Genomic DNA, 55,211 nt, shown 5'->3' with positions numbered 1-55,211 from the left:
ACACCGCCATCAGCACTCTCGGTGCTGATGGCCGCCCGGCTCACTTCATCACTGCCCAGCCGGTCGGCGCGGTCGTCATCCAGCAGTTCGGGACCCGTCCGGAGCGGTTCCTACTCACCGATGTCCAGCTCGCCGACGGCTCCTTCGTCGCCGAGCCGCTCGACCGCTACCTGTAAACCAGGGTGGGCCGCGCCTGCCCCATCGCGGTCCGGCTACAGGATGGTCAGGTGCTGTCGCACGGCGCTGGCGAGCTCGGCGTAGAAGTCGATGCGGTCCTGGGCCTGGAGGACCTGGGCGCACACGGTCAGCATGCCGGTGCGGGCCTCGGGCCGGTCCAGGACGCAGGCCAGCCGGGTCCGGATGTGCGCTGCCGTCTCGGGGGTGAGCAGTGTGTACACGTAGAGGGTGGCTGCGTCGTAGCCGTACGGGGCGCGGCCCCATCCCTCCCAGTCCAGGATGTGCGGGGTGCGGGTGATGTTCGCCCAGTGGAGGTCTCCGTGGGCGGTGGTCCAGGTGACGTCGTCGACCTGGTGGCCGGTGAATTCGGGGATGACGCGGCGCAGGTACTCCTCGCGTACGGCCTCGCGGTCCGCCGGCGGGGGCACGTCGGCGAGGGCGTCCAGGGCGGCCGTCATCTCCTTCCACCACGTCTCGGGCAGGCTGGGGTCCTCAGTGAGGACGGGGCGCGGGGAGACGATCGGGTTCGGGGTGAAGGCGTATGGCTCGGCCCGGTAGGCGTACGCCTGGTCGGTCCAGTCCCGGACGTGGAGCAGTTCGGGGCGTGGCACCGAGGCGGGGAGGGTGCGGGAGGTGGACGGGCCGTTCCACAGGATGCCGCCTTCGGTGCCGGCCTCGGCGCAGACCACGCGGAGCCAGTGCGGGCCGGCGGCCGACAGGGTGCGGCCCTGGTACCCCCACACCCGGCGGCCGGTGGCGCGCAGGCCGAACTGGTCGGCGGCGTGCTGCTGGGCGGCCAGCATCCGGTCGACGGTGGCGGGGGCGGGGGCCTCGAACATGGCGGTCCTACCTGTGGGAGACGGCTGCCGCGTCCTTGGATACCAGCTCGGTGGCGAGCGCCGCGACCTGTTCCATGGTGAGGCCGGAGCGCTCGGCCAGGTCCCCGAAGGTGAGGCGGGCGCCGGAGACCAGGGCCTCCAAGGCGGGGCGGACGGAGGTGTGGAGCTCCCAACGGCAGGCCCGCGTGCTGCGCGAGCTCAGCCAGCGGGCCTTACCCGATCCGGAGGAGCACACTGCCGGCCAGCCAGCCCCCATCGACACCAGGGTTCAGCACCGGCGCCGCGAGTTCGCCGCCACGGAAACCGCGGCCCTGCGCCGGGGCCGCGATCACGCTGCCGCAGGCCGCCCCGCTGAGGCCCACAGCATGACCGGAACAGTTGGAGACAAGGGAGCGGCCTGACTCGCCCCGCCCCCCGCTACCCTTCTGATCCTCATCTATGGGGGGAGTCGCTGCGTGCGCGCCTTGGAAGACATAAGGAACCAGGTGAGGTCTCTGACCTCCCGCCGCTACGTGGACGAGGCGATTGCCGCGTACGGCGCGTCCGCTTACCGCTCCGCGTTGATGTCGACCTGGATCGCCGTGGCCGCAGACATCATCGGCAAGATCCGCTTGCTTGCGGACGAAGGAGAGGGCGTCGCCGTCAGCCTGCGTGATTCGCTGAACAACGCAATAGCATCCAACGACGTCCCCGCCCTGCAGAAGTTCGAGACGAGCCTGATCAAGACGGCGCACGAGGACCTTGAGCTGATCGGCCGACGTGAGGCCGATGAGCTCACCCGCCTCTACAAGGACCGCAACCTCTGTGCCCACCCCGCCTTCGTCGCCGGAGGTGAAGACCTCTTCGACCCGTCGCCCGAACTGGTGCGGGCGCACCTGACAGCCGCAGTGGACGCGCTGCTCTCCCACCCTGCCGTTACCGGTCGCAAGGCGATCGAAAGGTTCGGACGGGAAGTCGCCTCCGACTCCTTCCCCCGCGACGACCAAAGGCTCAACGACCACCTGCGGGCCGGGTACATGGACCACAGCACCAAAGCGCTGCGCGCCAACTTGATCAAGGTGATCTGCAAGGAAACCCTCAAGCCCGATCTTGATCTCCGCCACCGGTGGAGGTGCACACGAGCCGCCCGCGAGCTCCAGAAGATCGCGCCCAGCGAGTTCGAGGAGCAGCTGCGCAGTGTCCTGGACAGTCAGCAGAACGGGCTGACCGATGCCGGCCTCCTCACCCTGGTCACGGGCCTGTGCTACGTCCCGGGTACCTGGGACCTGCTCCACAAAGGCACCCAGGCACGCGTGGAGGAGCTGCTCCAGACGGTGACGCCGTTGGACCTGGCGGAGACACACATGCTCTTCCACGGCCCTCTGCCGCACCCTCCAGTCGATCACATGCTCCTGGACCGGCTGGAGGACGTCACCCGGCCCGGTGCCCTGCGCCACGTCAAAATCGGCCTTGCCGCTTGTCTGGGTGATGCGCCGGATCGCCGGTTGGTCGCTCCACTGATCAGCTTGGTTGCGAAGGACAAGGGTGGCTGGTCATACGAAGCCGCCGCGTCCGTACTGAGGTTCATTGTCCAGATCGCAGCCCTGCTCACCGACGAGGATCTGGAGCAGTTGCTGGCTGCCTGCGGCGAGAACGACCAGATCAGACACGGCGCACTGGCACACAAGCAGCTCGGCGCGCTTCGGTGGGCCGCCCCACGAACCCCACGCGCTGACGCGGCCTGGGCGAAGTGGTTCGGCGAGGAGGAACCCGGCGGCGCATCAGCTGATCCAGCGCAATAGTCGACCGTGGGCGCGCGCAGTCGGTCGATGGTGGCGGCCAGGTGCTGGTCCTCGCCGCGGACGGCGTGGCGGAAGGCGAGGGCGAGCCCCACGAACCGGAGGAGGAAGGGGAGCCCCGCGGCCTCGATCACGGCGTTCAGGCTTTGGGCGCGGTCGGTGACGCCGCTGGTTCCGGCGTCCTTGATCAGGGCGACGACCTGGGCGAGGAGGGTGTTGGAGCGCTGGTCGAGGCCATCGAGGAGCTGGTGGGCGAGTGCAAGCTCCTCGTCGACTCGGTCGGGGTCGGCGAAGGAGACCGCGAGGGCGAGGCGGACCTGCATCATGGCGCGCTCGCCGACGGCGCCGTGCTGCTCGGCTTCGGCACGGCCGGCTTCGAAGGCGGCGACGGCGGCCGCGGTGTCGGCTTGGGACCACAGGATGTCGTCGAGGACGCGGTGGTGGCGGCCCTTCCAGCCCAGGGTGGGGACGGCGGCCAAGGCGGTGGGGAAGTCGCCGGCGAGCCGTGCCAGGTTGGCCAGGCCGCGGCGGGCCCTCGGCGCGAGGCGCCCGTCGGCGTCAGCGACCTGCCGCATCCCGGCTCGGGCGGCGGCGCCCTGGTCGAGGTCCGTGTATGCCTTGGCCCGGTAGTACAGGGCCAGCTCGATGACCTCGGTGGGCAGCAGGCCGGAGTCGAGCACCTCGGTCAGCCGCTCCACGGTGCGCTGGCGGTGTTCGTGCTGGCGGCGGGTGATCGCGGTGAGGAGCTCTGCCAGGGCGTCTGCGGGTGTGTCCGGGGCGTCGGCGGTGTCGGCGGGGAGGGTGAGCGGCTCCCAGACGGAATCGTCGGTGTAGGCGTAGACGGCGTCTGTGAGCCAGCCGAGGTCGGCGAGGTTGTGGTCGCGGGCCAGCCGCAGGCCCTGGCGCAGGCAGGCGACCAGGAGCAGGCGGCTGGGGCCGAGCGTGGTGGCCGCCGTCCACTGCTCGCCGAGGGAGGCCAGGGCGCGGGTGGCGGCCTGCTGCCAGTCGGCGTCCGTCCAGCGGTCCTCGCTGTGGGTGTCCTCGCGCACAGCGGTGCGGATCGCCCGGTGCAGGTGGTACGGCCACAGCGCGTACGGGTTCTCGGCGATCAGGGGGCGTTCGGTGAGGCGTCGGGCGGGGGCCTGCTGGGTGAGGCCGGCGGCCCGGGTGGCGAGCTCCAGGTCCCAGGCGTCGAGGAGGGAGACGCTGCGCAGGAGGTGGCGTTCCTCTGCCGTGAGGTCTGAGAGGGTGCGGGCGAGCAGGGCGGGGAAGGAGCAGTCGAAGTCCGCCGCGACGGGTGTGCGGCCGGTGCGGCGGATCTCCAGGAAGTGGGAGACGGCGAGGTCGAGGTGGAGGGGCAGGCCGTGGGAGCGGTGGGTGATCGCTGCCCTGATGTCGGCGTCGATGAGGGGCCGCCCCGCGATGGTGAGCCGTTGGGCGAGATGGGTTTCGCAGTCCTCGGGGGACAGGTCCCCGATCAGGTGCGGTCGGTGCGTCGGTCCGGGGCGCGGGGACGCTTCGGGTGGTGGAGAGGCCGGGCCAGGCGGTGGGGCCGGTCCAGTCGAGCTGGCCGTAGAGGGCCGGGTCGGCCCACTGCAGGCGGCTGCGGCCGGCGAGGACGAAGAAGACGTTCGGCATGAGCCAGACCAGCCGCTGCAGGAGGCGTTCCAGGTCGCGGTGGCGGTCCGCGGTGTCCTCGTCACCGTCTTCTTCGCGGGCAGCCGGCTCAGGTCCCAGGCCAGCAGGTGCGGGTAGTACGACAGGGCTTCCAGGTCCGGGGTGGCTTCCAGCAGGGCTGCGGTCCGTGCGGCGCCGGCGAGGGCCTGGGCGCGTTCCTGGCGTTCGCGCAAGGCGGTGACCAGGGCGGAGGTGAGCTGGCCTGCGGCCGAGCCGACCAGGCCGGGCAGTTGGAGGGCGGCCGCGAGCTCGCCGACGCCGGCCTGGAGCTGGCTGGGCAGCAGGTTGGTGACCTTGCCCGCGATCCCGGTGCGCCGGATGTATTCGTCGAGGGGCTCGCCGGGGTGGACGGTCTCCCAGTAGTTTCGCAGTGCCACGTCGAAGGACGGCAGGGTTCGGCCGAGTCCGCCGGCGAGCGCGAGGCGGATCGTCAGCAGGACGCGCTCGTAGTCCGAGCCGGCCTGCGGAACGGGACAGGTCGATCCGGATCGGCAGGAGCCGCTGCGTCCAGGCCGGTTCACCCCACTGCGCGGGGCGGTCCTCGGTCGCGGTCAGGGCGGCCTCGATCTTGCGGAGCAAGGTGGACCTCCCGGCCCCGCCCACCCCGTGGAACATCACCAGGTTCGTACGGGGCGACTCGAGGTCTTCGACGTCGAAACCGGGCCGGGCCACGTGCTGCAGGTGCTCGCCGAGCGCGGCCGCGACCACCGCCCACTGGTGCTGGCGGTCGGTGAACGCCTCCACCGCGTCGTACTCCGACGGGTTGTTGGAGCTGACCGGAGGGCCCGATGAGCGCCGTGTCGGCGCCGGCCGCTGTGATGATCCCTGCCCCGCGTCCGTCGATGTCTTCTTCGGTGGCCGACGGCGCTCCGGTGCGTCGGCAGCGTGTGCGGGTCCCGATGCGGCTGGTGTCGTCGCCGTTCTACTCGGACGTCGCGCTGTCGGTGTACGTGAAGGTGGCGGCGCTGGCGGCTCGGCCGGGGGGGGGGAGGGGGGAGGCGCGGTCGGTGAGGATCGCCTCGTACCTGGGGCTGTCGGTGGCGTCGGTGGAGCGGGATGAAGGAGCTGACCCGTCCGGGGCCGGACGGGTTCGTGGAGCTGCGGTCGGTCCGTCGTACCCTGCCCGGCGGCAAAGGTCAGTCCGCGCTGCGGACGGTGCGGCAGATGACGCGGACGGAGAAGTTCGTGTGGGTGCCGGTGGCGGCTTCGGAGGACCTCACGCCCCGGCAGCTGCGCGCGTACGCGGTCATCGTGTTCGCGGGGAAGATGGGCATCGCGCTGACCGAGGGGGAGCTGGCGGGATACCTGCTCCATCGCTCGGGCAGGAAGGCCGGCCAGCCCATCACGGCGGCGGCCGGTGAGGTCGTCGACGGTGTGGAGGCGGCGCGATGGGTGACGGTGCAGCGGCGGGCGGGCGCGCTGGGCCGTCACCGCTACATCGCCCACGAGGCCATCGTGAGCGGCGGCGAGCCGGTCGCGGACTCGGTGCTGAAGGAGGTTCAGGAGGGCGCGGAGCAGCCTGTGGAAGGTGTGCCTGACGGGACGGCATGTCTGTTGGTTGGTGAGGGATCGGGTGTGTGGGTTGGTGAGGGATCCCTCGCGAATGAGGAACAACCTAGGACTGACTCACCTGATGACGAAGGCGCACTCATCTCACCCGCCGTAGGCGAGGTCCCGGTAGTCAAGGGTGCCTGGGTTGTGGAAAGCCGCGCTACCGCGGAGGCACGTTTCGAAGGCGTGGGTGGTGTCGCGCTGCGCGCGGGTGAAATCAGCCAGCCCTCCTCGAAGCCGGACGGCGAAAAGCGCAGCAGCAAGGGCGGGGGGGGGGGGGGGCGTCCCAGTCGTCGTACACCGGACCGCAGCTGTCCATGAGCCCGGAAACCTATGCCGTCCTGGAGCCGGTCCGCGTGCTGCTGGAGCAAGTCACCAGCAGCTTCATCTCCTGCCACGCCCAGTCGCCGGCCCTGATGGGCACTCCCGCGCCTCGGGGCGGGGCCGTCCGGTGGCATCCGGGGCCGTTCGGCGGCAGTCCAGGTCCTCCGTAGCCGTCCGGCCCCGTTCTCCGCGTTCATGGAGCGTCCTGCCGGGGAAGGCGTGCCGGGGACCCGTACACCCGAGAAGGGACGGACACCATGGCACGACCGAGGATCGTGGTCGTCGGCGCGGGATTCGCCGGCGTCTCCTGCGTACGCCGACTGGAGCGGACGCTGTCACCCGGGGAGGCGGAGATCCTGCTGGTCACCCCGTCCTCCTACCAGCTCTACCTGCCCCTGCTGCCGCAGGTGGCCTCCGGCGTCCTCACCCCCCAGTCCGTGGCGGTCTCGCTGCGCCGCAGCCGCCGCCACCGGACCCGGATCGTGCCCGGCGGGGCCGTGGGCGTCGACACCCAGGCCAAGGTCTGCGTCATCCGGAAGATCACCGGGGAGCTGGTGGACCAGCCGTACGACCACCTGGTGCTCGCACCCGGGAGCGTGACCCGCACCTTCGACATCCCCGGCCTGGCGGAACACGGCCGCGGCATGAAGTCGCTCGCGGAGGCGGCCCACCTGCGCGACCACGTGATCGCCCAGCTCGACCTGGCCGATGCCGCCGCACCCGGCTCGGCGGAGCGGGCCTCACGGCTCGGCTTCGTGGTGGTGGGCGGCGGCTACGCAGGTACCGAGACGGCCGCCTCCCTCCAACGCCTCACCACGAACGCCGTCGCCCGCTACCCCCGCCTGGACCGCCGGGAGATCACCTGGCACCTCGTGGACGTGGCCCCGAAACTGATGCCCGAACTCGGCGACCGGCTGGGCCGGGCAGCCCTCGACGTGCTGCGCCGCCGCGGCATCGAGGTCTCCCTCGGCGCCTCCGTCGCCAAGGCGGGCCCCGAGGACGTCACCCTCACCGACGGGCGCGTACTGCCCTGCCGCACCCTCATCTGGACCGCCGGCGTCGCCGCGAGCCCACTCATCGCCACCCTGGGCGCCGAGACCGCCAAAAGCGGCCGGCTCGTCGTCACGCCCGACCTGCGGGTCCCGGGGGCGGACGGCGCGTTCGCACTCGGTGACGCGGCCGCCGTGCCCGACCTCGCTGGCGGCGGGGACGATGCGGTGTGCCCGCCCACCGCGCAGCACGCCGCGCGCCAGGGCAGGGTCGCCGCCGACAACGTCGTCGCCACGCTGCGGGGCACGCCGCTGCGTCAGTACATCCACAAGGACCTCGGACTTGTCGTGGACCTCGGCGGCCGCGACGGCGTCTCCCGGCCGCTCGGCATCGACCTGCGAGGGATGCCCGCCCAGGCCGTGGCCCGCGGCTACCACTGGGCGGCACTGCGCACCGGCGCCGCGAAAACCCGCGTGATGACGAACTGGCTGCTGAACGCGGTGGCCGGCGACGACTTCGTCCGCACCGGATTCCAGACGAACAAGCCGCCGACACTGCGCGACTTCGAGCACACCGACCAATACCTCACCCCGGAGGAGGTACGGGCCCGCACAGCGGCCCACGGAGGCTGACAGCAACTCCGAGAACGGCGCTGCCCCTCTCCTCCATGCCCGAGTCTGCGGCCGCGCCTTCGACCGGCCGCGGTTACAGGTGGGCCAGGTGCTCGCGCACGGGGTCGGCGAGCTCGGCGTAGAAGTCGATGCGGTCCTGGGCTTGGAGGATCTGGGCGCAGACGGTCAGCAGCCGGTTCGGGCCTCGGGCCGGTCCAGGACGGCGGCGAGTTCGGTCCGGATGCGGGCGGCCGTCTCGGGGGTCAGCGGCGCGTACAGGTACAGGGTGGCCGCGTCGTAGCCGTACGGGGCGCGGCCCCACCCCTCCCAGTCCAGGATGTGCGGGCCGCGGGTGATGTTGCCGTAGTGGAGGTCGCCGTGGGCGGTGGTCCAGGTGACGTCCTCGACCTGGTGGCCGGTGAACTCGGGGATGACGCGGCGCAGGTACTCCTCCCGGACGGCCTCGCGGTCCGCCGGCGGTGGCACATCGGCGAGGGCGTCCAGGGCGCCGTCATGTCCTTCCACCACGTCTCGGGCAGGCCCGGGTCCTCGTCGACGACGGGGCGCGGGGAGACCATCGGGTCCGGGGCAAGGGCATACAGCTCGGCTCGGTAGGCGTACGCCTCGGTGGTTTAGTCGCGGACGTGGAGCAGTTCGGGGCGTGGCACCGAGGCGGGGAGGGTGCGGGAGGCGTAGCGGCCGTCCCACAGGGTGCCGCCTTCGGTGCCGGCCTCGGCGCAGACCACGCAGAGCCCTCCAGTCTGGGCTGGTCGGCGGCGTGCTGTTGGGCGGCCAGCATCCGGTCAGCAGTGGCGGGGGCGGGTGTCGAACATGGCGGTCCTACCTGGGTGGGAGAGGGCGGCCGCGTCCTTGGATACCAGCTCGGTGGCAAGGGCCGCGACTGTTCCACGGTGAGACCCGAGCTCTCGGCCAGGGCCGCGAAGGTGAAGCGGGCACCTGAGATCAGGGGCTCGAGTACGGGGCGGACGCAGGGGGTGGTGGAGCAACAGCTTCACCAGCTTCTCGTCGAAATCCGCACACTGATGGTCGTGAGCGAGGATTCCCCGTCGTTCAGAAGCCTTGGGTCCCCGCCGCAAATGAGGCAGCAGGGACCCAAGGCGGGAAGCACTCATCCGGCCTGAAGGGAATGCATCATCACCTGAAGCGCGCCTCGCCATTCTCGATATAGAGAATCAGAGGGCTGATTATTGCTTCATCTTCCGCAAGTAGTGGATGCAACTCCACGCCTCTATCGCGGATTTCTTTTACCGGCCCCATCTGGTCGGCAGGGAATCGATTCTTGGCCGTCTCGTTCTGTGCCTCGAAGAGGCTTTCGAGTTCCGAATTCCAGCCAGGCAGCGGAACGAACTTGCAGATGATCCAAGGCTGATCGAAGCCGTGCGGGTGGAGATCGCCTACCGGCTCGCCACCGATGTACACCCTCCATGAAGCCGAGGGCGAGGCGTTCCCTTCTTCTCTTACCACTCTAGCTCCTACCGATATCCTTCATGACTTGTTCCAGGGTTGTGCCGGGCGGCCAGTAGTGAACTATCGCTTCGGCCTCCAGGCGCAAGTACACGAGCAGTTCATTATGCCTGGTGGCATTATCTGACAATTCATCCCCGAAAACTGCTCGCATGTGTTCCGGGACAGTCAGATTCTTGGCCGCGTCGAAAATCCTGGAATTCGTCTTGCTGAGGTCGAGGGAAACGTAACCGTATTCGCCACTTCCCTTCCATCCTGTCACGCTGCCGCTGCCGTAGGTGTCGAACATCGTCTTGGGGCTGGTCGTGACCGATATCCATGGAGAGTTTGCGTGGCCCATGACGTGCTCCCACGGCTCGACAGACTCGTCGGCTCCTGGCCGTACAAGACTGGCTCCAGGCCCTTCCCCCTTTCGCAAGAACCGGAAGGCATTGGGCGATCCGAGGGCGAAGGCTTGGGCCCGGGGGGCTGCGAGGCTACGGATCCAGCTGAATGCGGGTCCGATGAGGCTGCTGCTGCCTCCGCCGGCTGCGCCTAGAAGTAGATCCCAGGGGTCCGTCGGGCGGCAATTCGCTTCGTTGACTGCGTAGGAGAAGCCCGCACCCACGGCAGCGTTGACTGCTGTTGATGTAGCGAGTGCCCGTCCGCCAGTCAGGCCGAGGGATCGGGCTGCGAAGCTGCCTGTGCCGGCATGAGGAGGCCGGCGATGCCGCCGACCAGAGCGCCCATTCCGGCCGCCTTGCCGAATCCGCTGGCGGTGAAACCTCCGTTGCGATGGTGCCAGGTGTAGATGCCACCTTCCACCACAGCGCCGAAGGCAGCCCCGATTCCGGCGCTGACGCAAAGGGGGCAGGCACCGGATGGGTCAGACTGGTTGACGGGGTCGTTGTTGGCGTAGGCATAGGTGGAAGAGTTCGTCGGTGAGGCTGTGTCCGGACGGGGGTCCGGGCTGGTGAAGCGGCCGGCCTTCGGGTCGTACCCGCGGGCTGGAAGATCGATCTTTCCCCGGGATACTTGGTCTTTGAAACTTCCTGTGAAGCCGAAGACGCTGGTCTGCTGTGTGCCGCCGCCGGCTGTTCCGGTGAAGGTGCCCCAGGTTCCGTAGGCGTACTTGTAGTTCTCGACCCCCGACAGGTCCCGGACCGAGGTAATCGAGTTCTGCCGGTCGTGCAGGTAGTAGAAGCTTGCCACTCCGGGTCAGCTTGCAGCCGGCCGCCACCAGCGGTGCGGTCACGGCTTCGTTCAGGATGACTTCCTTGCGGGTGTCACAGCCGTCCGAGCTGCTGAGCCCGCGATTCCGGTGCTTGTACAGGTCCCGCTTGTACCCGGCCCGCTGCTCGTCGGCGGCCGGGATCCGGTCGATCGCCTCGAAGAGCGGGACCGGGGCGCGAAGCCGGGTGGCGCTCGGTGCGGCCGCCGCTGAGTGGGCATCTGCGCGGGACGGTTCGGCGTGGGCGTTGGGCACGCCTGCGGTAAGGAGTTTGATCACGACCGGGGTTGTAGCGGGTCTGAAGTGCGGTTGCCCAGCCCGATGTCGGCTCCTTCACCCAGCTGGGTGGGGGACTCACTGCGGAAACGATCGTCCGACGGGCGAGGTCGAGGTCGTGGTCGAGCAGGGGCGTGCGCGGGCGTGTGGGGGCGCACAAGGAAGCGGATGCGCTTGCTCCAGAAGTTCTGCCGGGACGGCCTGAACGTTCGTGGGGCGGTTTCGATTGGCTGGGGATAGGAGCTGCCCCGTGGCGGCTCCCCGGCTGCCGACTGGGGAGGCACGCCTGGATCTACCGGCTGAAGTACGCCTGGAAGGACTTCCTGCTCCGTGGACATCACCGAACCGCTCGCTCTGGCACTGATAGGGGCAACTGCCGTGCGGGTGTTCGCCCCTGACGTGGCGCGAGGGCTCCGTCGCCTGCTGGGCGCCGGAGTGCGGGTAGGCGCTGCCGAACTCACCGCAGGCCGCAGCCCGGGGTCCGGTCACCTGGACCGGACGCGTGACATGCCGACTGCCGGCCTGAACAGCGCCGGCGAGCAGCCGTGGGGGATCTCATGACCGACGCTGAGGACGATCCGTTCGGAGAGCAGGCGGTCGACGTCGAGCTCGCCGGCGTCTCCGGTGGAGTTCGTTGCATTCCACTCACAACACGGCCCGGCCTTCGTGCGCTACGCGCAGTGGGGAGCTCGGCGACGCCAGGGTCGCCGCGACAGTCGTCGAGGACGTGTTCACGTTCCTGCTGCAGGTTTGGCCCGAAGCGCTGTAGGAAGCCAGCCTCTCCGGGTTCGCCTGGTCCCACCTGCGCGAGCACGTCGCACGCTACAAGGCGGCCGAGGTCATTCCCGTCGCGCTGGTGAAGACCGCCCAGTACGCCGCACTGCGGCGTACCTCCCGGCGGCGTCTGAAGGCTCAACCGGTTTCCACGCTCGGCCTATACAAGGCGATCGCCGAGCTGCCCGAGCGGCACTACGACGTCGTACTCCTGACCTTCGTCCTGGACCTGGAGCGGAGAAAGGTCGCGCAGCTGATGGGTATCTCCACAACCACGGTGCGCTCCCACATCTACACCGCACGCCGCATGCTTGCCGAAAAGATCGACTTGGACTGGACTCCCGGAGAGGAGAAGGGCCTGAGAACGACACAACCGGCGACCCTGCCGGATCGCCGAGTGAAGTGGACAACGAGGCTCTCCTGGCCGCCGAAGTCTTCACCGGCGACTACGCCTTCTACGACGAGACCGCCGCACGCCGCCGCATTGCCCAGCGCGTGGTCGGGCACCGCAAGGGCGTGGCGGTTCCGCGCCCCACGGGCGGTGCCCTGCTCTCGGTCCCGCACAGCGCCGCAGCCACCGGCTGGGGGGTGCCGGCCAGCCGGGCCGACCGTCAGCTGGTGCTGGACGCGGCGTGCCACGTGCGGGCGCCCGTGCTCTCGACCGGCTCGCCCGGGCTCTGGTCGACAGCTCGGAGTTCACCCGGATCGCTTTGGACGCGGACGCCTGGCCCTACAGCCGGCCGTCCGCCCTTCTGTTCGCGAGCCTGCTGCACCTGTCCGGCCGGATGGAGGGCGCCCAGTTCTGGTTTCAGTACGCCGCGGGCGCCGGCTCGGCCACCGCTGCCCGCGCCCTCTACCTCCTGCACCTGTCCCGGTCCGAGGTCACCATCGCTCACCACTGGCAGAAGCAGACCACCAGCACCACCAACGACGACGAGGCCGGCCTGCCCGCCCTGCCTACCGTTCCCGAGGACCTGGAATCCTCCCTGGGTGCCTCCGTCATCTGGGCCTCGCCCCCCCATCTCCACCACCGACCTGGCCCCCCACCCGCCCACCGACCTCAAAGCCCTGCGCCAGTTCCCCCTGCCGCTGCACCGGGCGATGACCGCCCTCGTTCCCCGCGAGGACCTCGCCCACGGCGAGGTCTACCGGACCACCAGCCAGCTCGCCTCGGCCCTGGCACGATGCGCCGGCCTCGCCCCGGCCGGCCTCACCGCCGACGCCAAGCAAGGAGCCCGGGTCGCCCGCCGGGCCCACCGCCGGCCGACCTGCTCCAGCCTGGCCGCCGCCCACCGGGCCCTGCGCGTACTCGAGGTCGTCCACCGCCACACCGGCGGCGTACGCCTCACCCAAATCGCGCGCGAGACCGGCCTGGGACAGCTCCACCTCAACCAAGCCCTCCAACAAGTCGTCCGCGCCCACCTCGCCACCCCCATCACCCCCGACGTATACACCGCCGGCTCCGCCCTGCAGCTCGCGGCCGCCGACCGCGACCGCATGGGCGAGCTCCGCGACACCCTCGGCTACCTACGCGACGCGGTCGGAGCAGCCGTCTACGTCGCCAGCTATACCGAGGGCGACGTATCCATCACCCAATACGCCGACGGCCCCCGCACCCCGGTGGTCCACGAGTGGGTCGATGCGGCGAAGCCGCCCATGCCTCCGCCGTCGGCAAGGCCCTCCTGGCCCAGCTCGGACCGGACGAACGCCGCGACCACCTCACCCGGTACCGCATGGAACCGTTCACCCCCCACACCATCACAAGCCCCGAGGTCCTCTTCGACGGACTCGACGACCGCCGCCCCAGCCAGCCCCTGCTCGACCTGCAGGAGTACACCCTCGGCACCGTCTGCGCCGCCGTCCCCATCGGCACCGGCACCGATCCCCAGTGCGTGGCCCTGTCCCTACCTACCGCCGACCCCGACCGACTCAGGCAAGCAGCACACGTCCTGCGCAACGAAGCCGTCGGGGCCGCAGTACGTCAGGGGTCAGGTACTGGTGTGCAGGTGCTCCTGGCGCGCCCGGACCAGGGCGCGCCATCCGGTGCGTGCCTGCTCTTCGCCGTCGATCCATCGGGCGGTCGAGGCCTCGGTGAGCGTCAGGTCGGCCATGTAGTGGGCGATGTCGTAGTAGTAGGTGTAGTCACCGCCCCGGACATGGTTGCGCAGCCGGTCGATCGCGGCACGGCCCTCGTCCGGCGGGTCGCCGGGCTTCTACGGCGCGCTCGTCCGCGAGCTCCAGCAGCAGATCGAGGCGTTCGAACGCGCCGAGGAAGAGCTGGGCTGGCTGCGCTCGTACGCCGCGCGTCCTGGCACTCCGATCGTCTACGACACGAACATGCTGGTGCACTGGCGGCCGCCGGACGAGGTGAAGTGGACCGAGGTGCTGAGGGCTGAGGGAGTGCGCACCAAGGAAGTCCGCCTGGTGGTGCCGCTGGTCGTCATAGATGAGCTGGACCGGCACAAGTCTGGTGCCGGCGAGCGGGCCGCGAAGGCCCTCCGGTATCTGGGGTCCCAGCAGTACTCGCCGAGAAAACAACGGAGTAGCCCCTGACCTGGACCGTTGCTGTTGAGACGTCGGCTCGTTGGGCTGAACGAGTGAGTCCGGTGTTGGGAGGGGCGGATGGCAACGCGGGTGTTCTCCGACGAGGAGTTGGAGGGCCTACGGTCGTTCCCGGCGATCGGCAAGGATGAGCTGATCCGCTATTTCACTCTGGCCCCGGCCGATGTGGCGTTCTTGCGGAAGTTCCTGCGTCCGCAGACGGTGCTGGGCGCTGCGGTGCAGTTGTGCACGCTGCCGTGCCCGGAGCTGCTTTCCTCCCGGGCGCTGGGGTGTGCTGGAACCAGGATGCTGCGGGTCGCTTCCTGTTCCGAATCGAACTGCCCTGCCGCAATATGAAGTGGCGGACCGTCAGCCGGGGGCGGTAGTGGCGAGGGGGAGCGGGCATGTCGCAGGGGTGGAAGATCACGGTCATAGTGCTGGCGGTGGCCGGGGTCGTCTCGACGCCATTGGTCTGGCTGCTGGACGGCCCCGATGCGGGACAGCTGGCCGGAGCCTGCGTTCAGGCCGCCGCCGGTATTGCGGCTCTGGTCTGGGCGTTGTTTCAGCACCCGGGAAACCGTGCGGACGATACGGCCGTGCGCACCGGGCCGGCCCGCGCGGACGATGGTGGAACAGCGCTGACGGGGGTCAGGCGCCCGCAGGGCCGGGGCAGTGGCTCGGCACAGGCGGAAAGGACCGGCGGCGCCACCGCCACCGGCGACGGCAGCAACGCCGTCAGCGGCATCGACTACACCTGACGGCGCCCAGCCCGGTCAGAACACAAAAAGCGGGGGAATCGGTCGCGTGACCGCAGGAGACAAGAGCCAGCAAGGCCCCATCGACGCCGCCGACGCTGACGTCGCGGTGACCGATACCGGGAACGCTGCGGCCGCGTCGGGGGCCACAGCGGTGAGCGGCTACCGCGGACCGGTACCGGGAACCGACGGCACCCCCGCTGCTCCAGTACGGATATCCGGGACCGGGGATGCGGCCGCGTCCGAGGGCGGGCTCGCCAACACCGGCTACATCCACCAGGTGAGCGTCGAGAAGCTGACCGTGGTGCAACCCAGCGCGGCCCGGGAGCCGGCCCCGTGGCCGCACCAGGTCGGGGTTATCCCTTCCCGTGCACGGTCTTTCCAGGATCGCGCCGAGGCGGAGCGGCTGCGGGCGACGGTCGACGGCGGCGGCACCGCTGTACTGGGCCAGGTCCTGACCGGTATGGGCGGGGTGGGCAAGACCCAGCTCGCTGCCGACTACGCCCGCACCGCATGGGAGGACGGCAGCCAGGCTGGCGGCCTGGACGTCCTGGTCTGGCTCACTGCCAGCAGCAGGGAGGCCATCGTGAGCGGATACGCGCAGGCCGGAGTCGAGTTGTGCCGGGCCGATCCCAGTGATCCGGAGAAGGCCGCCGAATCCTTCCTGGCCTGGCTCACCCCCAAGACGGGAGCCATACCGTGCCGGTGGCTGATCGTCCTGGACGACGTCGCCGACCCGGCGGACCTGCACCGCCTGTGGCCGCCCGCCGGCCCCCGCGGCCGCACCCTGGTCACCACCCGCCGCCGTGACGCCGCCCTCGCCGCAGACGGCCGCCACACGGTCGAGGTCGGCCTGTTCACCACGGACGAAGCCCTCACCTACCTCACCACATCCCTGGCCACGCACGGCCGGGTCGAACCAGCAGACCAACTCACCGCTCTGGCCGGCGATCTCGGACACCTGCCCCTGGCCCTCGCCCAGGCCGTCGCCTACCTCATCGACTCCGGCGACGACATCGCCACCTACCGCACACTGCTGGCTGACCGCGCCACCACGCTCGCCGACACCGCCCCCGACCGCCTGCCCGACGACCAGGCCCGCCCCCTGGCCGCCGCCTGGTCCCTGTCCATCGACCGCGCCGACACCTTGCGGCCGGCCGGCCTGGCCCGCCCCATGCTCCAACTCGCCGCGATGCTCGACGCCAACGGCATCCCCCACGACGTGCTGACCAGTGCCCCCGCCCTCACCCACCTGGCCGCACACCGCACCCAGGCCGACCCTGGACGCGCGCGGCGGCTGAAGTGGTGGCCGGGCAAACGGCAGCGCTCCTCAGTACAGGCCACCCGCGAGGACGCGACGGGAGCCCTGCGGGCCCTGTACCGGCTCAGCCTCATCGACCACACACCCACCACCCCGAACCAGGCCGTCCGCGTCCACCAGCTCATCCAGCGCGCCACCCGCGACACCCTCACCCCCCACCACTACGACCACACCGCCCGCACCGCCGCCGACGCCCTCAGAGCCGCCTGGCCAGCAATCGAACGCGACACCGCCCTCGCCCAGACCCTGCGCGCCAACACCACCGCTCTGGCCACTTGCGCCGAAGACGCCCTGTACCGGCCCGACGCACATGCAGTGCTGTTCCGCACCGGCTACAGCTACGGCCAGGCCGGCCAGGTGACCGCCGCCCGAGACCACTTCCGGCACCTCGCCGACATCGCCCGACACGGCCGCGGCACCGACCACCCCGACACCCTCGCCGCCCGGTACAACCTCGCTTTGTGGCGGGGGGAGGCGGGGGATGCGGCTGGCGCCGCGGCAGCTTTCGCCGAGCTGCTCGCCGACCAGGTGCGGGTGCTGGGCGAAGACCACCCCGACACCCTCCCCACCCGGAACAAACTCGCTGCGTGGCGGGGGGAGGCGGGGGATGCGGCTGGCGCCGCGGCAGCTTTCGCCGAGCTGCTCGCCGACCAGGTGCGGGTGCTGGGCGAAGACCACCCCGACACCCTCGTCACCCGGAACAATCTCGCTGCGTGGCGGGGGGAGGCGGGGGATGCGGCTGGCGCCGCGGCAGCTTTCGCCGAGCTGCTCGCCGACCGCGTGCGGGTGCTGGGCGAAGACCACCCCGACACCCTCGTCACCCGGAACAATCTCGCTGCGTGGCGGGGGGAGGCGGGGGATGCGGCTGGCGCCGCGGCAGCTTTCGCCGAGCTGCTCGCCGACCGCGTGCGGGTGCTGGGCGAAGACCACCCCGACACCCTCGTCACCCGGAACAATCTCGCTGCGTGGCGGGGGGAGGCGGGGGATGCGGCTGGCGCCGCGGCAGCTTTCGCCGAGCTGCTCGCCGACCAGGTGCGGGTGCTGGGCGAAGACCACCCCGACACCCTCCTCACCCGAAGTAACCTCGCCCAGTGGCGGGGCAATGCGGGAGATGTGGTCGGCGCCGCCACCTCCGCAGCCGCGCTGCTCGCAGACCGCGTGCGGGTGCTGGGCGAAGACCACCCCCGCACCCTCGCCACCCGGAACAACCTCGCTTTGTGGCGGGGGGAGGCGGGGGATGCGGTCGGCGCTGCGGCCGACCTCGCCGAGCTGCTCGCCGACCAGGTGCGGGTGCTGGGCGAAGACCACCCCCTCACCCTCGTCACCCTGAGCAACCTCGCCTGTTGGAGAGGCAAGGCAGAAGGGGACTCCCCAAGTGCCGGGTAGCGATCGTTCGTGAGGCACCTCCGCCACCACCACGTTTTCGCAGGTCGCCTCTGTAACGCTTCCCGTGTACGTGCCGATGCCATGCACTCAGGGGTTGGTGAGACTCGCCACGTCATCGCAGGTCAGACCCAACTCCGTTGCTTTCTCGGCGAGAACTACCGCAACCCCCACTGGCGGCCGCCGGACGAGGTGAAGTGGACCGAGGTGCTGAGGGCTGAGGGAGTGCGCACCAAGGAAGTCCGCCTGGTGGTGCCGCTGGTCGTCGCTGCGGAACTGGACCAGCTCAAGCCGGAGGCGGGCACCCGGGTGCTCAGCGACGACTTCGGTATGCACCTGCGGGCTCAGGGGCTGTCTCTGCAGGCCATGCGGCTTCCTGCCGACTATCGCAAGGGTGGTTCAGCTGCTGGCGGCTGAGCGTGGCACCGGAGGCGAAGTGGAGGAGAATGATCCCTTTACCGTCAAGATCATTCCGGAAAGGGTGGTCCCCGTGTCGGACCCGAACACTCCCAGCTTTGAGCCCTTGGATGGCGACGAGGACCAGCTCGCGCGCGACGCCGTGCGGGAGGTCATCGCCTTCCACAACGCCCGGATCGTCGACGAGCGCAGGGCGCCCGTGCCGGACGACGAGCGTATTGAGCAGCTGAAGACGGCCCGGCAGGCCGCGATCGATGAACAGACGCGTCTGGAGACCGCCGGCCTCGGCGAGGCCGCCCGTATCGCAGCCGACTACTCGGCCCGGCTCAAGGGACTTACCGGCCAGTCGTAGAGCCCGGCGGGCAGGGGCAGAGGCCACGCCTCGGGCCGGGGGCGGCCGATCCGGGGCGGCTGCATCCGGGCCGGCATCAGCGGCCGGGCCAGCCCCGCGATCTCGTCCAGCTCCCGCCGGTGCCGCGGCAGTGCCTCGCGCAGCGCCCGGTGCAGCGCCAGGAACGCGGCTGCCTCCGCCTCGGTGTAGGGGCGGGCCCGCTCCCCGGCGAGCGCCCGGGCCAGCTGGGTGCTGCCGTGCTCGGAGCGCAGCAGGGCCTGGCCGTCGCGGCGGACCATGGTAACGGCCGAGACCGCTGGATGCCCGGCCGCGAGGTCGGCGATGTCGGTGAGTGCCTGGAAGCTGTGGACGATCGCGTATTTCTCCAGGGGCAAGTTCACGTAATTCCCCAGGGCCTGGCGTTGAGCCGGGGCTGCTATCCCCGACCAGCTTCCCCGAGCATGCTCTCCTGAGCCGGAGACTGGGCCTCGACGATGAGTACTGTCATGCCAGTGTCGGTCCAGGTCTCGTGCTCCTCGCCTGCGGCCCAACAGGCAGCTTGTCCCCTCATCAGGGCCTCAGGTTCGCCGTCTGCGCCGCAGGCCCACCCCTGGCCTTCTGTAACGATGAGGACCTGTGGCACTGGCGCGACATGCCGCCCGAGGCGTCCGCCTGGGGCCAGGTGCATGATGTTCACGGCGGCAGAACCGCTTCCGCCGTGAACACGGACACGTCGGACACCTTGACTGCCGTAGGCCGTCGTCTGTGAGCCGACAATCGTGTCGATGTCGAGGATCTTCATGCAGGCATTCTGAGGGAGCCTGTCGCACCTCGGAACGGCGGCCTACGTGAGACGAGTGTGAGCCCTGCTGATCAGGGACTTAGCCTATTTTTCGGTGGGGTTCCTTGGCCGCTTGTTCGGGCGGTAGCTGGGTCCGTTCATGATCACCTGGTGGCTGGTGTTGATGAGCCGGTCCAGGAGGGACTCGGCGACGACAGGGTTGGGGAAGAGCGGATACCAGTCGCTGGGTGCCCGGTTGCTGGTAATGGTCAGCGACCGGCCCTGCCGTTCGCTGACCAGCTCGTAGAGGCCATCGGCCTGGGCCGCGCCGAGCTGGCGCATGGCGAAGTCGTCGAGGATGAGCACGTCGGGCCGTACCAGTTCACGGATCCGCTTGTCCCAGGGGCGGTCCGCGTGTCCGCCGGCGAGGTCCGCGACCTGTTCCACGGTGAGGCCGGAGCGCTCGGCCAGGTCCCCGAAGGTGAGGCGGGTGCCGGAGACTAGGGCCTACATTGCGGGGCGGGCGGAGGTGTGGAGCTCCCATTCGTGTCCGGCGGCGCGCAGCACGACGGCCTCGTCGGTTCCCTCCAGCGCGGCCCGGGCGGTGGTGAGGGCCAGGACCAGGCCGGGGTCGGCGGGGACGTCGCCGATGTACGGGAGGGATGGGGCCGGGCGGCCGGGGTCGCGGCCGTCCAGGGAGACGGCGAACTCCGAGACGATGTGGGGGTGGAGGGCCTCAGACACCTCCTTGCCCCCAGCAGGCCGCCGAGAGCCCTCCTGAAGCACTACTCCCTGACAGGTCGTTCTACCAACGGTAGAATCCGCTGCATGAGCAGCAGCAAGCCCACGAGTATCAAAGCGACCGAGGCGACCCGCGACCGGCTGCGCCTCCTCGCGCAAGAGCGCGGCACGACCATCACCGAGCTCCTCGAGGAGCTCGCCCAGAGTCGGCTGACCCGGTCGGAGCAGGAGCAGCGGGCCCGCCTGGCCGCGGCGGAACTCGGGCTGGAGTACACCGAGGACCTCCAGCAGGCCGGGCAGTCCGCCTGGGACAAGATCCGCGCCCATCAGGGCGGCACCGCCGCGTGAGCCTGACGGCCGTCTTCGACCACACCGCCCTGGTCGCCCTTTACCAGGCCGACCCCTTCTTCACCGGCCTCTACATCGAATCCTCCCGGGGCACCGGCCGTGTCCTGATCCCGGCACTGTCTGTCCTCGCCGCCGAACGCGCGACCCCCGGGGCCGGCTCTCGCGCCGCCCGGCTGCGATTTGCCGAAGCTGTGCCCTTCACGACCGCCCACGCACTGGACGCCGGCTCCTGGCCCGCCACCGACTGGGCGGTCACTCACCCTGCGGCCATCGCCTGGCAGGCCGCCAAGACCGGTGAGCCCGTCACCGTCCTGTCCCTGACCCCCGAGGCGTACGAGGGCACCGGCGTCTACCCTCTCGACCCCACCTAACCAGGACGGCCGCGATGCCGGAGGTCACGCACAAGCGCGACCACGGCTTCGGGATCATCAAGTCCGGCGACAGCAGTGAGCGTGCAGATCGGCAACCTCGGCCAGAAGATCGACCGAAACCAGGACCGGATCATTCGACCTTCTCACGCAGCTGGCCGGACAGCGCTCCGACGCCGGCTGACCTCCCGGGCCGGCCCCCGGCCTTGCCTTCCTGCGGCCCCGAACCCAGCACTCTGGTTCGGGGTCGCAGTACGTTTGCGATCAGCGGGTGACGCGTAGGAGTTCCGGTCGGGGGCGGAGCCGGGCTGCCCGCCCAGAACGGTCGCCACCAGGAGGGCCGCCGGGAAAGCCGGGCCAGCACGAAGTGAGCCTCCTCGCAACGGGCTTCAACATGCTCCCGCTGGGTGTCTGCCAGCCCCGTCGGTGGTGGAGAGTGACGGATCACATGCTTCGCTGGTCGTGGGTGTCCTGGCGGAGCTGGTCGGTGTGCCGGGTCAGGGCGTCGATGCGTTCGGCGAGGTCGGCGTCCTGGGGCCGCAGGTGGGTTCGGGTGGCGGTCAGGGGGCGCACGAGGCGGGCGGCGTCGTTGTCGGCGAGAGCCAGGTTCAGGTCGCCGACCGCGTCTCTGGCGCTGGCGGGCAGGTCGGTGAGGGCGGTGATCTGGCCTGCGAGGCGGCGGAGGTCAGCAGCGTTGTCGCGGGCCCAGGCGGTCACGCTGCGGTCGGCGGCGCGGGTGTCGCGGGTGGCCTGGACGCGTTCCTCGCCGGTGCTTCCGGCGGTGCCGGGACGCAGGCGCAGGTAGCGGCGTTCGGCGGCCTGGCGGCTGGCGACCCCGAGGGGTCCGGCGAGGTCGGCCCAGCTGGCACCCTCGCGGCGGGCGGTTTCGATCAGCCCACTTTCCCAGCCGGCGAGTTCCTCGCGGACCTCGCGCAGCATCAGCAGTGCGGCCAGGGCCGGGTGCGGGCCGGAGTCGGCCGCGGGCGGTGCTGTCGCCGGTGTTCCCGCGGAGGATTGCTGCGCCTTCTTTACGGACTGGTTGATGTCCTCCAGCGCTGCGGCTGCGGCAAGGAAGGGGACTGGTGTGGCCGGCGGGGCGGCTTCGTTCATGAGACTCTCCGTCGCTCTGTCATCCTCCAGATGACTCCCTGCTTGTCATCGTTTCGATGACATGCTACAACGGTGGCACGTTGAAGCGCATTGGCAGTTCCTGCCTGAACCAACTGGAGGTGTTTCGCGATGTTGATGCGCACCGACCCGTTCCGCGAGATGGACAGGATCGTCCAGCAGCTGTCGGGTACGTCCGGGACCTGGTCCAAGCCGTCGGTCATGCCGATGGACGCCTACCGCGAAGGCGACGTGTACGTGATCGCCTTCGACCTTCCGGGGGTGAGCCCCGACGCGGTCGACATCGACGTCGAGCGGAACATGCTGACGGTCAAGGCGGAGCGCCGGCCGGCCGCCAAGGGCGACACCGTGCAGATGGAGCTCTCCGAGCGGCCCCTGGGTGTCTTCTCCCGCCAGATCATGCTGGCCGACACCCTCGACACCGAGCGCATCGAAGCCGACTACGACGCGGGTGTCCTGACCCTGCGGATCCCAATCGCCGAGCGCGCCAAGCCCCGCAAGATCAGCATCGGCGGAGCGGCGGACCGCAAGCAGATCTCCGGCTAGAACCTGCCCGCGTCAGCCGGCAGAGGAGGGCGGGAGGAGCCAGATCCCCCTCCGGCACCCCGCCCTCCGCACCCCCTGGACCCTTCATGCCTTCCCCGGAGGTGACGTGATGCCGATACGCAGGGAGACGTTCCTGGCCCACGTTCAGGAACGCGGCGAGTACGAGACGACGGAAGAAGCCGACCGCGTTTCCCGCGTCGTCCTGGCCCTGCTGGGCGCACACCTGGTCGGCACCGTGCGGGCCGAGCTCGCCGCCCGTCTCCCCGAGACCTACGCCCTCATCCTGCTGAACCCGTTGCAGGCCTCGGAGCCGCTTTCGCCGGACCGGTTCGTCCGCGCGACCGCGGCCTGGATCGAGGGCGCCACCGAGAAGACCGCCCTGTGGGACATCGGCGCGGTCCTGTCCACCGCGGCCGCCGCGGCGGGCAACACCCTCACCCGAGATGTCCTCCTCCAGCTCCCGCCCGGTTACGACCTCCTCTTCGGCCACCCCCGGCCCACCTGACCACCACGCTCCGAAAGCCGGATCCTTCACACAGAAAGGGCAACTGCAGCCATGTACGACCAGCCTCGAGCGAACCCGTCCCGGACGGCCATGACGTTCGATCAGATGCTGGAACGCGTGCGCTACGAAGGCGCCTATCCCACCCGCGAACGCGCCGAGGAAGCCGTCCGCACCGTCCTGGCCGCCCTCGGCCGCCAGCTCACCGGCGACGAGCGCGTCGACCTCGCCCAGTGCCTGCCCGTCGAGGCAGCCCTCACCCTGACCGCCCAGATCCCCGACACCCAACACCTCACCGGCTGGGGCTTCGTCAAAGACCTCGCTGTCCGCACCGGCGCCACCCCGGCCACCGTCCGCTGGGACACCGGCGCCGTCCTCGCCGTCGTCACCCGCCTCGCCGGACCCGACCTCCTCGCCCGCATCCTCCGCCGGCTCCCCGGCGGCTACGCCCTCCTTTTCGGCCAGGCCGAACTGCGCCAGACCCAGCTGCGCGCCGCAGCCGCCTGAGGGCTTGGCACAGCACCAGGATGCATGGTGTGGCCCGGTCGCGCTGCGGGCCGGCCACGCCGTGCATCCCGGCCGGTGATGCTGCGATCGGACCCACGACCCAGGTCCGTCTGATTGGGATTCCGCTTGTGTGGGCACACGCCCGCGCAAGCCATTCGTGCAGGGGAGGAACGCTTTCATGTCTCACGTCGCCACAGCCGCCATTCCCGCCCGGGAGACCGCCCCGGACGCCTTCATCCGTGCCGAACCCGCAGCCGCCACCGGGCAGCTCGCGGGGCCCCTGCCGCGGATCGACAACGCCCGCGAAGTGGCGCCCGCGGACGCGCGTGAGCTGTCGCGTCTCTTCCTGGTGCGGCTGCGGGAGCTGGAAGAGGGGACCCGGGAGTACCAGTACGCGCGCAACACCCTGATCGAGATGAACATCTCCCTCGTCCGCTTTGCAGCACGCAGGTTCACCGCCCGCATCAACGCCGGCATCGAGCTCGACGACGTCATCCAGGTCGGTACGATCGGCCTGATCAAGGCCATCGACCGCTTCGACTCCGAGCGCGAGGTCGAGTTCTCCACCCTCGCCCTCCCCTACATCACCGGTGAGATCAAGCGGTACTTCCGCGACACCACCTGGGCCGTGCACGTCCCCCGCCGCCTGCAGGAACTCCGCATCGAACTCGCCAAGTCCCAGGAGACCCTCACTGAGGCTCTCGGGTGCGCACCGAGCGTCAAGGAGATCGCCGAGCACCTCGAACTCTCCGAGGAAGACGTCATCGAGGGACTGGTGGCCGCCAACGGCTACAACAGCGACTCCATCGACTCGGCCACCGGCGCCACGGAGCGCACGGCCGCGCGCCGCGAGAGCCGGCCGCTGAGCGACACGGTCGGTGACGTCGACCCGGCCATGGTCCTCTTTGAGGACTTCCACACCCTCGCGCCGCTCTTGCGCGAACTCGACGAACGCGACCGCAAGATTCTTCGGATGCGCTTCGGCCAGGAGATGACCCAGTCCGAGATCGGTGCCGAGCTCGGCATCTCGCAGATGCAGGTGTCGCGCCTGCTCACCCGCATCCTGACCCGCCTGCGCAGTGGCATGCTCACCGCCTAGGCAGGCCGTGCACCGCAGTCGTGGTCCGGCACGTACGAGAGCCATCGACGCCAAGGGCCTGGGCTTCCTTCCCGGGGGACGTGCGGCACAGGGGCCCATGCCGCCGCGACCACCTAAATCAGGCGGCGGGCACCGGCCGGACGGCACGCGGGGTGCAGTCAAGTAGGCGAGGCGGACACACTGCAGGGCCGGGACCACTCCTGCGGTCCCGGCCCTGCGGCATGCCGATCAGTGCTTGAAGACATCCTTGACCTTCTTCTTGGCCTTGCGGGCGTCGCCCTTGGCCTGCTCCGCGCGGCCCTCGGCGGTCAGCCGCTCGTTGCCCGTCAGGCGGCCGGCGGTCTCCTTGAGCTTGCCCTTGGCCTGCTCGCCCTTCGCCTCGGCCTTCTGCTCACCAGACACAGCTGATCACTCCCTCTTCGGTGGAAACGCCCTACGCAACCCCGTATGGCCGCTGAGAGCTCTCGCAAACGGGGTCGGCTGCGACAGGGCCCGGCTCACGAGGGCCGCGCTACGGGCCGGCGCGCTACCGGGGGAGGAGAGCGCGGACCGTCTTGCCGCCTCCGGGCCCGGGCGTGACGACGGTGGCGAGGGACAGGTCGTTGACCATGTGCCAGTCAAATCCACGCGTCCCGTCGACGAAGTCGGGAGCCCGCATCCGCGGCATCGACGGGCTGGGATCCTCGACAGCGACCTCGATGCAGCTGGGTGCGCGATCAGGCGGAGGGTGTGGGCGCCACCACCGTGGCGCAGGTGGTCGTCACCAGCTCGGTGACGACCGCTACACCCAGGGCGTGATGGGAGCTGCCGCGCGCACTCGCGCTCTGAGAAGCGGCGCACCCCCGGTTCAAGCCCGCCCGGCCAGCAGTCGCGGCTCCAGCGGCAACTCCTGTCCGCCCGACTGGGCGGGCGGCGCGCGTGAGCGTAGTGGTTGGCGGGGCACCGGAGCGGGAGGTGGGGATGCGGCTGGGGTGCGGTGGTTTGCGGCTCAGCGGGCGGCGACGAGGAGAAGAGGCAGCGGCGGCGCATTCAGGAGGCCTGCCGCCGGGGCACGGGCGAGCGCGCCGAGAACGCGCCGTCGCGGTACCCGACGACGAGCTCGGGCTCCCGCCGGGCGCGGCGACGGCCCGGTCGTGCAGATCGGAGCGCGCCCGAGCGGGGCTCGCGTCGCCTCTCAGAGCTCGTTGTGGACGCCCGCCGAACACATGACGCTGCATCAGTCGCTGAGGGAACTCCCCTCGGATCGCCGAGTGGGGGCGCCTGAAGCAGTTGCGGCGCCCCGCGCCGGAGCTCGCCACCAGGTTCGGCGATCTTGACGAGGCGATGGAGTACTTCGACGAGGAACGGGCGAGCGGCAGCCACCTGCTGCCGGTCAGCTCGGCTGCGCGCATCGTGAACCGTGAGGCGCTGCCAGCCGGCCGGCGACAGCGCGTACGACCCAGCGCGCGCTACCGGCGCCTTCGGGGAAACGCTGCTGGCCGGGCCGGCGAGTTCGGTGACGTATGTCACTTCGTGCGGTGTCACGTCTGCTTCGGCCTGCGGTGTCTTGAGGGCATGAGCGAACACAGCAATCCCAGCAATCCCAGCAAAGTCGTGGTCATCGGCGGTGGGTATGCCGGGACGCTTGCGGCCAACCGCCTGCGGGCACGCCTCGACGTCGAAATCACGCTGGTCAATCCCCGAGCCGAGTTCGTCGAACGCATCCGACTCCACCAGTTTGTGGCCCGTACCGGTGAAGCCACGATCGACTACGGCACGCTTCTCGGCGAGGGCATCGAGCTGATCGTCGACAGTGCCACGCGCATCGACACCGCAGCCCGAACGGTGCAGCTCGAATCCGGACGCGGGCTGGACTACGACTACCTGATCTATGCGGTCGGCAGCCTCACAGCGATTCCGATGTCCGTGCCCGGCGCGGGCGATTTCGCCTTCGACGTAGCTGAACTGGAGTCCGCGCAGCGGCTGCGGGCCAGGCTGGAAGCGTTGCCCCTTGATGCTGCGGTCACCGTGGTCGGCGGCGGGTTGACCGCCATCGAGACGGCCGCCGAGCTGGCCGAGCAAGGTCGCAGGGTCACGATGATGTGCGGCAGCACCCTGGCGCCGACGTTCAGCACAGCTGGTCGCCGCTACATCGCCAGATGGTTGTCCCGGCACGGTGTCGACGTACTCGAAGCCGTCTCGGTGAGCGGGGTTCGCCAGGACGCGGTCGCCCTTGCCTCTGGTGAGGTGCGTCAGAGCCCGCTGACCATCTGGGCTGCCGGTTTCGGCGTGCCGGATCTGGCGGCGGCGAGCGGGCTGCGCACAGACAGGATCGGCAGGCTGCTCACCGACGAGACTCTGACCAGCATCGACGACCAGCGCATCATGGCGGCCGGTGACGCTGCCGCTCCGTCGGGCGATCCGCTGCGGATGAGCGGATACGCTGCCGGGCCCCTCGGGGCGCAGGCGGCCGACACCGTGTTGAGCCGTATCGCGGGAACCGAGCCAGGGGTGATCGACCTGGCCTTCTCCGGGGCGTGCGTCAGTCTCGGTCGACACGCCGGCATTCGACAGCTGGCTCGCAAGGACGACACCGCGGTAAACCTCTACATCGGCGGCCGCATGGGCGCGGCGATCAAGGAGCTGACCTGCAAGTTCGTGGTGGCGAAGCGGATCCGTGGCGAGGCTCGCGAGCCGGGTTCCATGAATTGGCCCAAGGGCGGCCCGCGTCCGGCAGGGGCGGTTTCCGCCACAGAAGAGGTCACCTCCCCGTGAGCACCCAGGCGCATGCTGAACGATTCACCCTGTTGAGGCCGCTGCTGTTCACCATCGTCTACGAGATCCTCGGCTCAGCGACCGAATCCGACGACGTGCTGCAAAACAGCTACCTGCGGTGGGCCGAAGTGGACCTCGCGACGGTCCGGGACACCAAGTCGTATCTGGCCCAGCTGGTCACCCGACAGGCGCTCAACTCCTTACGGACGAGTGCGCGCCGCCGCGAGGACTACATCGGCCCCTGGCTGCCCGAGCCGCTGCTTATCGACGAGAACGACCCCTCGGCCGACGTGCTGCTCGCCGAGTCGGTGTCGATGGCAATGCTCGTGCTCCTCGAAACCCTGACCCCCGATGAGCGCGCGGTGTTCGTGCTGCGCGAAGTGTTCGGCTTCGGGTTCCGCGACATCGCCACAGCGGTGGGCAAATCCGTGACGACGGTCCGCCAGGTGGCACACCGCGCCCGCGAGCACGTACAGGCACGGCGCAAGCGCTTCGAGCCCTTCGACGCCGCCGATACCGCTCGGATCACTGAACAGTTCCTGACCGCCGCGGCCACCGGCGACCTGGACGGACTGCTCTCGCTGCTCGCGCCGGACGTCACCTGGACCGCCGACAGCGGCGGCAAGTCCACCGCGGCACGTCGACCAGTGGTGGGCGCGGAGAAGGTGGCCGCAGTCCTCATGAGCCTGTTCCGCCCGGAACGGCTGGCGGATTTGCGGATGGAGAGGGTCAACTGCAACAACACGCCCGCCATCGTCATCAACGGCGAGCGCATGGAAGGCGTCTTCCTGATCGAGATGGCCGACGGGAAGATCATCAACTTCTACGCCATCCGCAACCCGGACAAACTTCTCGCGGTGGCGGCCCCACGTCGGATCAGCCGATAGAAGCAGGCGGCAAGCAGGTCGCCTGCGCGGCCCGGGACGGCAGGCAGCCCCGTACCGCATGACCCCCGCTGCACAGGCTGGCTACGCTGCCGCACGCGTCGCCAGGGACGGCGAGGCCGAACAACGAAGCATGGACGGACATTCACACCGAGACTGCTGCCTGTGGGCGCAACCATGATCAATCTCAGCGTTGCATCCCGTACCGCGCCTGCGCGCACTCGGTACCCGGCGAGGGTCGTCCTCTGCGGCTTCCGCCAGGTCCCTGCAGCCTCGGGCGAAGTGTGCACTCTCAGTGAAAGGGGGGCTGCTTCTTCCGTGACGTGGCGCACCTCGGCCTGCCCGCTGGCCGCCGATCCCACCCTCGCTACAGGGTTGTCATGAGGCCCGCCAGAGACGGGCCAGGAGCCCGACTCGGTCGAGGGGTGTCGTCACGGCATAGCGGGTCGGCAGTACTGCCGGGCGGCGACACACAGACAGGCGGCTTGGGGCGCCCGGCGTGAACGGCGGCAGGCGATGGTGGGAGTCGACTCTGACCAGGTACGGCATGTTCAGGTCCAGCGGCGGCAAGCTCGGCACGCACCCGCGCCTGCCGTGGCTCGGGAAAGGCAGAGCGCTGCCGCCGCATCGCCACGGGAGCTGGCCTGCCAATTGGCGCGCTCCGTCGGAATGGCTGACCGGGAGCTCGGTACCACTTGGGCGCCGATGCCTTCCCGCCCGCCGAACGCGCCGTACTGACCTCACTCGCGGGCCTCGTCGCCCAGGCACTGGACCGCGCACGCCTCTACGACACCAAGCACGGGCTCGCCCACACCCTGCAATCGGTTCTGCTGCCGCATACCTTGCTCCGTGTCGAAGGTCTTGATGTGGCCGCCCGCTACCTACCCGCCGGCCGCGGAATGGACGTCGGTGGAGACTTCTACGACCTCATCCGCCGCGACGACACCACGGTCACCGTCGCGATCGGCGATGTCCAGGGCCACAGCGTTACCGCCGCCGCCCTCATGGGACAGGTCCGCACGGCCGTTCATGCCCACGCCACCGTCGGCACGCCTCCCGGCGAAGTGCTCGCCCGCACCAACCGCCTCCTGATCGACCTCGACTCCGGCCTGTTCCCCAGCTGCCTGATCGCCCAGATCGATCTCGCGCAGTGTCGCGCGCACCTCGCCACGGCCGGACACCCCCCCACCGATCCTGCGCCACCCCGACGGACGCACCGAAGTCCTTGACGTGCCCCCGGGCCTGTTGCTCGGCATCGATCCCGACGTCGACTATCCGACCACCGAGATCCCACTGCATCCCGGCAGCGTGCTCGCCCTGTACACCGACGGACTCGTCGAAATACCCGGCATCGATATCGAGGACACAACAGCCGAACTCGCCCGCCACTTCGCCGACGTCGAAGGCCGAACGATGAACGACGTCGCCGACGCCCTCATCACATACGCCACCGCATCCGCACCCCGTTACGACGACATCGCCCTCCTCCTCCAGGCATCCCCTGAAGAGTGAAGCGCCATCTGGGTCCCGTCAGAGCAGTCCCCTCGTTTACCGGACGGCGCGCCCGCGACCGATGCGCCGGTGCCCGTCACCCCGCGCGGCCCACTCGCCTCCAGCAACCGGTGATGCAGGCGTATCAGGTGGGCGAGGCCCGCGACCTCCTTGAGCTGGTCGAGAAGAACACCGATGCATCGGTCGTCTCCCGCCTGCACGGCGACGGCAATCGCATCAACAAGCTCGTCCGGATCCTCGGGCATGCGGACAGTCTTCACCGCTTCGCAACCTTTCATTCATGCCTCAGTCGGCGAGCCTGTGGGCTGTTTGAAGGCTCTTCCGCCTGGCGGCTTCGCCGACCCAGGTGCGTGGACGACCTTGACCGCGCCATTTCGCGCATTCACGGACGGCATCCCGGTGCCTCGCGAAACCGAACGGCTGACCCGGTTCGAGTCATTTTCGACGCCGGACTCTAAAGGGCGGGGTCAGGCTCCCTCGGGGGTGATCAGGCAGAAGGGATGGCCGACGGGGTCCTCGTAGACGCGGTATCCGATCGGCTTGTCCGAACCATCCAGCAGCGTCGCGCCGAGGGCGAGCACCTGGGCTTCAGCCGTATCGAGGTCTGTGACCATCACATCGATGTGCATTTGCTGAGGGCGCGCGGGATCCGTCCACCGTGGCGCGCGAAAGCCCTCCACCCGCTGGAAGAGGACCACCGGGGTGCCTGCCGCGTCCTGGAGCACGACGAAGTCGCCGGTGTCGGCCTGCCGTGAGAGCGACAGCAGCTTCTCGTAGAAGCCGGCGAGTTCATCCGGGTCGGGGCAGTCGATGACAACGGTGTACAGGTGTCCGATCACCCGGCTCACTCTGCCACTGGCCCGATCGCCGGCCAGTGGCAGGGGGCCAGCCCAAGGCTCGAGAACAAGCCGAGTGAGTGTTGGACAACCTAAAAGTGCAGGTCACAGGCCAAGGGGGCGCCCAGAAGGTCTGGACTTGAGACACCTGGAATGATCCAATACAGGATGACATCGTTTTGGGTGGGTAAGCGGGTGCGTCTGCGCGGTATTGAGCCTGGTGACGGGCCTGCGTTCATGCGTTTCGCGGAAGACGAGGAGGGCTTGGGGGACCTGGTCAGCCCGCCTCGGTCCGCAGAGGGATACCGCGCCTGGGCCGATGAACGGGCGACTGCCAAGTCCGATAGCGACCGCTTCCAGCTGGCAGTTGAAGCCGTCGGCACAGGGGAGATAGTCGGTGCCGTTGGCTCACACCAGGCTGATGCGCGTAACGGCTGGTTCGAGTACGGCATCACGATTGGTGCTGATCATCGTCGCAAGGGCTACGCGGCAGAAGCCGCGATCTTGCTGCTTCGTTTCATGTTCCATGAGCACCGGTACCACAAGTGCCAAGTACGGATCTTCGCGCACAACCAAGCGTCTCTGGCTCTCCACCGTCAGCTCGGATTCGTTGAGGAGGGCCGACTGCGTGAGCTCGCGTACCTCTCCGGTCGGCACCACGATGTCGTGATGATGGGCATGCTTGCCGACGAGTTCGCAAAATTGCACTCACCGACCACGTGACGGTCTGAATGCTCACACGACGACTCTGGCCCGGCGTACCGCCACTAGGTTCTGTCTCTTTGGTCAGCGTCGGGTCCAGATGAGGATGCCGGCGAGGTGGAGTGCGGCCTGGTAGGCGATGGCGAGCTTGTCGGTTCGTGTGGCCAGGCCGCGCCACTGCTTGAGCCGGTTGATGCAGCGTTCGACCGTGTTCCGCTGCTTGTAGACCTCTCGGTCAAAGCCAGGCGGGCGGCCGCCTCGGTGGCCTCGCCGCAGGCGGTGGCCGATCTGGTCGGACGGCTGCGGGATGACCGCGCGGATGCCCCGGCGTCGCAGGTGGCTGCGGATGGCTCGGGAGGAGTAGGCCCGGTCGGCCAGAACGACGAAGGGGCGGGTCCGCGGCCTGCCCGTGCCTCTGCGGGGCACCCGGATGCGGGCCGTCACCGTCTCGAAGGCGGGTGCGTCACCGGCCTGGCCTGCGGTGACGGTGAATGCCAGCGGCCGTGCCCCACCGTCCGCGGCCAGGTGAACCTTGGTGCTCAGCCCGCCGCGTGAGCGTCCGAGCGCGTGATCGGAGGGCTCGCCGGAGCGGGCCGCCCCCTTTTGCGTGCGCCGGCCGCGTGCTGGTGGGCCCGGACGACCGTGGAGTCCACTGACACGGTCCAGTCGATGTCGTCGTCGGCGTCCGCCGCTGCCAGGACGGAGGCGAGGATTTTCTCCCAGGTGCCGTCGACGGCCCATCTGAGCAGTCGTTTGTGAGCGGTCTGGAACGACCCGAGCTCGTCGGGCAGGTCCCGCCAGGGCGAGCTCGTGCGGTACTTCCAAGCGATGGCCTCAAGGGTGCGGCGGTGGTCGGCCCACCGCCGGCCGCGGACCGGATCGGCCGGCATCAGCGGCTCGATCCGGCCCCACATCGCATCAGTGATCACTAATCGGACAGACACATCCGATCAACTGACCAACCCATCAAAGAGACACGCTCTAGGCCGTGTTTTAGAACTCGCTGACCTGCCTGGTTGGCCTTCCGGGGAAGTCGCGGGCGGCCATCCAGATGGTGAGGTCGCGGGCGATGTCGTTGATGCTGGTCGCCGTGGTGACCTCGTGCTCGTTGCGCGTGGTGTCACGGCGGACGATCTCGTAACCGCCTTCGTCCAGGACGGCCACGGAGGCGAACCAGACAGGGTCGTCCTCGTCGGGCTGGACGACCACGAAGGTGTTGTCGGAGTCGTTGAGTTCGCTGATCAGCATGAACAGCGCATCCTCGGAGGGGTCGTCGATGCGGTCGCCGCTCTCGCTGTCGGCGCCGTAGTACTGAGCCCCCATCGTTGCCTTCCCCTCGCCTGTTCACCTGGGTCGCGGTCAGCATGGCATGAGGAACCGACAGCTCAGAGCGGTCATAGCCATTCGCCGATCGCGGCGATCAGGACGGTGGCCTCGAAGCGGACCGCGAGTTTGTCGAACCGGGTGGCGACCGCCCGGTTGCGCTTGAGCCGGTTGATCCCGCACTCGACCGCGTGCCGGGCCTTGTAGTCCTCGCGGTCGAAAGCCGGGGGCCGCCCGCCGGCCTTCCCGCGCCGTTTGCGGTTGGCGGCCTGGTCGGCAGGCTCCGGGATCGTGCACCGGATTCCCCGCTTCCGCAGGTAGGCTCGGTTGGCGCGGGAGGAGTACGCCTTGTCGCCCCGCACTCGCAACGGCCGGACACGGGGACGGCCTCGTCCGGTGCGAGGGACTCGGATGCCTTCCAGGACAGCGGCGAACTGAGGACTGTCACCACGCTGACCTGCGGTGACCAGCAAGGACAGCGGCCGTTGGCCTTGCTCGCAGGCGAGATGAATCTTGGTGGTGAAACCTCCCCGGGACCGGCCCAGGCCGTGGTCGTCGGGCTCGGTGCGGGTTCCGCCAGGCGGTTCCTTCTGGGCCTGTCCGTCGCGGCGGGCGCCTGCGGCGTGCTGATGGGCCCGGCAGATCGTGGAGTCGACGTTGATCTCCCACGTGATCAGCCCGGCTGCATCCGCCTGAGCCTGCAGCCGGGTCAGCAGCAAGTGCCAGATCCCGTCGCGCTGCCAGCGGCGGAAGAGTCCGTAGACCGTCTGCCACGGCCCGTATTCGAGTGGCAGATCCCGCCACGGAGCACCAGTCCGTGCCCGCCACCGGATGCCGTCGATCAGCTTCCGCCGACCCAGCGACCGCCTGCCCACCACCGCCACCGGCAGCAACGGCTCCAGCACCGCCCACTGCTCGTCAGAAAGATCCCCTCGCCCCACCCCGAGATCATCACGGCGCGAGACGAGGGAACGAGCCCACTTCTAAAACACGGCCTAGCAGGCCCTGAATCATGACGCTGCTCATGCAGGGCACGACCCTCGCCCGCCCGTCCCATCGCCTGGTCGAGGTCTACGACTCGGACGCCTACCTGACCGACAGCACGGCCATCGCCGCAGCGGAGCGCAACGTTGTCGGCGGCAACGGCTATCACCTCTACTTGTTCAGCCTGCAGTCCGACCTGGAGGTGGCAGTATCCGTACGGGTGTGGGACGAACCGCAGCCTCCGCCCGGTGAGGCAGAGGGCTTTACGGCCGTCAGCCTGGAGTCGGGAACCGGGATCCTGGTGATCGGCCAGTTCACCTTCGGACCTGCGGCGGAGATGTCCCTCCCGAGGCCGGGCGTCTACGAGGGACACGCTTCATGGGCCGGCCGGATCGCCGCTGCCGAATACTACGAGCACGCGCTCCGCCAGGTCGAAGACGACTGGAGCGCAGCACGGATCCAGCGGCTGTGGCACGACAACCCGCAACCTGAGCAGTACACCCTCGACCTCTGGTACGTCCGCGAACCTGAACCCGCAGACGATGAGGACGACTGACCTGCCTCCTTGGAGCGTCTGCTATCCGGGCACGGGACACGTGCCTCACCGCCGTGAGTGCGGCCAGACCGAACTCGCGGCCTGTAAGGGGGAACGCAATCGCTCCCACAAACAGGTTCGCGCCCCCGTCGAGCACGTCGTCGCCCGCATGGAGACCTGGAAATCCTCCGTGACTGCCGACTCAAAGGCGACGGAGTCCACCACGCCATGCTCGGCATTGCCCGCATGCACAACCTGGCCTTGACGGGATGACACAGGGGCAGGCCAGCCATCGTCAGTCGATTGTTGGGCCGGCAGCCGACCAATGCTGGCCACGGGGCCTCTGATATCCGGACTCCAGCCGAATACTGCTCGCATCGACAACCGCGTAGTCAAGAACGAGCTTGCGCGGGTCGCCGTCCTCATAAGGCCACACGGTGACAGAGCCCTTCGAGACAGAAACATACGACGCTCCCCGAGCAGTACGTGCTCTTGCCGTTCAGGGCCTGACCGTCGAAGAAGAACGCTCCGACCACACCTCTCTTCGGCGGAGTCAGCGGGGGAAGGGGGGAAGCCGGCGGAGGAGTGGCTCGGGAGGGCGACGCCGGGGATATCGCGTGGTCCGCGGTGGAGATGCCGTTGGGGGCCGGGGTAAGGAGGGCGAAGCGGAAGGGGAGAGCAGCATCGAAGAGGTCGGGGTCGGGGTGCCCGAGGCCATAGCGGCAGGGCTGGCGAGCACGACCGTCGTGATGCTGAGAGCGAGTGTGGTCAACCAATCGGATCTCAGAGAACTTACTTCCTGAGCGAGGTGATAACGCTGAAAACGAGCGTGATAGTCCGTCAGTTTGGCGAGGGGGCAGACTGTGCAGCGGCTTGAAAGATCGTCAACGGAAATGAAAAGGGTTCAAATGAGCGTGAATTGGATGAGGGCTGGTGTGGCCATTTCGCTGGCGCTGCTGCTGTCCGCGGCGTCAGGCGGTGGTGCCTTAGCGGCGCCCACTGCGGATCCGCCCCGGCCCATGCCCAGCGGTGCGGAGCTGCCTGTGACGCTGGGGGAGCGGATCAGCATTTCGACCGACGCAGGGGTCTCCGGGGACGCCAGTAACGGTGTCCGGGTGGTCTCGCCCGCCTTCGTGTCGGACGGCATCCTGCGCATGGACGATCGGCTCCTCACGGCAGTCGTGACGGTGTCCTGCACGGCCGCTCCCGGTTCCTACGAGGTGCGGTTCGGCTCGCCCGTCGGCGACGAGAACGTGTCCAAGATCGACCGGTTGTGGGGGAGTGTGCGGGTGGCACCGGTTGAAGCGGCGGAACGGGAGGCGTGCGAACGGCGGGTGGCGGAACTGCCGCCGGTGTCCCAGGAAGAGCGCTGGCCCGAGGACTCGGGATGGCCGGCGACACCGTGGGACGTACGTACGGTGCGGGCCGGGGAGCGGATGACGGCCTCGGACGGCGTCGCGATGGCAAGCGACGGGGAGGTCACTCTGTCATCCCCCGCCTTCACGCGGTCAGTGGTGATGCACGGTGCGAAACTGGTATCGGCCGTCGTTCAGATCCGGTGCGACGCACAGCCCGGGCTCTACGCCGTGCGCTGGAATGAGCGGGGCAAGTCGGCGAAGATCTGGGCCCGCTACAGGGTGGTCGACACCGCCGCACCGGGCTGCCAGGACCCCGTGGTCACACCGCAGGCGAGCGCGGTCCGGCGGTCGGCTCCCTGGCTGCTCGGCGCCGCCGCGGCCCTGACTGCATCAGGCGCCGTCGGCTATGCCTTCCTCCGGCGCCGTAAGGCTTCCCGCTGACGCCGATGACGCTGTTTCACCGGTAGGGAATCCACTCAACCCATCGCAATGCGGCGTGGCTCAGCAGAAGCGTCGCCGCCGCGGGAGGGGAGTGCGGCATGTCGGTTTCGACTATGGCCGAAAGAGTCCGAGCCGTGTCCCGAACGCCCCATGCCCAATATGTCGCGGGGCGCGACCGCCTGCGTCGTTCCAGGTGAGGCCGAGAGTGACAGCCCATGCCTTGATCTGCTGGTGGTAGGGCTCTGGTCCGGTGCGCATGGCGGGGGTGCCGCGGACTGCATAGGCAGGCAGGCGGGCCTCGCCCAGGACGGCGCGCGGCAACGAGAGACCGAACCGCTGCTCCAGAACGCCGAGGGATCGCTCGTGGTAGGCCACGTCATGCTCTTTGGAAGGAGGGAAGTTTGCCCGTGCTGGGCGACGACCCCTTCTGGGCGTCGTTCGGCGCGGGGCTGGGCGCGGGGTTGATCGTGGTGCCGCTCCTGACGGTCGTGACCATGTTCGTACTCGTCCTGCTGGCCGGTCGGCGGTTCGAGCCGCCGACCGGCGGTCCCTCGCGGATCCGGGGCGGCTGGCTGATCGTGCTGCCCCTGGTCCTGCTGCTGCCGGTGGCCCTGCTCGTGCCACTGCAGTACCTGATCGTGCTCGGCACGCAAATCGTGTACCTGGTGTGGGTGTTGTCCTGCCAGGATGCCCGCGACACGGCGGACGTGCTGCGCTCGCTCGCCGAGCCGGCAGTCCCCGCGGAGCAGCGGGCCCGGAGGGCACGGGCGGTCGCGGGACTGCAGGGCAGGCCGGTCGTCGAAGCCCTGGTGCAGGCCTCGGCCGACGCGGAGCCGGAGGTCGCCGAAGCGGGTCTGGAGACCCTCTGCACCATCTGGCGGCGCGACGGAGTCGTTGGCGAGGACCTGCTGCTGAAGCTCGACCCGCAGGCCCAGGAGCGCGTCCGGGCCCTCGGCGTCAGGGTGCGGAGCCCTTGGTGAGAACGGCGGCGATCGGCCGGGCCCCTTTCCCTTCCCGGGGGCGAGGACACTGCCGGGCGCGGGGGCATGCGCTACCGCGGGCTCCCCGAAGGCCCGTGATCGTGCCCGCAGTGCGCCGAGTTGGCGTCCTGTGCGGCGACGTCGAACCGCAGGTACCGCTCATCGGAGGGCGTGAAGTGGGAGCCTTCCGTGGCGCGGCGGGTCCGATCGGCGCATCGCCGCCGTCGAGCCGGGGGAAGTGCCGGGTCGGCGGTCCGCGTTGAACGGCTCGCCGACCCGCCGATTGGGACTCCAGTACTTGAGCCAGAGTCATGACCCGTGAACAAAGACCCCCGGCCGGCCCAGATCACCCACCGCCTGGTAGGCGACTGCGAGGTTGCTGCGGGAGGTCAGCGTGTCGGGGTGGTCGGCGCCCAGCGCCCCCTTGGATGGTGCCGCCCGCTGACCGGGCATCGGCTGGAGCGCCTGCGGGAATTGGCTGGCAGGTGCATGACGGGTTGGTGGGGTGCGGGGCTATTTTCTTAGGGCTCCGGAGGGGCGGCTGTCCGAACTCGCGGACCACAGGCGGGCGGTGGCGGCGTCTCCGGTGCCCCGGCTCCGCCGAGGGGCCGGTCCCCCCCCACGCGTGAAGGAAGACGACCATGTCTCTGGGCACCTGGCTGAAAGCAGGAACCTCCGCCGCCGCGCTGGTCCTCGCGGCGGCTACCACCGCGGCCGCGGCACCCGAGCCCGTACCGGGCGCTACCGCAGCGGTAGTGACACTCCGTTACGACGACAGTCAGGCCGGTGGCTGGGAAGCGGCCATCGCGGCCGGGGTCGCTTCCTGGAACACGAACGTCAGTAACGTACGGCTGGTGGAGGCCGCGCCCGGCGCCCGGGCCGAGATCGTCATCGTGGCCACCACCGGCTGGCCGCAGGCCACCCTCGGCCCGGTCCGTCCGGGGCGACAGGTCCGAGTCGAACTCGGCGCGCAGGCCGTGAGCCAGGGGTACGACAAGACGCGCATCGCTGCGCACGAGCTGGGCCACAGTCTGGGCCTCCCGGACACCAAGCCGGGGCCGTGTTCCCAGCTGATGTCCGGGTCCAGCGCCGGGACGGCCTGCGTCAACGCCGTGCCCAACGCGACGGAGCGGTCCCGCGTGCAGAACGCGTACGCGAACGGGCTCGCGGCAACCGCGCCGACCGACGGCCGGGTACTCGTCGACGCCCCCTGACCGGCGGGTCGGGCCGGTGCGGGGCCTGGCTGGGGAGCGACTCCCAGAGGGCGGCCGTGCCGGTCCGGCGGGCCACGTGGACGGGTCATCCCCAGGCACGGGGAGCAGACTTGCTGCGCTAGGGGGTCTCACTTCTCGAGACCAGTCGCTTCAAAGGGCCGCGAAGGACTTCACCAGCCGCCCAGCCCGTCGGCTGCTCGGCCGGAAGGCGGCGCAGGCGGTGCGGCGGGCGCCTTCGGTGGCCGGCTCCTTGCCGAAGGGGTCTGCGGTGACGAGATCAACCGGCTCGGCGGGAATCGTCTGCGCCCACCGAGTGGCGCGCGCCGGTTTCGTGGTGCTCCCGGTGCGGTCGGCGGCGGGCATCGCGGCCGGCCGGGGAGCGGTGCGGGGACAGGAGGCCGGCCGTGGCGGGGCTGGCGGTGCACAGGCGGCTTGCCACGGTCCGTTGGTGGTACGGCGGTTCGCCCGCGGGATGGGGCGTGGCGGGGCGGTCGGCCGACAGACGGGCGGTGAAGCGGGGCCAGGCAATCAGGACGATGGGGTAGACGGCGTAGCCGATGCGGGTGGCCGGGGACAGCGCTATCGCCAGAAGCAGCCCCAGGGCCAGCCGGTCGGCGGCGGCGACGGTGCTGCGCGGCGGGCGGAGCAGCAGCGATGCCCCCACACCCACCGCGCTCAACGCGATCAGCGCCGTGGTCACCGCCTTGCCGTGAGGAAGCAGCAGAACGATCAGGTACCCGAGCAGGGGACTCTGGGCGGAAGACGCCGTGGGGCCGAGGCCCAGCGGGTAGAGGACGACGTTCTGGTAGAAGGCGCTGATGTCGACCAGCATCGCGGGGGTGATGGTCAGCGCGGCCAGGCCGGTGGACACTGCCGCGCACCTGAACGCGGCGCGCCTCCCGCCCCGTACCGCTAGTACGGCGACGATCACCGGGATGGCCGGCCAGGCGGTCCACTTCAGAACGGCGCCACCCCCACGACCAGGCCCGCGCGCCCGGCATGACCCCGCTGTGTGAAGGCCAGGGCCAGGCAGAGCAGTCCGATGACCGGCGGGTCCACGCCGCCGATGCTCAGGGGCAGAGCGACGACAGGACAGGCGATCAGCCACAGGGCGCCCGTCAGCCCGGCGGAGGCGCCGCGCGTGGTGCCGCTCGGCCCCGTAGCGAGGGCCCCGCCCCTGGTCAGCACCCGCACGGCTCCCGCTACGGCTGCGAGGAACCCGACGAGGAACCACACGCGGGCGCCGGCGAACGGGGTGTCACCGAACAGCAGGTGCGGTATCCCGAAGAGCGCCATGCCGGGAAGGTAGGGATTGAAGTCCCTTACGGCGTGCGGCGCGGGGTTGTACGGAGTTCCGGTGGAGAACAGCAGCTCGGCCGCCCGTTCCACGACGCCCACTTCCATCTGCGCCCTGCCGATCACCGACAGGTACAGCAGCGGTACGGCCGCCGCACCGGTGACGGCGACCACGGCCGGAGTGCGGGCCCACGGCGTGGACGACCGCGCCGCGACCAGAGCCGCGCAGCCATATCCCGCCGCGCCGACCAGGCCCCACACCTTCTGCGAGGTGTGGTCGGGAGACGCCAGCCCCACCACGAGTGCCGACACCGCGCACGCCAGCAGTACCAGCCGGTCCCACCGTCGTCCGTCGGCGATGGGCTTGGCTGCGGAGCGAGACCGAGACCGAGACCGAGGCTCCTGTTTCCGAGCAGCTTGCGACATCAGGCATCAACCTTTGGAGAAGAGGTGAGGGCATGAGGGCAGAGGGCATGACGAAGTGAGGGCGGGGTGAGGGTGAGGGCGAGGGTGAGAGGGAAACGGGAGAGAGTGCCGCCGGTACCGGAGTGCTTCCGGAGGGGTTCGCCTCACGGCTTGGAGAGGCGTGGCAGGGTCCGGCGGCAACGACGGTGACGGCCGGGCGCCGGGTTCCGGTGGCCCGGTCCGTGACGGCGGTGCGCGCTTCCCTGGTGTGGAGGCCGCGCACCGCACGTAAGGCTTCTGCTCCGGCGCGGGCTCCGGCGACCGTCATCGCGCCGGTCCCCAGGGGCGCGGCCCCGTCACCGGGTCCGGGTCGGTGAACCCGACTGCGTGCCGGCGCGCGGGGTGTTCTGTGAGAGGCCGACGGCTGTGGCGGCACCGCTGGACTTCGTACCGCCCGCCGGTTCGCGACGGCGGCCGGGGACGGCGTGGACAGGCACGCACACGACGGCACTCACGCGGCAGTGCATACGAGCCGCAGGGCGGCGCTCACCCGGTGGTGCTCGCGCCGCGCGGGGTGCCGCCCGTGGAGCTCTTCAGCACGCGGTACGCGGCGAAGACCAGTACGGCGACGATGGCGCAGGTGAGGGCCGTCGCCACGAGCTGGAGGGGCCAGTAGTGGGCGAGGGGGTGGAAGTCGCGGTAGTAGCCGACGGCGTCGAGCTTGTCGTACGTGGCGCGGCATTCGGGGAAGACGCCGCCGCCGCAGTAGGGGTCCGGCAGTCGGGCGCCGGTGGAGGTGAGGATGCCCTCGTCGACGACGATTCCCGTGCCTGACGGAGCGCCCTGCGCCCGGTCGCGTACCTGGGTCACGCTGGGCCACAGGTAGGGCAGTGCCGTGTGGACGACGGCGAACACGCCGGTCGTGGCGACGACGGAGGTGCCGAGGGCGGGCAGGGAGCGGCGCCAGAGCAGACCGACCAGGACTCCGACGACGAGGCCCAGGAGGGCCAGGGCGACCGTGAGCGGCCCGCCCGAGTAGAAGGTCGGGAAGTCGGACCAGGACTTCGCGGTGTCTATGCGGTCCTCCCCGGCCGACCAGGCAAGGTGGTGCAGCGCGACCACCATTCCGGTGCCTGCGACGACGAGGGTGGCCGGCAGGGCGAGTTTGGCGGTGAGCCAGCGCACGGGGGAAACCGACTGGGCCCAGGTCAGCTGAGCGGTGCCCGTCTCCATTTCCCTGCTGGTCAGCGTGGCCCCGGCCCAGGCGGCTACGAGGAAGGGGAGGGCGACGACGGCGAAGGTGGTGGCGGAGTAGACCTCCTTGTAGCGGATGATCGCGGGCTGGTCGTAGGCGCACTGCGACGCCCCGGCGCACGCGTTGTACTGCTCCCACGCCGCCGCGGAGGCGTCGGTGAGCGGGCCGCCCAGCCACAGCAGCGCGGCCGAGAGGAGGACCACGAGGCCGACCCAGACGCACAGCGCCGGCCGGTGCAGGCGCAGCAGCCACCGGGTCAGACGGGGCGCGGGGGACGGATGCCGCGTGGCCGCGGGAGCGGTGGGGGCAACGGCGGTCATGCGGACTCCTCCTGGGGCATGGCGGAGGCGGAAGTCGCCTCCTGGGACGTGGGGGAGGCAGAAGTGGAATCAGAAGCGGAAGCGGAAGCAGAATCGGAGGCGGAGGCGGAAGCGGAAGCGGTGCCGAGCGTGAGCGGGGGCGCCGCCGGATTGCGCAGGTGGGCGAGGAGCAGCGTCTCCAGGGACAGGTCGATCGTCTGCCAGCCGGCGGGCAGCGGCCCTGCGGGGCGGACGAGGGCAGTGACCTGGCGACCGGTGATACGGGATTCCACCGTGGTGTGCGGGGCCAGGTCGAAGTCGGCGCCAGTGGCGACCTCCCGTGCGGGCCCGGTGATCAGGGAGTGCACGGCGAGCAAGTCGTCGATGTCACCCGCCAGACGCACCCGGCCGTCGCCGATCAGCAGCAAGTGGTCGCACGAATCCTCCAGTTCGGCGATGACGTGTGAGGACATCACGATGGTGGTGCCGTACCGCGCGGCCGTGGCCATGAGTGTGCCCATCAGCTCGTGCCGGGCCAGCGGGTCGAGGTCGGCCACCGGCTCGTCCAGCAGCAGCAGTTCCGGCCGCTTGGCGAGGGCGAGGGCGAGCGCCACGCGGGTGCGCTGGCCGCCGGACAGTGAGCGGACACGGGCTCCGAGGTCCAGGCCACCGCCCGCCGCTACCCGCTCCGCGGTGTCCGCGTCCCAGCTGTCGGGGTTGAGATCGGCGCCCATGCGGAGCGTCTCGGCGACGGTGAGCTGCGGGTACAGCGGCTTGTCCTGGGAGACGAAGCCGATCCGCGGCCGCGCGTGGGCCGGGTGCCCGCCGAGCACCGTGACCGAACCCTCGCTGGGCGCGATCAGCCCCGCCGCCAGGGCGAGCAGCGTCGACTTACCCGCGCCGTTGGGCCCCACGAGCGCACTGACACGTCCCGCCGGCAGCTGAAAGGTGCAGTCACGCAGGGCCCATCCGCCGCGCCGCCGGAACGTTTTCCCCAGCCCGGTTGCCTCGATGGCACTGGTCGTCATCGGTGATCCTGTCCCTTCTCGGTGGTATCGAAGTGCTCGTCCAGCACGACAGCGAAGAGCGCTGCCACGTCATCCCGCTCCAGGCCGGCCGTCCGAGCGCGCGACGCCCACTCGGAGAGCTCGCCCCGCAGCGGGGAGTCGCTCGGTGTGGCACCGAGTGACCTGCGCACGAAGGTGCCGAGGCCTCGCCGGGCCTCGACCAGGCCCTCGCGTTCCAGTTCCCGGTAGGCCTTGAGCACCGTGTTCGGGTTGACTGCCGTGGCCTCCACGACCTCTCGGGCAGTCGGAAGCTTGTCGCCCGGCTCCAGCAGGCCCAGGCGCAAGGCCTGCTTGGTCTGCTGGACGATCTGTACGTAGGTGGCAACCCCGCTGCGCCGGTCGATCCGGTATTCGATCATCCCGGCAAACACCCTTTCACTATTTGAGTAGTGAATAGTGGATCAAGGGGGGTGTGGATGTCAAAGAGGGCGCCGGCCACGGGGTCCGGCACACGTCGCTGCGCAGCCTGACGGTCCTGAACATCGCCGGGCTCGGACAGCCGCGCCCGCACCGGCAAGGGCACGCCGCTGCCCGGGTGGTGAAGACCCTGGCGATGCCCGCCGGACGGAGCCGGATACGACGTCCGGCCCGATTCGAGGATGACGCACCTGGCGGCGACCAGTCTTTGGCGGGAACGTATTCTCGCTGTTCATGACGTCGCGGAGTCGGTTGTGGGGTGTGTCCTCCTGGGTGGCATGGGCGAGGGGTGCTGCGGCGCCGTGGCACCAAGCGGCGATCGAGGATGCCCACCGCCTCGTGTGGGAGGGCTCGTTCGAGGCGGCGGAGGCACGGGCGCGGACTGTCGTCGCCGCTCGTGAGGGTGTGCGGGGGCGTGATCGGCGGCCATGGGTCGTCTGGACGGGCAGGTACTCCGCCCTTCAGGCGGCGGTCCTTCACGGCCGCGGGGCGGTGGTGCTGGCTGAGCTCGAAGACCTCATCGCCGGCTCGGAGCACCTGACCGGCGCGAGCCGGCGGATGCTGCTGCGGGCCAGGCTGTTCCGTGCGTGGGTGCTGATCGACGAGGGCCGGCCCGCTGAGGCGGAGGCCGAGGTCGAGGCCGTTCTGCGGACGCTGACGCGGACCATGTACGTGACCGAGGTCTGGGAGCTGGAACTGAGTGCCCTGGTGTGCATGGGCGATGTCCTGTGCGCGCTGGACCGGCACAAGGAGGCGGAGACGATCGCCCGCGCGCATCTGCCGCGGGCCGAGGGGCACCTGGCGTTCGGTCTGCAGCTCCTGTTGCTTCACAGCCTGTCGGGCCAGGGGCGTCATCAGGGGGCACTGGACGAGTCCGGCAGGCACCACCCCGCGTCGTCTCCCGCCGACTCGGGAGCGCACGAGCTCGCCGCTGCCGTCGCCCTGAAGGGCCTGGGCCGCCACGACGAGGCGAGAAGAGAGGCCCAGCGGGCACTGACCGCATGCGAACGCCACCTCCACCCCAGCCACCAACGGGTGCGCAAGATCCGGGCACTGCTCGCGCTCATAGCCCCCGCCTGACATGACAGACGCGCGGCGCGCAAGCCGGGCGCGGTCGACGCGCGACACACCCCTGCAGCCCCGGAGGTCACCAGCACCCGCCCCGCTGCCAGAAGGCACCCGGGCGCGTACGCAGCCGGGGTGGTGTCCGGGGCCCGCCGTCCCGGGTCGGCGGCTGCCTCGTAGCGGCCGTTGCCACAGTGGGCGCGGCGGCCTGGTTCAATGCCGCTCAGGAATCCGGGACCACCACGGACGCGCTGTGCGGCCCCAACCTCGGCCGCGACGAGGCCGTCGCGGCGCAGCCCAAGGCCGTGGCCTTCGTCGAGGCCGTCGAGAAGGCCTGACCGGGCCCCAGCTGAACCTTTCGACAACCCCCTCCCCGAGATCACCGTCCGTATCGGCCGACCCCGCACGCAGAAGCCCGCACTGTCCTCCCGGGACACCGCACACGCTGCCGCCGCCGGCGGCCTCACCGAGAACTCCGTACGGAGAGGGCTTTACCGGCCGTTCTACGGAAGGCGACGGCTCATGACAGAGCTGGGGCGGCTGTGAGCCGACCGAGGTTCGCCAGGGAGAGTGGCGAAGACCTTGCGGTCCTCCCGGCGTGCAGGGCCGCGTCCTTCCGGAGTTCCGCACGCTCCACCGGAGCTCTTGCGCCCGTATCGCCGCCCACGCCTGACATTCCCCGGCGCGGCTGACAGCGCCGCCACAGACCATTCCGCAGGGCTTTCGAGGCGGCCGGCCCCGGCCGCGCCACGGATCGTGCGACAGGGGTCAGGAGAACGCCGCCGCTTCATGTACCGGCGCGGGGCGGGCCCGGTCCGCATGACCGAATACCACCCCATTGGCCTGCTGGCCGAATGTGGAGCCGCAGTGTTGTCGAGGAATCGGCGCCGGGACATGATCACTTCTCGCACGACCCGACTATCCATCCGGTGTCGGCGCAGAAGAAGTGAAATCCCGGCCGGTGTCGGCTTCTTGCCGCTCCCGGACGCATCGAGACAAAGGTGGGAGCAAGGGGGGCATGCCGGATCCGGCAGCTCTCTTCTGCCGTCGCGCAGACGCTTCGCGTTGTCTCATGTCGCTTTTCAATGAAAGGAATTCCAGGCTTTCATGTACAAACGTTCAGGGTTCCTCGCCCTCACCACGGTGAGCATCGTGCTGTGCACCGCAGGTCTCGCGCCGACCGTCAGTCAGGCAGCCGGGGGTGCCGGCGACGGGAACGGTTCCTATGCCGACAGCAACGGCCTGACAGCGGATGACGTCAGGCTCATCAACGCGCTGAACGAAGCGGGCCTGGACCTGGGCCGGCCGGGCAAAACCCCCGGCGGGGACCTGCCGAGCGCCACCGAGTCCCTCAGGGCCTCCACAGCGGCCGGCGACAGGGTCACGCCGCCTGCCGAGCCGCTGGACCGCATGCCCGACGCGTACCGGGCCCATGGAGACAGGGCCACTACCGGCATCAGCAACTACATACGCAAGTGGCAGCAGGTCTACAGCCATCGCGACGGACGAGTGCAGCAGATGACCGAACAGCAGCGGGAGCAGCTGTCCTACGGGTGCGTCGGCGTCACCTGGGTCAATTCAGGTCCTTATCCGACCAACAAACTGGCCTTTGCGTCCTTCGACGAGGAGAAGCACCGGAACGCTCTGGAGAACACCAGCCCGCGGCCGGGCGAGACGCGGGCGGAGTTCGAGGGGCGCATCGCCAAGCAGAGTTTTGACGAGACAAAGGGATTCAACCGGGCCCGGGATGTGGCATCCGTCATGAACAAGGCCCTGGAAAGCAGCCATGACGAGAGTGCCTACCTGAGCAACCTCAAGGCAGAGCTCGCGAAGAACGACGACGCTCTCGCCGCCGAAGACAGCCGTTCGAACTTCTACTCGGCCCTGAGGAACACCCCGTCGTTCAAGGACAGGAACGGGGGCAACCACGACCCGTCCAAGATGAAGGCGGTCATCTACTCGAAGCACTTCTGGAGCGGGCAGGACCCCTCGAGTCCCTCCGACAAGCGGAAGTACGGGGACCCCGGTGCCTTCCGCCCCAACCAGAACACAGGCCTCGTAGACATGTCGAAGGACAGGAACAGCTCACGCAGCCCCGCCAAGCCCGGCGAAAGCTATGTCAACTTCGACTACGGCTGGTTCGGGGACCAAAAAGAAACAAACCCTGACAACACCATATGGACCCACGCCAACCACTACCACTCGCCCGAAGGTGGTATGGGGCCCATGCAGGTATATGAGAGCAAGTTCCGCAACTGGTCCTCCGGATACACGGACTTCGACCGCGGAACCTACGTCATCACCTTCATACCCAAGAGCTGGAACACCGCGCCCGCCAAAGTGAAGCAGGGCTGGCCGTAACAACTCGCCGCCTCGCGAGCGCAATTCCGCGCAGCCACCGCCGCACGGCGCCGGGGTCGCCCCTCGGCCACGCCCGGTAGGAGTCCTCCGCGCCGGCCTCGGGCCGGGGTCCGGCGGGGCGGCCCTGACGAGTCGACAGGATCACGACTCCGTATCCGATCAGGAAACGGAAGGGAAGAGTCCCTTTTGTGACTCCAGGAGCCGGTAGCGTACGCCCGTTCGATCATGCCCACGTCCCCAAGGAACCCTCCATGGCCACGCCTCCCGCGCCGCAGTCCCCTGAGCAGCCCGCCGCTCCCGGCCCGTTCGACGCCCCCGTCGCGCCGTCCGAGCCCGCGAAGAAGAAGAGCGGCCTGGGGAAGAAGATCCTCGGCGTCGCCGTGGCGATCGCGGTCGCACTGTTCTGGCGTCTGGGCCTTCCCCATCTGACAGGCGATGCCCCGGTGCACGCGGAGGCCGGGGACTGCGTCGTCGTCACCGGCCCGGAGAACGACCCCAAGGTCGAGAGCAAGGGCTGCACGGAGAAGGTGGCCGACCTCTACAAGGTCGTCAAGGTCGTCGACAACACCTTCGACCTCGACAAGTGCGAGGGCGTGGCCGAGGTCGCTCTCGCGCAGCAGCTCGAGACGGACAAGTTCGTCCTCTGCATGGAGCCCGTCAAGAACTGACGCCCCACGCACGGCCGCAGGGGCCGGACCCGCCGGGTCCGGCCCCTGCGGCCGTGCGTGGGGCGTCAGGCGGTCCGCCCGCGCCCGGGACTGCCAGGTGCGAAGGGGAGCGGTGGTGGCACGGGATGGTCGGTCGGCCAGAGCGGGGCGGCTGTTCCTGCCCGTACTGCGGGATCCGTCCGCCGGCGGGATCGATCACCCGCGCCGGGCCTTGGCCGCCCGCGAGGCGGGCATCGACGGGGAGGCGTGACGAGGTGCCCGCCGGCGCCGGACCGCAGCGCTGAAACGGGATCCTCAGTTCCAGTCAAGCGTGCGCCACGGGCTGGCCGGGTCCGCGGTCAGGGCACGGTGGGTCGCAAGGACCGTCTCGTACCACTCGCCGAACTCCTCCTCGTCGAAGTGGAGGCAGCGGCCCAGGATGTAGGCGGCCGAGAAGTCCTCCCACGAGCGGTAGTTGAGCTGCACGAGACGGCCGGCCTGGACCACGGCCGCCTCCGCCTCCTGCAGGGAGCACAGACGGGCGGCGAGTCCCCAGCGGGCCATGCCGGAGGCCCGGCCGTAGTCCCAGGCTTCGACGCTCCGGACGAAGCCCCCCGCGGGCAGCAGGCCGTCGGCGCGGAACCGCGCCTCGTAGCGTGCGATGCGGCCGATCAACCGCTGAAGGCCGGTCACCTGGCCCTCCAGCTCCGCAGCGGTGACCGTACGGCCCGGGGTGACGCCGTCCGGGGTCAGGTGAGGTTCGGCGGCGGCCTCGGCGCGCCTGCGCACCGCGTTCCCCGCGGCCTCGCGCCAGTGGTCGACGTCGACGGGGCCCGCGAAGTCCAGGGCCATGCCGCGCCGAAGCTGCAGGGCGGACTCCCAGACCCCGCTGACCATTCCGGCGCGCAGCAACTGAGCCTGCGTGCCCTGCCAGTCCTCCCGGGTGGTGACGCCCCACCAGCGTTCCAGCATGCGCTTCTCGTCGCGGTAGCCGCAGCCGTGGTAGGCCATCGAGTTCCAGTAGCGCCCGTTGTGCACGTTGATGTGCGCGCCGGCCGCGAGACCGAAGGCGACGGGGCCGGTGAGGGGGCCGCCCACCTCCAGGGTGTGGACGACGTCCTGGGCCAGTCCCGGCCGTTCGACCGGGGCGGAGTGACGCTGCCACAGGGCGAGGCCCTCCGGCCCGGCCGGCAGGACGCCCTCGCAGGGGCTGCCGGGGTTGACGACGAGGTAGGGCGGGTCGTTCTGGTTCCAGACCTCCGCGAACCAGCCCAGGTCGTAGCAGTTGTAGACCGGGTCGGCGACGGGCGGCGGCAGCATGCCGCCGGTGTAGACGGCCAGGCACGCGGTCCGGGTCTGCGGGTTCCAGTAGGGGTGGAAGCGGGTGCTGCCCCCGCTCGCGTCGACGTAGGCGCGCGACTGCATCATGTACAGGTCGGCCCGTGCGACGAGGTCGTAGTACGCGGGCCAGTCGCCGCGCGCCTTCGCCTCGTACAGCCCCCGCTCGACCGCGCTCGGCGCCTGCCAGCCCCGCGCCGATGCCGCCGGACCGGGCAGGGCTCCTTCCTCGTGACCCGCTGTCAAACTCATGGGTAAACCCTAAAGGCTGGTCCAGTGCGGTCGGCGTGCCGGTCCCGCCGGGCGGGGGTCGACCGGGGCGAGCCTTTGCCGAGCGCACTACCCGGGCGCTTGACCCGCCAGGAGGCGGACCGGGAGCGGTCGCTGCGCCCGCTGAAGGCGTTCGACGAGGATGCTGACGACGGACTGCCGGGGAAGCTGCCGGAGTTCGAGGGATCGTCCACCACGGCGTCGCCGGGCCCCTGGGCGGGCGGGTGTGGGCCGGGCCCTTCCCGGCGCGCGGCAACATGGGCACCGCCGTCGGCCGGGATGCATACGGCAACCCGTTCGTCATCGGTGATCTCCACGGTACGGAGCAACGATCGCAGCTCTTCGGAGGCTCTCCTTGACTGCCGTTACGCGGGAAATCGATTCACGGCTCAAAGCGGCGAGATCCTGGCGGAGGTCAGCGCGTCTTGTGAAAGGCGTCTGCGCAGGTCATGGAGGAGTAGGCGCCGGGCTGACTCGCTCCGATCACCCCCCAACAAGGTGCTCGGCTCCTCCTCGGCCCGTCCAATTCTTTGATGCCATCAACTGCCCCACTCGATGGCGCAGGCTGTGATCGAGTTGCCCAGACGGACGGCAGCTTGAAGACTTGACATAGCAGACGTCGCGCTGAATCAGCCGTGTCTGCGCAAGGCTCTCTCGCTACTTCGACGCGGGCTCCCACGACCATCGAGTTCCGCGATGGCGAGGCAGCGGCCACGTATCCACGCCTCGACCGCGCGCCGGTCCGGTCGTCAGCCCTGAGGCGAAGACAACTTGCGGGGGTGTCCCGCAGGCAGCCGCGCACGGTCATGGTTCCTACACGAGGGAGCGCCACCATGACGGACATGCGTGAGGAGAACCAGACCAGTGATCTGGGGCTCGCGGACATGGTCAGCGGGCTGCGCCGTGAGCTGGAAGTCGCACAGCAGCGAGCGCTGGCGGAGGAGCTGAAGTTCAGCGTCGAAGACGTCGAAATCGAAGCCTCCGTCCAGGTGACGAAGAGTGGCGGGGGCAAGGCCGGAGTGCAGTTCTGGGTGGTTCAGGCCGGTGGGGAGTTCGCGCGGAGCAACGCCTCCACTCACCGCATCAAGCTGAACCTCAGGCTGCCCGAGACCACGCACATCGGCGACTCAAACAAGGATCCGAAATGACCGGGCTGGACGCCGAACGCCTGGTTTCTCTTTCAGCCGACGAACGCGGCTCAGGCTATCTGCTGACGCCGGATCTCGTGCTCACGGCGGGCCACTGTGTGGGGATGAGGGACTCCACGGCCACGGTACGCAAGTACGTTCGCCGTGGCGGGGGTTATGACCTCTCGGATGAGCCGCATACGTTCACGGTCGTGGCCAAAGGCACCCAGGACACCGACTTTGCGCTCCTGACCTCCACCACCGCCGATCCGTTCGGGACCGGGAGCTTGGACAGGTACGTAGAGGTGCGGCTGGGCCGCTTGGTCGGCGAGGAGGCGGTTCCGGCACAGACGCTGGGCTTTCCGCGTTCGCAGCTGTACGAGGCCGGAACGGAGCAGTTCCTGAACGTGGAGGACGCGAGGGGGGCCATCCTTCCCCGGACGGGTGCGCGGCACTTGGTGCAGCAGGTGAACTTCCAGATCCAGAGCGGGTCTCCGCGGGCAGGCCGTGGCGCGTCATGGTGGAGCGGAATGTCTGGCGCCGCTCTGTTCAGCGGGGACCACCTCGTGGGCGTGATCACGGATGACCGGGCCAGGGTCGACGGACGGTTGCATGCCCTCCCGGTCAGCCGGATTTTCGGTGACGACGGCTCCGAGGAGGCGAAGGCCTGCCTGCTGGCCGCCAGGAGCCTCCCGGCCGACGCTACCGTCCTGCTGGACCCCGTCTGGGCGGGTGGCGAGGTCCTGCAGCCGGCCTACAGCCCTTTGCCGCTACGCGATCTCCGGTCCGAGGCGGCCCTACTCGAGGCCCGGTACGAAGTCGTGCCGTTCACGGGCCGGGCGCAGGAGCTCAGCGCCCTGGTCGACTGGTGTCAACAGGCTGATGGGCGGCGCATGCGGCTGATCACCGGGGGCGGAACCGTCGGGAAGACCCGTCTCGCTCGTGAGCTGTGCCGCCGGATGGCCAGGAAGCACTGGGTCACCGGGTTCGTCGATCCGCTGTGTGCCGACTTCTCCAACGTCTGCGACCTGGCGGAGAAACGACTGTTGGTCATTGACGACGCCGATGCCCGCGCGGGTCAGTTGGAGGCCCTTCTCACCACAGCCGCCGAGCACCCAGCCCGGCATTCCCTGCGCATCCTGGCCGTCGCCCACAACGGCGGACTGTGGTGGGATGCGTTCAGGCGGCGGTTCGAGTCACTGGCCGACGTTGAGGACGTGCTGTCGATCGAGCCCCTGCCCGAGGCCGGGCGTGAAGACGTCTACCTCGCGGCTCTCGCGGCCTTCAGCAAGCTGTACGAGCAGAACCAGGGGACGGGCACGGGGCGACAGGACCGTGCCGTGCCAGACGGTGCGGTCCTGGGAGCGGAGGGAGAGCCACGTCCCGGGGCGGGCATACCCGCACTCGGCGAGGCCGACTTCGGCAGCTTCTTGCTCATCCTGATCCAGGCCTTGGTGGACGCGCGGGCCGGCCTTGACAAGGCGCCTTCGGCCTTGGCGGGCCCGCCCTCACGCTCACGGTCCGACGCCTTGCTCGACTACGCCATTGACGTGGAGCGTCAAAGGTGGGTGGTATCGGCGGAAGGGCAGAAACTGCCGAGTGACCCGGTCCTGCTCGAACGGATCGTCGCCGTCTCGAGCCTGGCCGTGGCCGGGGGCCAGTCGGATGGAGAGAAGGAAACGGAAGCAGCCCGTCGGCTCCTGCTCGTTCCCGACCTCGCGGGCGAGCCGGAATGGCTCAGGCGCGCGTTCGCCCGCTGGCAGCACACGGCGTTCGTCGGGGACGGCTACATGCGCTCGCTGCAGCCGCAACGGCTTGCCGAGCGGCTCGGAGCCAAGGTCATCGCGACTTTTCCCGATCTCGCCTCCAAGCTGCTCGATGTCGCCGGAGGCGGGCCGGGCGTCCCCCAACACGAGATCGACCAGGCGCGCCAGATTCTCAATGTGCTCCATGTCCTGCAGCTCACCGCCGGATCCGGTGAGTCTCCTTCGGGTGACATGGTGGCGCCCGTTGACGCCATGGCTGGGCCGACTGCACAGCAGACGGCGCGCGAAAGGTTGGAGGAGGCTCTGCGCGCCCATGCCGTCCCGCTCGTCAGACTGGTGAACCAGCTCGCTTTGACGAAAGAGATTCAGTTCGCGAGCGCCATGGGTACGTCGCTTGCTGCCGCGTTGAACTCCACGCTGGGGGAGGACTCGGCCCAGGAGGTCGCCGCCCAGGTTCTGCCGGAATTCGACGAGTCTCCGCCGGATGTCGTCCTGAAGCTGGCCACGGCCATCGCACAACACGCGGTGCAGTACCACCAGCGCGACGGGACGCCGGCCACTCAGGAGAATCGAAGGAGCCTGGCCCGGGCCCAGCAACGGTGGTCGCTCTACCTGGCCAGCTCAGGGATGCGCAACCGGGCGCGCGAGGTTGCGGGCCAAGCGGTCGACACCTACCACGCGCTGCAACAACTGATGCCGTCCGAGGAGCATGACTTGTGTCTGGCAGAGGCTATGCGGAACCTGGCGGACAGACTCTTCGACATCGGACGCTTCGAGGATGCCGACAGCTGTGCCGGTGAGGCGATACGTCGCCTGGAGACGTTGTTCCAGAGCAACGCCACCCGGCGACACGCGTTCGCTCTGGTGACGGCCTTGTGCACCCGGGCCACGGCGGCCCACCACATCGGTCGCCAGCGAGAGGCTATGCAAGCGGCTACAGCGGCGTGCGAGCTGATCGAGGCGCTGCCGGCAGCCTCTGACGGCGAGGAGGACAAACCCGACGACGTCCTCGGCATGAAAGCGGGTGTGCTGCGGTGCCGGGCCTGGCAACTCGGCGCGAAGGGGGACGTCGATCAAGCGCTGGAGAAGGCTGCCGAGAGCGTTCGGATCTACGAGGATCTACGCTCGCGCACTCCCGGCCGTTGGAAGCGGGACATTGCCGAAGCCCTCAACGTGCTCGGCACCCAGCACGCCGCCAAGCAGCAGTGGGGCGAATGCATCGACCGGCACAGAAGGGCCGTGGAGGACTACTACAACCCCCTGGAACGGGAGTACCGCGAAGCGGTCCGGCCCCAGCACGCACTCGCGCTGCGGCGGCTGGCGTACGGGTACCTGGGAAGAGCCCGGTCCCAGCCGCCGCCGGAGAGCAGGCTGGAAGATCTTCACAAGGCGCTGCAGAACGTCGAGCTGGCATTGCAGCAGTACGAACGGATGTGCAAAGAGGACAGGTGGGCGAAGCGTATCCACGAGGCGTCAGCGCGCTGCCTGACGGCGGAAATTCTGCTCGACCTCAGTGACACCGACCGGCATCCGCGCGCTGCCGCCGCCTCTCGGCAGAACCTCGAACGGGCTGGGGAAGCTGCCCGTCAGTCGCTGGACCTGTACGACGAGATAGACCCACGTGCCTGGAAGCTCAGGCTGGACAGGGCGCACGCGCAAGCGGTTCTCGCCACATCGTTCGCATGTCAAGGGTTCCCCCGGGCTGAGGTTCTGGCGGCCTACAAGGAGGCCAGACAGGCATTCGCCCGGCTGGATGCGGAGGAGCCGGGACGGGTGGAGGAGGAACTGCGCCACATCGAGGACGTGATCAAGGAGTTCGCACAGGGCGCGCCGCCCCATGTCCACCAGCCTCGTCCGCGAGTCGTCGCGAGCCGGCCGGTCAGACGGCGGAAGCGCCAACAGACGGTGTCTCATTTGCGGCACCTTCGCGATGCCCGCCGGTGAGGTCAACGGGCCCGTGCGGCCGTCCGCCGCCCGTCCGTCACCGGGATGTCGAGCCCTCGTCGCCGTGAGGACCTCGTACGAGGTGGACGAGCCGAGCGCGAATGCGGCGCAGAGTCGGATCGGACATCACGAAGGTGAACCCAGCCTCGTGGGGCTGTCGGCCGCGGGCAGGCCCGGCAGCCGTCACACGTCGCCGACACCACCGGTCGGCAGCATCCAGCACTCTCACCCCTGCTCCGGCCTCTGCCCGCCCCGTACGTCGATGCCGGACGGGCCCGGCCCAAGGTCCTCTCGGGGATGGCACTTTCACCGGACGCAGGCGCGCGGCCGGACAGCTGCGGCACGCTGGAATCCGGCCGGGCTCCTGCCCCCCCCCGCACCAGCCGCCGGGCGATCGCCCCGAGAGCGTGCTGCGACCCGGCCGGGTGCGGGTCGGCGTCAGTCGATGTCGTCCGGGTCGTAGACGTCCTTGTCGGCCGGGACGTCCACCTGTACGGGCCGGTTGATGCCGGTGAAGGCGAGATCGAACGCGTCCGAGCCGCCGGTGGTCGCCTTGAGCAGAAACGGTTCACCCTTGGTGGCCACCAGGAAGACCCCTTGCATCGTGTTGAGCGAGAGCGCCTCCTGGCCGTCGATCTCGGTCAGCGCGCCCTTCTCCGCGTCCCTGATGCTGTACAAGTCCCTGAGCAGGCCGTCCCGGTCGCACAGGCTGGTCAATCCCTTCATGGAGGGGTCCGAAGTCTCCACGCGCATCCAGCGGCCCGACATCTCCTTGCGGGCTCGGGCCGCCTGTTCCTCGGGCATGTCCTGCGTCCGGGCGAGGACGAGGGCCTCGTCACCACGGAAGAACGTGTGATCCCGGGTACGGACCACTTCGATGTTGCCGCCGCTCTGGGCCGACAGGGTGCCCGTGCATTCGCCGGACCCGCTGATCGACAGGTTCACCTGCGTGGGTACGCCCAGGCCGGACGTCGTCCCGCTGACGGTGAACGTGGACGCGCCGCGCAGCGCGGTCACGGAGTCGTTCAGCACTCGGGAGCCCGGCCGGCCGGGGAAGGGTTCGGACGGCAGGCATCCGGTGAGCCCGAGGGCCACGGTGCCGGCGAGGGCGACGGAGGCGATCAAGCGGTGAGCGGTGCGCACGGAGACTCTCTTCAACGGGGGCGGTTCGGAAGGAGAGTACGGGGCACCCGGGCGGCAGCCCCAGCGGGGGTGGTCACATCAACTGGACGGGGGATCGCGGTGGGGGTCGGTCGCTGCGCCCGCTGAAGGCGATCGACGAAGCCAGCCGTTGTCAGTGGTGGGCGCGAGGATGCGGGCATACCACCGAACCAGCCACTGTCTGAAGGATTCTCCATGTCCGTTCCTGTCTCCGGGCCCGCAGCCGACGTCGCGGCCATCCCCTTCCCCACCGGCTGGTGCGCCACGGACCTGGGCAGCTTGAGGCCGTGCGCGTCCACCTACGAGGTGTACCCCGTGGAGAGCCTGCCGCCTCTGGAGGCCGCGCACCTCGATGACGGGTTCGACTGGCTGGGCGGGGCGGGCGGGCCGCGATCCGAGCACACGGAGCATCTCGCGGCCATGGAGCAGGAACTGGCCGAGGCCGGACTGGCGCTCCCCGCGGGCTTCGCCGCCTTCTACGGCAGCGAGCACCTCTGCCGCGTTTTCGACGAGGTCTCGGTGACGGCCTGCTGGAGCCACCTTTCCGGTCCGCTGCCCAGCCCGGCCGAGGAGGGCGCCCGTCTCGTACGGTTCCTGCGCGACCAGCAGGACTGCGTCATCTGGTACCTGTACCTGCGGCCCTCCGGCGAGGCGTTCGTGGTCTTCTCGCATGTCGAACTGGAGTCCGCCGGATGGTGGGCGGAGGGGGAGCCGACCGAGGAGGTCCGGGCCGCGGTGGCCGCCTCGCTGATGCGGTGCGCCGACACCTTCGAGGAGTTCGCGTACCGCTTCGTCGTGGAGAACGAGCTG

The 55,211-nt window shown here is 69.7% G+C and carries 56 protein-coding genes and 5 pseudogenes (2 of these 61 only partly in view); 35 read left to right on the top strand and 26 right to left on the bottom strand.

Features of this window, described 5'->3' with window-relative positions:
• On the top strand, positions 1–176 hold the 3' portion of the coding sequence (locus Sspor_RS02450; RefSeq protein ID WP_202197501.1) for a hypothetical protein. It extends 22 nt beyond the left edge of the window; only the last 176 of its 198 coding nucleotides appear in the window; the start codon falls outside the window, past its left edge; its stop codon occupies positions 174–176.
• A 36-nt stretch (positions 177–212) separates the two neighbouring features.
• On the opposite strand, the gene Sspor_RS02445 is transcribed toward Sspor_RS02450, so the two are convergent.
• From Sspor_RS02445 to Sspor_RS02430, 4 genes are all read right to left on the bottom strand, one after another.
• Positions 213–1,016, bottom strand: a complete 804-nt coding sequence (locus Sspor_RS02445; protein WP_202197500.1) for a phosphotransferase — start codon at positions 1,014–1,016, stop codon at positions 213–215.
• A gap of 7 nt (positions 1,017–1,023) precedes the next feature.
• A complete protein-coding gene (locus Sspor_RS02440) occupies positions 1,024–1,272 on the bottom strand; it encodes a hypothetical protein (RefSeq protein WP_202197499.1) in 249 nt (82 codons plus the stop codon).
• On the bottom strand, positions 1,229–2,119 hold the full coding sequence (locus Sspor_RS02435; protein ID WP_202197498.1) for a hypothetical protein: 891 nt from the start codon (positions 2,117–2,119) through the stop codon (positions 1,229–1,231). The genes Sspor_RS02440 and Sspor_RS02435 overlap by 44 nt, the downstream gene beginning before the upstream one ends.
• A 278-nt stretch (positions 2,120–2,397) precedes the next feature.
• Entirely contained in the window at positions 2,398–4,992 is a 2,595-nt protein-coding gene (locus Sspor_RS02430) for an ATP/GTP-binding protein (protein WP_202197497.1), read from the bottom strand.
• A 535-nt stretch (positions 4,993–5,527) separates the two neighbouring features.
• Here Sspor_RS02430 and Sspor_RS02425 point away from each other — a divergent pair.
• Both Sspor_RS02425 and Sspor_RS02420 read left to right on the top strand, forming a co-directional pair.
• Positions 5,528–6,343 (top strand): hypothetical protein, encoded by an 816-nt coding sequence (locus Sspor_RS02425; protein WP_202197496.1) that lies wholly within the window; start codon positions 5,528–5,530, stop codon positions 6,341–6,343.
• Positions 6,344–6,603: 260 nt separating this feature from the next.
• The gene (locus Sspor_RS02420) at positions 6,604–7,968 is read left to right on the top strand and encodes an NAD(P)/FAD-dependent oxidoreductase (RefSeq protein WP_202197495.1); all 1,365 of its coding nucleotides are present in this window, start codon (positions 6,604–6,606) and stop codon (positions 7,966–7,968) included.
• A gap of 165 nt (positions 7,969–8,133) precedes the next feature.
• Here the strand turns inward: Sspor_RS02420 and Sspor_RS02415 are convergent.
• From Sspor_RS02415 to Sspor_RS02400, 4 genes and pseudogenes are all read right to left on the bottom strand, one after another.
• A pseudogene (locus Sspor_RS02415) lies at positions 8,134–8,505 on the bottom strand (phosphotransferase); the annotation flags it as partial.
• Between the two features lie 597 nt (positions 8,506–9,102).
• Positions 9,103–9,387 (bottom strand): hypothetical protein, encoded by a 285-nt coding sequence (locus tag Sspor_RS02410; RefSeq protein WP_202197493.1) that lies wholly within the window; start codon positions 9,385–9,387, stop codon positions 9,103–9,105.
• Between the two features lie 46 nt (positions 9,388–9,433).
• On the bottom strand, positions 9,434–9,772 hold the full coding sequence (locus Sspor_RS02405; RefSeq protein ID WP_202197492.1) for a hypothetical protein: 339 nt from the start codon (positions 9,770–9,772) through the stop codon (positions 9,434–9,436).
• Between the two features lie 311 nt (positions 9,773–10,083).
• Positions 10,084–10,623 carry an RHS repeat-associated core domain-containing protein gene (locus Sspor_RS02400; protein ID WP_202197491.1) on the bottom strand — a complete coding sequence of 180 codons (540 nt, stop codon included), beginning with the start codon at positions 10,621–10,623 and terminating at the stop codon, positions 10,084–10,086.
• A gap of 1,151 nt (positions 10,624–11,774) precedes the next feature.
• Between Sspor_RS02400 and Sspor_RS40205 the strand changes: the two genes are divergently transcribed.
• From Sspor_RS40205 to Sspor_RS02360, 8 genes and pseudogenes are all read left to right on the top strand, one after another.
• A complete protein-coding gene (locus Sspor_RS40205) occupies positions 11,775–12,797 on the top strand; it encodes a sigma-70 family RNA polymerase sigma factor (protein WP_237403613.1) in 1,023 nt (340 codons plus the stop codon).
• Between the two features lie 173 nt (positions 12,798–12,970).
• A pseudogene (locus tag Sspor_RS40200) lies at positions 12,971–13,656 on the top strand (IclR family transcriptional regulator); the annotation flags it as partial.
• Between the two features lie 196 nt (positions 13,657–13,852).
• Complete coding sequence (locus Sspor_RS40195; protein ID WP_237403612.1) at positions 13,853–14,245, top strand: PIN domain-containing protein; 393 nt, start codon at positions 13,853–13,855, stop codon at positions 14,243–14,245.
• Positions 14,246–14,314: 69 nt separating this feature from the next.
• Positions 14,315–14,590 (top strand): DUF4158 domain-containing protein, encoded by a 276-nt coding sequence (locus Sspor_RS02380; RefSeq protein ID WP_202197489.1) that lies wholly within the window; start codon positions 14,315–14,317, stop codon positions 14,588–14,590.
• A gap of 47 nt (positions 14,591–14,637) precedes the next feature.
• Positions 14,638–14,991: a hypothetical protein gene (locus Sspor_RS02375; protein WP_202197488.1), complete on the top strand. Its 354-nt coding sequence runs from the start codon at positions 14,638–14,640 to the stop codon at positions 14,989–14,991.
• Positions 14,992–15,037: 46 nt separating this feature from the next.
• The gene (fxsT, locus tag Sspor_RS02370; protein ID WP_237403611.1) at positions 15,038–17,695 is read left to right on the top strand and encodes an FxSxx-COOH system tetratricopeptide repeat protein; all 2,658 of its coding nucleotides are present in this window, start codon (positions 15,038–15,040) and stop codon (positions 17,693–17,695) included.
• A 222-nt stretch (positions 17,696–17,917) separates the two neighbouring features.
• Complete coding sequence (locus tag Sspor_RS02365; RefSeq protein ID WP_202197487.1) at positions 17,918–18,109, top strand: hypothetical protein; 192 nt, start codon at positions 17,918–17,920, stop codon at positions 18,107–18,109.
• Positions 18,087–18,461, top strand: a complete 375-nt coding sequence (locus Sspor_RS02360; protein WP_237403610.1) for a hypothetical protein — start codon at positions 18,087–18,089, stop codon at positions 18,459–18,461. The genes Sspor_RS02365 and Sspor_RS02360 overlap by 23 nt, the downstream gene beginning before the upstream one ends.
• Here the strand turns inward: Sspor_RS02360 and Sspor_RS02355 are convergent.
• From Sspor_RS02355 to Sspor_RS02340, 4 genes and pseudogenes are all read right to left on the bottom strand, one after another.
• Entirely contained in the window at positions 18,422–18,841 is a 420-nt protein-coding gene (locus Sspor_RS02355; protein ID WP_202197486.1) for a hypothetical protein, read from the bottom strand. The two genes, Sspor_RS02360 and Sspor_RS02355, sit on opposite strands and share 40 nt — an antisense overlap.
• A 35-nt stretch (positions 18,842–18,876) precedes the next feature.
• Positions 18,877–19,242: a cupin domain-containing protein gene (locus Sspor_RS02350; protein ID WP_202197485.1), complete on the bottom strand. Its 366-nt coding sequence runs from the start codon at positions 19,240–19,242 to the stop codon at positions 18,877–18,879.
• Positions 19,243–19,326: 84 nt separating this feature from the next.
• Positions 19,327–19,659, bottom strand: a pseudogene (locus Sspor_RS02345) (ATP-binding protein); the annotation flags it as partial.
• 69 nt (positions 19,660–19,728) lie between these two features.
• Entirely contained in the window at positions 19,729–19,965 is a 237-nt protein-coding gene (locus tag Sspor_RS02340; RefSeq protein WP_202197484.1) for a hypothetical protein, read from the bottom strand.
• Between the two features lie 84 nt (positions 19,966–20,049).
• Here Sspor_RS02340 and Sspor_RS02335 point away from each other — a divergent pair, with 84 nt between their 5' ends.
• The gene (locus Sspor_RS02335; protein ID WP_202197483.1) at positions 20,050–20,310 is read left to right on the top strand and encodes a hypothetical protein; all 261 of its coding nucleotides are present in this window, start codon (positions 20,050–20,052) and stop codon (positions 20,308–20,310) included.
• Positions 20,307–20,681, top strand: a complete 375-nt coding sequence (locus Sspor_RS02330; RefSeq protein ID WP_202197482.1) for a PIN domain-containing protein — start codon at positions 20,307–20,309, stop codon at positions 20,679–20,681. Before Sspor_RS02335 ends, Sspor_RS02330 begins: the two co-directional genes overlap by 4 nt.
• A 441-nt stretch (positions 20,682–21,122) precedes the next feature.
• On the opposite strand, the gene Sspor_RS02325 is transcribed toward Sspor_RS02330, so the two are convergent.
• Positions 21,123–21,788, bottom strand: a complete 666-nt coding sequence (locus Sspor_RS02325) for a serine/threonine-protein kinase (RefSeq protein WP_202197481.1) — start codon at positions 21,786–21,788, stop codon at positions 21,123–21,125.
• A 129-nt stretch (positions 21,789–21,917) separates the two neighbouring features.
• On the opposite strand from Sspor_RS02325, the gene Sspor_RS02320 reads away from it, so the two are divergent.
• The 4 genes from Sspor_RS02320 (at position 21,918) to Sspor_RS02305 (ending at position 24,460) form a co-directional block, all read left to right on the top strand.
• Positions 21,918–22,352, top strand: a complete 435-nt coding sequence (locus Sspor_RS02320; RefSeq protein ID WP_202197480.1) for an Hsp20/alpha crystallin family protein — start codon at positions 21,918–21,920, stop codon at positions 22,350–22,352.
• A 109-nt stretch (positions 22,353–22,461) separates the two neighbouring features.
• Positions 22,462–22,857 (top strand): DUF2267 domain-containing protein, encoded by a 396-nt coding sequence (locus Sspor_RS02315; protein ID WP_202197479.1) that lies wholly within the window; start codon positions 22,462–22,464, stop codon positions 22,855–22,857.
• Positions 22,858–22,908: 51 nt separating this feature from the next.
• Positions 22,909–23,361, top strand: a complete 453-nt coding sequence (locus Sspor_RS02310) for a DUF2267 domain-containing protein (protein WP_202197478.1) — start codon at positions 22,909–22,911, stop codon at positions 23,359–23,361.
• A gap of 178 nt (positions 23,362–23,539) precedes the next feature.
• A complete protein-coding gene (locus Sspor_RS02305; RefSeq protein ID WP_202197477.1) occupies positions 23,540–24,460 on the top strand; it encodes a SigB/SigF/SigG family RNA polymerase sigma factor in 921 nt (306 codons plus the stop codon).
• Between the two features lie 228 nt (positions 24,461–24,688).
• Here the strand turns inward: Sspor_RS02305 and Sspor_RS02300 are convergent, their stop codons facing one another.
• Complete coding sequence (locus tag Sspor_RS02300) at positions 24,689–24,862, bottom strand: CsbD family protein (RefSeq protein WP_202197476.1); 174 nt, start codon at positions 24,860–24,862, stop codon at positions 24,689–24,691.
• Positions 24,863–24,986: 124 nt separating this feature from the next.
• Positions 24,987–25,118, bottom strand: a complete 132-nt coding sequence (locus Sspor_RS41260; RefSeq protein WP_308445513.1) for a hypothetical protein — start codon at positions 25,116–25,118, stop codon at positions 24,987–24,989.
• A 665-nt stretch (positions 25,119–25,783) separates the two neighbouring features.
• Between Sspor_RS41260 and Sspor_RS02290 the strand changes: the two genes are divergently transcribed.
• The 4 genes and pseudogenes from Sspor_RS02290 to Sspor_RS02275 all read left to right on the top strand — a co-directional run bounded on the left by Sspor_RS02290 (position 25,784) and on the right by Sspor_RS02275 (position 30,068).
• The gene (locus Sspor_RS02290) at positions 25,784–27,214 is read left to right on the top strand and encodes an NAD(P)/FAD-dependent oxidoreductase (protein WP_237403609.1); all 1,431 of its coding nucleotides are present in this window, start codon (positions 25,784–25,786) and stop codon (positions 27,212–27,214) included.
• Positions 27,211–28,101, top strand: coding sequence for an RNA polymerase sigma factor SigJ (sigJ, locus tag Sspor_RS02285; RefSeq protein ID WP_202197475.1), 891 nt, complete (start codon positions 27,211–27,213; stop codon positions 28,099–28,101). The genes Sspor_RS02290 and sigJ overlap by 4 nt, the downstream gene beginning before the upstream one ends.
• Before the next feature lie 707 nt (positions 28,102–28,808).
• A pseudogene (locus Sspor_RS02280) lies at positions 28,809–29,610 on the top strand (PP2C family protein-serine/threonine phosphatase); the annotation flags it as partial.
• A gap of 113 nt (positions 29,611–29,723) precedes the next feature.
• Positions 29,724–30,068, top strand: a complete 345-nt coding sequence (locus Sspor_RS02275) for a hypothetical protein (protein WP_202197474.1) — start codon at positions 29,724–29,726, stop codon at positions 30,066–30,068.
• Between the two features lie 9 nt (positions 30,069–30,077).
• Here Sspor_RS02275 and Sspor_RS02270 read toward each other — a convergent pair whose 3' ends face one another.
• Positions 30,078–30,458, bottom strand: a complete 381-nt coding sequence (locus Sspor_RS02270; RefSeq protein WP_373318731.1) for a VOC family protein — start codon at positions 30,456–30,458, stop codon at positions 30,078–30,080.
• A 141-nt stretch (positions 30,459–30,599) separates the two neighbouring features.
• On the opposite strand from Sspor_RS02270, the gene Sspor_RS02265 reads away from it, so the two are divergent.
• Positions 30,600–31,169, top strand: coding sequence for a GNAT family N-acetyltransferase (locus tag Sspor_RS02265; protein WP_237403608.1), 570 nt, complete (start codon positions 30,600–30,602; stop codon positions 31,167–31,169).
• Positions 31,170–31,232: 63 nt separating this feature from the next.
• Here the strand turns inward: Sspor_RS02265 and Sspor_RS02260 are convergent.
• The 3 genes from Sspor_RS02260 to Sspor_RS02250 all read right to left on the bottom strand — a co-directional run bounded on the left by Sspor_RS02260 (position 31,233) and on the right by Sspor_RS02250 (position 33,412).
• Positions 31,233–32,062, bottom strand: a protein-coding gene (locus tag Sspor_RS02260; protein ID WP_444546260.1) for an IS5 family transposase whose coding sequence is annotated in 2 segments (ribosomal slippage) — positions 31,233–31,721 and positions 31,724–32,062 — 828 coding nt in all. Because the reading frame shifts where the segments join, the coding sequence is not laid out codon by codon here.
• A 79-nt stretch (positions 32,063–32,141) separates the two neighbouring features.
• Positions 32,142–32,471, bottom strand: a complete 330-nt coding sequence (locus tag Sspor_RS02255) for a hypothetical protein (protein ID WP_030654589.1) — start codon at positions 32,469–32,471, stop codon at positions 32,142–32,144.
• A gap of 71 nt (positions 32,472–32,542) precedes the next feature.
• Entirely contained in the window at positions 32,543–33,412 is an 870-nt protein-coding gene (locus Sspor_RS02250; protein ID WP_202197473.1) for an IS5 family transposase, read from the bottom strand.
• Between the two features lie 71 nt (positions 33,413–33,483).
• Between Sspor_RS02250 and Sspor_RS02245 the strand changes: the two genes are divergently transcribed.
• The 5 genes and pseudogenes from Sspor_RS02245 to Sspor_RS02225 all read left to right on the top strand — a co-directional run bounded on the left by Sspor_RS02245 (position 33,484) and on the right by Sspor_RS02225 (position 37,983).
• On the top strand, positions 33,484–34,011 hold the full coding sequence (locus Sspor_RS02245) for a hypothetical protein (RefSeq protein ID WP_202197472.1): 528 nt from the start codon (positions 33,484–33,486) through the stop codon (positions 34,009–34,011).
• Between the two features lie 22 nt (positions 34,012–34,033).
• Positions 34,034–34,263 (top strand): annotated as a pseudogene (locus Sspor_RS02240) (IS5/IS1182 family transposase); the annotation flags it as partial.
• Positions 34,264–34,853: 590 nt separating this feature from the next.
• On the top strand, positions 34,854–35,789 hold the full coding sequence (locus tag Sspor_RS02235; protein ID WP_202197471.1) for a hypothetical protein: 936 nt from the start codon (positions 34,854–34,856) through the stop codon (positions 35,787–35,789).
• A gap of 401 nt (positions 35,790–36,190) precedes the next feature.
• The gene (locus Sspor_RS02230) at positions 36,191–36,769 is read left to right on the top strand and encodes a hypothetical protein (protein ID WP_202197470.1); all 579 of its coding nucleotides are present in this window, start codon (positions 36,191–36,193) and stop codon (positions 36,767–36,769) included.
• 641 nt (positions 36,770–37,410) lie between these two features.
• Positions 37,411–37,983 (top strand): snapalysin family zinc-dependent metalloprotease, encoded by a 573-nt coding sequence (locus tag Sspor_RS02225; protein WP_202197469.1) that lies wholly within the window; start codon positions 37,411–37,413, stop codon positions 37,981–37,983.
• Between the two features lie 277 nt (positions 37,984–38,260).
• On the opposite strand, the gene Sspor_RS40190 is transcribed toward Sspor_RS02225, so the two are convergent.
• The 5 genes from Sspor_RS40190 to Sspor_RS02205 form a co-directional block, all read right to left on the bottom strand.
• Positions 38,261–38,854 (bottom strand): hypothetical protein, encoded by a 594-nt coding sequence (locus Sspor_RS40190; RefSeq protein ID WP_237403607.1) that lies wholly within the window; start codon positions 38,852–38,854, stop codon positions 38,261–38,263.
• Between the two features lie 86 nt (positions 38,855–38,940).
• Positions 38,941–39,591: a hypothetical protein gene (locus Sspor_RS40185; protein WP_237403606.1), complete on the bottom strand. Its 651-nt coding sequence runs from the start codon at positions 39,589–39,591 to the stop codon at positions 38,941–38,943.
• 639 nt (positions 39,592–40,230) lie between these two features.
• Positions 40,231–41,259, bottom strand: coding sequence for an ABC-2 membrane transporter-related protein (locus tag Sspor_RS02215; RefSeq protein ID WP_202197468.1), 1,029 nt, complete (start codon positions 41,257–41,259; stop codon positions 40,231–40,233).
• Positions 41,256–42,266 (bottom strand): ABC transporter ATP-binding protein, encoded by a 1,011-nt coding sequence (locus Sspor_RS02210; RefSeq protein WP_202197467.1) that lies wholly within the window; start codon positions 42,264–42,266, stop codon positions 41,256–41,258. Before Sspor_RS02210 ends, Sspor_RS02215 begins: the two co-directional genes overlap by 4 nt.
• Positions 42,263–42,664, bottom strand: coding sequence for a GntR family transcriptional regulator (locus tag Sspor_RS02205; protein WP_202197466.1), 402 nt, complete (start codon positions 42,662–42,664; stop codon positions 42,263–42,265). Before Sspor_RS02205 ends, Sspor_RS02210 begins: the two co-directional genes overlap by 4 nt.
• A 553-nt stretch (positions 42,665–43,217) precedes the next feature.
• Here Sspor_RS02205 and Sspor_RS02200 point away from each other — a divergent pair.
• The 5 genes from Sspor_RS02200 to Sspor_RS41000 all read left to right on the top strand — a co-directional run bounded on the left by Sspor_RS02200 (position 43,218) and on the right by Sspor_RS41000 (position 47,066).
• Positions 43,218–43,802, top strand: a complete 585-nt coding sequence (locus Sspor_RS02200) for a tetratricopeptide repeat protein (RefSeq protein WP_202197465.1) — start codon at positions 43,218–43,220, stop codon at positions 43,800–43,802.
• Positions 43,803–43,981: 179 nt separating this feature from the next.
• Positions 43,982–44,125, top strand: a complete 144-nt coding sequence (locus Sspor_RS02195) for a hypothetical protein (RefSeq protein ID WP_202197464.1) — start codon at positions 43,982–43,984, stop codon at positions 44,123–44,125.
• A gap of 769 nt (positions 44,126–44,894) precedes the next feature.
• The gene (locus Sspor_RS02190; RefSeq protein ID WP_202197463.1) at positions 44,895–46,148 is read left to right on the top strand and encodes a protein-glutamine gamma-glutamyltransferase; all 1,254 of its coding nucleotides are present in this window, start codon (positions 44,895–44,897) and stop codon (positions 46,146–46,148) included.
• Positions 46,149–46,399: 251 nt separating this feature from the next.
• Entirely contained in the window at positions 46,400–46,816 is a 417-nt protein-coding gene (locus Sspor_RS02185) for an LppU/SCO3897 family protein (RefSeq protein ID WP_202197462.1), read from the top strand.
• A 115-nt stretch (positions 46,817–46,931) separates the two neighbouring features.
• The gene (locus tag Sspor_RS41000) at positions 46,932–47,066 is read left to right on the top strand and encodes a hypothetical protein (protein ID WP_272934821.1); all 135 of its coding nucleotides are present in this window, start codon (positions 46,932–46,934) and stop codon (positions 47,064–47,066) included.
• A gap of 44 nt (positions 47,067–47,110) precedes the next feature.
• Here the strand turns inward: Sspor_RS41000 and Sspor_RS02180 are convergent, their stop codons facing one another.
• Entirely contained in the window at positions 47,111–48,385 is a 1,275-nt protein-coding gene (locus Sspor_RS02180) for a DUF1266 domain-containing protein (RefSeq protein ID WP_202197461.1), read from the bottom strand.
• An 851-nt stretch (positions 48,386–49,236) separates the two neighbouring features.
• On the opposite strand from Sspor_RS02180, the gene Sspor_RS02175 reads away from it, so the two are divergent.
• Both Sspor_RS02175 and Sspor_RS02170 read left to right on the top strand, forming a co-directional pair.
• Entirely contained in the window at positions 49,237–49,551 is a 315-nt protein-coding gene (locus Sspor_RS02175) for a trypco2 family protein (protein WP_237403605.1), read from the top strand.
• Positions 49,548–53,240 carry a S1 family serine peptidase gene (locus tag Sspor_RS02170; RefSeq protein WP_202197460.1) on the top strand — a complete coding sequence of 1,231 codons (3,693 nt, stop codon included), beginning with the start codon at positions 49,548–49,550 and terminating at the stop codon, positions 53,238–53,240. The genes Sspor_RS02175 and Sspor_RS02170 overlap by 4 nt, the downstream gene beginning before the upstream one ends.
• A 438-nt stretch (positions 53,241–53,678) precedes the next feature.
• Here Sspor_RS02170 and Sspor_RS02165 read toward each other — a convergent pair whose 3' ends face one another.
• The gene (locus Sspor_RS02165) at positions 53,679–54,383 is read right to left on the bottom strand and encodes a hypothetical protein (RefSeq protein ID WP_202197459.1); all 705 of its coding nucleotides are present in this window, start codon (positions 54,381–54,383) and stop codon (positions 53,679–53,681) included.
• A 213-nt stretch (positions 54,384–54,596) separates the two neighbouring features.
• Here Sspor_RS02165 and Sspor_RS02160 point away from each other — a divergent pair, with 213 nt between their 5' ends.
• Positions 54,597–55,211, top strand: partial view of a hypothetical protein gene (locus Sspor_RS02160; RefSeq protein WP_202197458.1) — the 5' portion only. The gene runs 90 nt beyond the window's last position; only the first 615 of its 705 coding nucleotides appear in the window; it begins with the start codon at positions 54,597–54,599; the stop codon falls past the right edge of the window.

It is taken from the genome of Streptomyces spororaveus (assembly GCF_016755875.1).
GTDB classification, from domain to species: Bacteria; Actinomycetota; Actinomycetes; order Streptomycetales; family Streptomycetaceae; genus Streptomyces; species Streptomyces spororaveus.
Note: the sequence above shows the minus strand (reverse complement) of the source record. Positions and strands in the feature narration are given on the sequence as shown.

What these genes read in the sequence shown, in the direction of transcription:
- Sspor_RS02335 (WP_202197483.1), top strand. Translation starts at nt 20,050, where the DNA reads ATGAGCAGCAGCAAGCCCACGAGTATCAAAGCGACCGAGGCGACCCGC.
- Sspor_RS02205 (WP_202197466.1), bottom strand. Translation starts at nt 42,664, where the DNA reads ATGATCGAATACCGGATCGACCGGCGCAGCGGGGTTGCCACCTACGTA.
- Sspor_RS02275 (WP_202197474.1), top strand. Translation starts at nt 29,724, where the DNA reads ATGCAGGCGTATCAGGTGGGCGAGGCCCGCGACCTCCTTGAGCTGGTC.
- Sspor_RS02320 (WP_202197480.1), top strand. Translation starts at nt 21,918, where the DNA reads ATGTTGATGCGCACCGACCCGTTCCGCGAGATGGACAGGATCGTCCAG.
- Sspor_RS02185 (WP_202197462.1), top strand. Translation starts at nt 46,400, where the DNA reads ATGGCCACGCCTCCCGCGCCGCAGTCCCCTGAGCAGCCCGCCGCTCCC.
- Sspor_RS02375 (WP_202197488.1), top strand. Translation starts at nt 14,638, where the DNA reads ATGTCGCAGGGGTGGAAGATCACGGTCATAGTGCTGGCGGTGGCCGGG.
- Sspor_RS02405 (WP_202197492.1), bottom strand. Translation starts at nt 9,772, where the DNA reads ATGGGCCACGCAAACTCTCCATGGATATCGGTCACGACCAGCCCCAAG.
- Sspor_RS02225 (WP_202197469.1), top strand. Translation starts at nt 37,411, where the DNA reads ATGTCTCTGGGCACCTGGCTGAAAGCAGGAACCTCCGCCGCCGCGCTG.
- Sspor_RS02245 (WP_202197472.1), top strand. Translation starts at nt 33,484, where the DNA reads ATGACGCTGCTCATGCAGGGCACGACCCTCGCCCGCCCGTCCCATCGC.
- Sspor_RS02310 (WP_202197478.1), top strand. Translation starts at nt 22,909, where the DNA reads ATGTACGACCAGCCTCGAGCGAACCCGTCCCGGACGGCCATGACGTTC.
- Sspor_RS02210 (WP_202197467.1), bottom strand. Translation starts at nt 42,266, where the DNA reads ATGACGACCAGTGCCATCGAGGCAACCGGGCTGGGGAAAACGTTCCGG.
- Sspor_RS02425 (WP_202197496.1), top strand. Translation starts at nt 5,528, where the DNA reads ATGAAGGAGCTGACCCGTCCGGGGCCGGACGGGTTCGTGGAGCTGCGG.
- Sspor_RS41260 (WP_308445513.1), bottom strand. Translation starts at nt 25,118, where the DNA reads ATGCGGGCTCCCGACTTCGTCGACGGGACGCGTGGATTTGACTGGCAC.
- Sspor_RS02180 (WP_202197461.1), bottom strand. Translation starts at nt 48,385, where the DNA reads ATGAGTTTGACAGCGGGTCACGAGGAAGGAGCCCTGCCCGGTCCGGCG.
- Sspor_RS02445 (WP_202197500.1), bottom strand. Translation starts at nt 1,016, where the DNA reads ATGTTCGAGGCCCCCGCCCCCGCCACCGTCGACCGGATGCTGGCCGCC.
- Sspor_RS02265 (WP_237403608.1), top strand. Translation starts at nt 30,600, where the DNA reads ATGATCCAATACAGGATGACATCGTTTTGGGTGGGTAAGCGGGTGCGT.
- Sspor_RS02170 (WP_202197460.1), top strand. Translation starts at nt 49,548, where the DNA reads ATGACCGGGCTGGACGCCGAACGCCTGGTTTCTCTTTCAGCCGACGAA.
- Sspor_RS02305 (WP_202197477.1), top strand. Translation starts at nt 23,540, where the DNA reads ATGTCTCACGTCGCCACAGCCGCCATTCCCGCCCGGGAGACCGCCCCG.
- Sspor_RS02175 (WP_237403605.1), top strand. Translation starts at nt 49,237, where the DNA reads ATGACGGACATGCGTGAGGAGAACCAGACCAGTGATCTGGGGCTCGCG.
- Sspor_RS02255 (WP_030654589.1), bottom strand. Translation starts at nt 32,471, where the DNA reads ATGGGGGCTCAGTACTACGGCGCCGACAGCGAGAGCGGCGACCGCATC.
- Sspor_RS02350 (WP_202197485.1), bottom strand. Translation starts at nt 19,242, where the DNA reads ATGAAGATCCTCGACATCGACACGATTGTCGGCTCACAGACGACGGCC.
- Sspor_RS02380 (WP_202197489.1), top strand. Translation starts at nt 14,315, where the DNA reads ATGGCAACGCGGGTGTTCTCCGACGAGGAGTTGGAGGGCCTACGGTCG.
- Sspor_RS02325 (WP_202197481.1), bottom strand. Translation starts at nt 21,788, where the DNA reads ATGAACGAAGCCGCCCCGCCGGCCACACCAGTCCCCTTCCTTGCCGCA.
- Sspor_RS02440 (WP_202197499.1), bottom strand. Translation starts at nt 1,272, where the DNA reads ATGGGGGCTGGCTGGCCGGCAGTGTGCTCCTCCGGATCGGGTAAGGCC.
- Sspor_RS02315 (WP_202197479.1), top strand. Translation starts at nt 22,462, where the DNA reads ATGCCGATACGCAGGGAGACGTTCCTGGCCCACGTTCAGGAACGCGGC.
- Sspor_RS02190 (WP_202197463.1), top strand. Translation starts at nt 44,895, where the DNA reads ATGTACAAACGTTCAGGGTTCCTCGCCCTCACCACGGTGAGCATCGTG.
- Sspor_RS02420 (WP_202197495.1), top strand. Translation starts at nt 6,604, where the DNA reads ATGGCACGACCGAGGATCGTGGTCGTCGGCGCGGGATTCGCCGGCGTC.
- Sspor_RS02290 (WP_237403609.1), top strand. Translation starts at nt 25,784, where the DNA reads ATGGAGTACTTCGACGAGGAACGGGCGAGCGGCAGCCACCTGCTGCCG.
- Sspor_RS02215 (WP_202197468.1), bottom strand. Translation starts at nt 41,259, where the DNA reads ATGACCGCCGTTGCCCCCACCGCTCCCGCGGCCACGCGGCATCCGTCC.